Source organism: Paenalcaligenes niemegkensis (assembly GCF_022230885.1).
Taxonomy (GTDB): Bacteria; Pseudomonadota; Gammaproteobacteria; order Burkholderiales; family Burkholderiaceae_B; genus Paenalcaligenes; species Paenalcaligenes niemegkensis.
The window spans coordinates 288,358-344,907 of sequence record NZ_JAKGCT010000004.1 but is presented as its reverse complement, the minus strand read 5'-3'; the positions used below and the strand labels follow the sequence as shown (position 1 = coordinate 344,907).

The following is a 56,550-nucleotide window of genomic DNA, read 5'->3' as shown; positions in this document are numbered from 1 at the left end:
ACTGTAGGGGTGATCACTGATGCCGACCTGGCTGACATCCGGCGTGGCATGGATCAAGTCATAGTCGAAATTCAGAACGAGCAGTTCGAATGGTTATTAGACTTGGAAGATGTACATCTAAATATCGAAAAGCGCCTGGTGGAACTTATTGGTGATGCCGGCAAGCGCCTGCACACCGGACGCTCTCGCAATGATCAGGTTGCCACCGATATCCGCTTGTGGCTGCGGGCTGAAATCGATACGGCTATTGACCTGCTCAATCAGTTGCGTCGCGCCCTGGCTACCTTAGCCCTTGAGCACGCCGCCACCATCATGCCCGGCTTTACTCATCTGCAGGTCGCCCAGCCCGTCACTTTCGGGCATCACCTGCTTGCCTACGCTGAAATGTTCGGACGCGACGCCGAGCGCCTGGTCGACTGTCGCAAGCGTGTTAACCGCTTGCCTCTGGGCGCAGCCGCCCTGGCAGGAACCAGCTTCCCCATCGATCGCGAACAGGTGGCAACGCTGCTTGGTTTTGACGACGTGTGCCGTAATTCGCTGGATGCCGTCTCCGACCGCGACTTCGCCATCGAATTCTGCGCAGCCTCTGCTCTCATCATGACGCATATTTCGCGCCTGTCCGAAGAGCTGGTGCTATGGGTAAGCCCACGTATTGGCTTCATCGATATCGCCGACCGTTTTTGCACTGGCAGCTCGATCATGCCACAAAAGAAAAATCCCGATGTACCTGAACTAGCCCGCGGGAAAACCGGGCGCGTCAACGGCCACCTTATCGCGCTGCTTACCTTAATGAAGGGTCAGCCACTGGCCTATAACAAAGACAATCAGGAAGACAAGGAAGGCTTGTTTGATGCCGCTGATACCATCCGCGATACCCTGACTATTTTTGTCGATATGGTTTCAGGAATTACCGTCAAGGCCGATGCCATGCGTGAAGCCGCACTGCAAGGCTTTGCCACTGCTACTGATCTTGCCGACTACCTGGTCAAGAAAGGCTTGCCGTTTCGCGATGCACACGAAACCGTGGCCCTTGCCGTACGACGCTGCGAAGAAAAAGGATGTGATCTGGCTGATTTAAGCCTTTCTGAACTACAGGCCTTCCACGCGTCTATCGAGGACGATATTTTCGCTGTACTGACCCTTGAGGGGTCGGTAAGCGCGCGCAAGCACATAGGTGGCACCGCCCCCGAACGCGTACGTATAGAAGCACAACGCATTCTTGACACGCCTTAATAGTCCGCATAGACAGTAACAGCCAAAAAGCGGCTTCAGGTCACGCTGACTGAAGCCGCTTTTTCATTGGAACATAGCGCTAGCTAGGATTGCTTCTCAGGCCTCGCATGCATCAAATACGGCTATTGATTCTACATGGCCAGTATGCGGAAACATATTAATGACACCAGCACTTGAAAGCCTGTAGGCACCTGGGCTTACCAGTACGCCAGCATCGCGGGCCAGGCTGGCAGGGTTGCACGACACATACACAATGCGTTTGGGCCGCTCGGCAGGTGTGAGTTCAACCAACGCTTTGGCCACCGCAAATGCGCCATCACGGGGTGGATCAATCAGGATACGATCAAAGTAACCCAGCTCGCGCAGCCAGTTCACGTCAACTTCAAACAGGTTAAGCGTGCCAAAACTCGCCTTGTCTTGCAAGCCATGAGCCAACGCCGCTTCACCGGCACGTTCAGTCAGGCTCGCGCTACCTTCTATGCCCACTACTGTCGCTGCTGTTCTGGCAATCGGCAAACTGAAGTTTCCGAGTCCGCAGAACAAATCGGCCACACGCTCTCCGGCCTGAACCGCGAGCAATGTCAGGGCACGCTGAATAAGTGCCCGATTAATGTCGGGATTCACCTGGGTAAAATCGGCTGGCTTGAAGGGCATGCGCAAGCCATACTCTGGCAAGTCATAATAAAGACGGTCGGCATCCTCGCGATTAAGCGGGTGCATGGTTTCGGGCCCTTTAGGCTGCAGCCACCAGATCACTGAATGCGCTTCGGCAAATCGGTGCAGAGCTGCGATGTCATCGGATGTCAACGGATTCAAGTGCCGCAATACAAGCGCGGTACAGTCCTCGCCCACGGCGACTTCAATTTGAGGAATACGGTCGGGCGTGGACAGCCCTTCAATCAGGCCACGCAATGGAGTCAGTAGCGCCGACACGTGAGGCGGCAGTATCAGGCACTCGTGCATGTCGGCCACATAGCGGCTGCTGCGTTCCCTGAAACCCACCAGCATGCCGCCTTTTTTATTTACCAGGCGCGCAGAAAAACGTGCCCTGTACCTATAGCCCCAGTATGGGCCATGCATGGCTGGCAATATCGTTTGCGCTTTCACCCCGCCGATATGATGCAACGCATCTTCAAGCACGCGCTGTTTTACGGCCACCTGAGCGCCTGGCTGCAGGTGCTGCATCACGCACCCGCCACAGAGCTCGAAGCTAGGACAGGGAGGCTCTAGCCGCTGCGTAGAACGGGTTACCAGCCTCACTACACGAGCCTTGTCGTAAGAGGCTTTACTTCGCACGGTTTCCACAAGGGCAGTCTCACCTGGAAGCACTCGATCCACAAAAACAACTTTGCCTTCGTGATGGCCGACTCCACGCCCTTCGATATCGAGAGATTCAATTTCAAGTAAATATGTCATTGTTAAACCATTGCTTAGGAAATCCAGCCGTGCAGCACTACCAGGCACAGCTATTGGCACAGCGCCGCAAAACAAAAAGAAAGTCGCTAAGTTTAGCAAGGGACAGCCGCTGCCGTCTAAATGAAAGAGAATAAAAAATGCGCCGCAAGGAGCTAATCCTGGCGACGCATTCAGAACGTTGCTTAAGGCTCGCAGGCCTGCCCGAGTCTACGCTAGCGTTCTGGCAAATAAGAAAGCGGGTTCACTGGCGTACCACGGCGGCGCACTTCAAAATGCAGGCGCGGCGACGTCGTGTCGGTTTGCCCCAACGCTGCAATACGCTGGCCTTTCTTGACTTCATCGCCCGTTTTCACTGACAGCGAATCGTTATGCGCATAAGCAGTGATAAAACCGTTGCTGTGCCCGAGCAAAATCAGGTTACCAAGGCCTCTAACGCCATTTCCGGCATACATAACCTTGCCGTCGGCCGCTGCATTAATGGCATCGCCCACCGCGCCTGCAAGATCAATGCCTTTGGTGTTGGCATTAAAGCTCTGGATGACTTTGCCGCTTGCGGGCCAACCCCAGGAAATCAGGCTGGCATCACTTGCGCGTGGTGCACTGGTAGGCTGTTCGCTCTGCACAGGAGTCAGTGGTTCGGGAGTGGCAGGGGTCGTTGAGACTAGCGGGGGAATAACCGCTACAGTCGGACCGGCGGGGCTTTCGCTACCGTCCAGAGTCAGGCTCTGTCCAACCCGTAACTGTGACGGATCAGTGATATTGTTGATGCTGATTAACGTCGCCACGCTCATGTTGTGCATTTGCGCAATTTTATAGAGCGTATCGCCGGATTGCACCACATAGCTGCCCTGAGCTGCAGAAGCCGATGTGGGAGCACCGGACGTACCATCAACAATAGGTGCGTGGTCGGTGCGGCTGGCGCAGCCCACCAACAGCACAGCTACGGCAGCAACGCTGGCTAATAAAGGACGAAATCTAAAATCGCGAGCAGCTGGTGACAACGATTTGCCTAAATGCTGCATAGGGCTCTCCTGAGAATCTTAAATCTGAGTACCGGGTCGTAATGGAACAAAGCGCACCGCATCCAGCTCTTCGCGATGCCACGACGCTGTGCCTGTACGCTCTATTAATATTAATCGTTGCGTTGTCGAACCTTCGGGCGCGATTAAACGGCCACCCACCACCAGTTGTTCAAGCAACGCCTTGGGAATTGTAATACCTGCTGCTGCAACAATAATTGCCTCGAACGGAGCGATATGCGGTAAGCCTTCCATGCCATCGGCATGACTGAGCCTGACTCGGCTGGAAAGCCGAAGTTCGCGCATTTTTTTGCTGGCCAGATCATAAAGCCCCTGGATACGTTCTATTGCGTAGACCTCGCTTGCCAATTGAGCCAACACGGCAGCCTGGTATCCGCAACCTGCTCCAACTTCGAGAACCTTGGCCGGAACCTGACGCTGACACAGCATGGAAATCATACGCGCCACTACCCACGGTTGCGAAATCGTTTGCCCATGACCTATGGGTAAGGCATCGTCTTCGTAAGCCCTGCTGGCCAGCCCTTCGTCAATGAACACATGACGTGGAACGGCCATCATCGCTTGCAGCACACGCTCGTCGTCTATACCCTGACGACGTAAACGCTCGATCATCATGCCACGCGAACGCTCGGAATTCAAACCTAAATTAACGCTTCTTAACGTTGTCTCCGCCGCGGACGCCTGCTCTGGCTTAAGTTTGCCAGGCTGCACAACGCGGGCATTGCTGTTTGAAGTCGTCAAGCCGCTTCCCAGCCGGGAACGGCCAAATCGATTGGTAGTACCGTCAGTCCAGCTAAAACGATTATTTGTACGCTTCATCATGATTAATCCAGCTATGCAGTCGGCTAATATCGTCATAACTCGTCAAGTCAAAACGCAGTGGCGTTACCGATACAGCCCGTTCGCTTAAAGCCCCAAAATCGGTATCACTGGCTGCATCCTGAACCTTGCCTACAGGACCAATCCAATAAATGGGATCGCCGGAGGGGTTGCGCTTTTTATGACAGGTTCGGACGGATGTCTTTTACCGAGCCGGGTCACTCGTGTCCCGGTTATGCAATCGTACGGTATATTCGGAATATTAACATTCAGTAATGTACCAGCGGCTAAAGGTTGACTGGCATATCGCTCGACAATGTCTCGTGCGACTTGTGCAGCCGTCTCCAAATGCTGCCACCCTTTTTCTACCAGCGAAAATGCAATGGCAGGAATTCCGAACAAATGACCTTCCATAGCGGCGGCCACAGTACCAGAGTAAAGGGTGTCGTCCCCCATGTTGGCGCCGTTGTTGATACCTGAAACAATCAGGTCAGGCCTGAAATCAAGCAACCCTGTCAAGGCTATGTGGACGCAATCAGACGGAGTGCCATTGACGTAATAAAATCCGTTAGGTGCCTGCCGGACAAATAGCGGCCGATTCAGCGTTAACGAGTTGGATGATGCGCTACAGTTAGTTTCTGGAGCAATCACGGTTAGCTCACCCAGGCCCTCCAAGGCTGCGTGCAGGGCTTCGACTCCCTCTGCGTTATAACCATCATCGTTAGAAACTAGAATTTTCATTTATAAACCAAATAATTATCAAAATGCAGCCCAATTGTACCTGTATGCTTTGTTGTTTTGAACGCAAATAGGTAGAATCGCGACTCTTGCCTTCGGAGCCGTCATGGTCAGTTCACTTTTCGCTATAGCAATCATCGCCGTCATCGTAGCTGGCGCATCATATGTGTTGGGTTCCATCCCGTTTGCCGTCATTGTCAGCAAGCTCATGGGCCTTGACGACCCTCGCAGCTTCGGATCCAAAAACCCCGGTGCGACCAATGTCTTGCGCAGCGGAAACAAGAAGGCGGCGGCGCTCACACTGCTCGGTGATACCTTGAAAGGCGTGGTGGCTGTCAGCCTGACAAAAGTAGCCGTTACGCACTGGGGGCTGGATCCCGCTCTTTCAGGCCTCTCGGCACTGAGCGTGTTTTTAGGACATGTATATCCCTTTACGCTTCACTTCAAGGGCGGCAAGGGCGTCGCCACAGCACTGGGGGCGTTGTTGGCCTTACAGCCCATACTGGGCGTGGCCACCGCCCTGACATGGGCCATCGTCTTTTACCTTGGCCGTTATTCATCGCTTTCGGCTATTGTCGCGGCGGTGTTTACTCCTATCTATTATATATTCGGAGCCAATGCCATTTGGCCCTTGAACCCAGGAACAGCCCTGTGCCTGGTCTTGATAAGCATCATTTTACTACTTCGACACCGGGCCAATATCAGTCGTTTGCTACAGGGCAAAGAGTCCAAAGTCGGCGCCAAAAAAAATAAGGCCGCTGTCCGTCTTCAAGCTCTAAATCGCTAAAGCTACGAGATCTCGTGTAAATCCCATCGTGGCCGGACAGTAAAGCTGGGGTTTTTCAGCTGGACCGGCAACAAACCGGCCCGGGCTCTTAAGGCTGCAGCGAAGGCAATCATTGCACCGTTGTCAGTACACAGTTCTATAGGCGGGAAGAATACCTTCGCCCCCAAGGCAGACGCCTCACTGAGCAGATGTTCTCGTAAAGGGATGTTGGCTCCAACACCTCCGGCCACCACCAAACGTTTTAAGCCCGTTTGCTTAAGGGCCCGTATGGCCTTGGTGGCCAGCACATCGACAATGGCCGCTTCGGTGCCTGCCGCCAGATCAGCCAGGCTTTGTTGAGAAACGGTTCCCTGCTCGGCCTGCAGGGCACGTAATTTGGTTAATACGGCTGTTTTCAAGCCGCTAAAACTAAAGTCCAGGTCTTTGCTGTGCTTCATGGGCCTGGGCAACACGATGGCCCCTGGTGTACCAGACTGTGCCATCTTCGACAGAGCCGGACCGCCTGGGTAACCCAAACCCATTAGCTTCGCACTTTTATCAAAGGCTTCGCCAGCGGCGTCATCAAGCGTTTCGCCGAGCAGCTCGTACTGGCCTACTCCGTCAACACGCATGATTTGCGTATGTCCTCCAGATACCAGCAAGGCCACAAAAGGAAACTCGGGCGCCGGTGTATCAAGCAGAGGCGAGAGCAGATGGCCTTCAAGATGATGAATGGGAATGGCGGGCAAATCGAGCGCCCAGGCGATAGAGCGAGCCACGCTGGCCCCGACCAGCAAGGCACCTGCCAGCCCTGGCCCCGCCGTGAACGCCACGGCATCGACATCGGACAAAGCCATCCCTGCCTCGGCGAGCACCTGTTTTGTCAAGGGTAATACACGACGGATATGGTCGCGGGAGGCGAGTTCGGGGACCACGCCTCCATATTCCTGGTGCATGGCAATTTGACTGTGTAATGCGTGCGCAATTAGCCCGCGCTCAGTGCAAACCACAGCCACTCCGGTTTCGTCGCACGAGCTTTCATAACCAATAATAATCATGCCCACAGTTTAACGCGAAAGGCTGGTTCAGGCATGGCTTCCGTAACGACGATTAGAGCAGTGATGTAGCAGGGCTGTATCGTTGATCCCGAAGGCCACCCTCATTTCAAGACAGATGTCACAAGGAGAATTTCACTGATGGCTACTTCACTGTAAAGGTAATAGAATCCCATCTACATTTTAAGAGCTGCACCCTCTTAAGCCCTACAACAACACATCCAGGGGAGCCTTATGTTTGAGCGATTTTTCAAGCTAAGCGAGCACGGTACCGATGTAAAGACCGAGATTTTGGCGGGTTTCACCACCTTCCTGACCATGTCCTATATTATTTTCGTCAACCCGGACATTCTGTCCACCACAGGTATGGATCGTGACGCTATTTTTGTGGCCACCTGCCTGGCTGCAGTAGTAGGCACCTTTGTCATGGCCTTCGTAGCGAATTGGCCCATTGGCATGGCTCCGGGCATGGGGCTAAACGCCTTTTTTGCCTTTACCGTCGTCGCAGCCATGGGCTACACATGGCAACAGGCCCTGGGTGCGGTCTTTATCTCTGGTGTGATATTTTTGATCTTGACCGTCTCAGGCGTGCGCAGCTGGATCGTGCAAGGGATTCCCCGGTCGTTACAATCTGCTATTGCCGCGGGTATCGGCCTGTTTCTGGGCCTTATCGCCTTGACCAGCAGCCAGATCGTGGTCTCCAATCCCGCCACCAACGTGGGGCTGGGCGACTTGACTTCACATCAGGCCCTATACGCCATTCTCGGCTTTTTAATTATCGCCTCCCTGGATGCACTAAGAGTGCGTGGCGCCATTTTAATCGGCATCCTGGTCGTTACGCTGCTGTCTATCTTCATTGGGCACTCAGAGTTTCAAGGCATCGTATCCATGCCTCCCAGCTTGGCACCCACCTTCCTGCAGCTAGACATCATGGGTGCGTTGAGCATGGGTCTGGCTCATGTCATTTTGGTTCTGGTATTGGTCGAAGTGTTCGATGCGACCGGCACCATGATCGGTGTGGCCAAACGGGCGAAGCTTATTGAAGAAGGCAAACCCAATCGTTTAGGCCGCGCCTTGTTCGCTGACAGCACCGCCATCGTAACTGGTTCCCTGATCGGTACTAGCAGCACCACTGCTTACGTAGAAAGCGCTTCGGGGGTTCAGGCCGGAGGCCGTACCGGACTTACCGCCCTCACGATTGGAATATTTTTCCTACTGGCTTTGTTCTTCTCACCCCTGGCAGGCGTGGTGCCCAGCTATGCAACAGCGCCTGCCCTGCTCTATGTTGCCGGTTTGATGCTGCGTGAGGTCTCTGAGATCGAATGGGCAGACGTTACCGAAGCCGCCCCTGCTGCCCTCACAGCCTTGGCTATGCCGTTTACCTACTCTATCGCTAACGGCCTCGCTTTTGGCTTCATCAGTTATGTCGCCATTAAGCTCATAACTGGCCGCTTCCGTGATCTACATCCTGCTACTGTCATCGTCGCCCTACTATTCGTTGCCAAGTACGCATTCGAATAAGGCAAGACTCTCAAAACGCGTTACACTAGAAACGCGATACAGTTAAAAACCCAAGCGGCTTTATTAAGCCGCTTTTTTTCATCGGGGACTCACCAAATGAGCACAATCGACCTAACTGAAGGCACATTTCAAGCGGCTGTAGAAGGTGATAAACCTCTTATCATCGACTTCTGGGCTCCGTGGTGCGGACCGTGCCGTCAATTTGCACCTACCTTTGAAAGCGTAGCTGCCAAGCACGACGACATTAGTTTTGCCAAAGTAAATACCGAAGAAGAGGAAGAGCTATCCTCAGCCCTGCGCATCCGCTCTATTCCTACCATTATGGTATTTCGTGAAAAAGTTCTGCTGTTCTCACACTCTGGCGCCTTGTCCGAATCACAGCTGGAAGAGCTGGTGGAGCAGGTAAAAGGTGTGGATATGGAACAGGTGCACGCTGAAATTGCCGCCGAACAAAGCAAAAGCTCACCCGAAGCCTAGCCCAAGCGTCAGCGGCATGCTGGCAAAGCTACCACATAAAGTCGTCCGGGATCTGAAACGCCGCATACGGATCATTCTCATCGGTATTGGTATCGGTGTCGGTCTTATTTACCCGGACGACGACCGAAGGATCACGCTCGGCAATTTTGTCTGCGACTATTCTGGGCACTAGTTCGGTCGCGCTGCCAAGACGGATAATCACGAGTCGCCCCGCGATTAAATGTGCCTGGACTGCAGCCGACACATACAGCCGTTCGATCGTCTTACCGTGGGCAAAATTGTAAGCGATGTCGCCAGCGCCCTTACTCTGGCGACTCTGCTGTACCATCTGGGCAATTTGAGCAGCAATCGCCTTTTGGTTGGCGGCTGCAACACGCTGAGCATTGAGCTCACGAGTCCGCTCGAGATTCTTTTGTTGCGTTTCGAGCGCGGCCAACCTCGCCTCATTAGTACTTTGCGTGCCGGTTCGGCGCTCGACCTTCTTCTGCTTGCTCTTATCCTGCTTGGCCCGTTTGGCTTTATTTTTGTCGACCAGACCCGCTTTCAAAAGCTGCTCTTGCAACGATACCATATAGGTTACTCCGTAATTCGTTTATTCGGGGCGCCACTGCCACAGCAGATCAAGGGGCTGAGTGATGATCTGTACGACATCAAGTCGCAGCAGTGGTGCGGCCTGCTTATGGGCTATCCGGATCAAAAAACCGGACTTGTCCACGCGTCAAATTGGTGAAGCTGGTGCGTAAATCATCAGCCTGGCTCGAAGGTACTATGATGCGCCACACAACCCCTTCTATACCAAACTCCTCGTCGGCCACGCGCCCTTGAAACTGCACCAGACGCGAGCGTAACAGGTCAATATCGGTGTAGGGGCAGTGGCAACGAATTTCGGTTTCATCAACGAGTTCGCTTTTATCAGCTAGCCGAAGGCATTGTGCCGCCACGCCCCCATATGCGCGGATTAACCCACCCGTCCCTAGCTTGACACCGCCAAACCAACGGATCACCAGCACAACGACCTGATCACACTCTTGACCATCAATGGCCTGCATGATCGGACGTCCGGCTGTGCCACCAGGTTCGCCATCATCGTTAAAACGATAATTATCGAGCACGCGATACGCCCAACAATTGTGGGTCGCATCGGGCTCGCTATACTGCGCGACAAAGTCCAGAGCCGTGCTGGCATCCTGCGCCGGACCCGCCAGCGCAAGAAACCGGCTACGCTTGATATCCTCTTCGTACTGGGTGAATCCGTTTAAGGTGTAACGCATAGACTCCGGCTACTACGCTTCAACGCCACGGTAGGCGAGGTAATCGTCGTAGTTGCCAATGAAGTCTTCGACTTTCCCGTTAGGCAGAACCTCAAGAATGCGGCTGGCAACACCGGAAACGAACTCACGGTCATGGGAGACGAACACCAAAGTACCCTGGTATTTTTCAAGAGCAAATTGCAGCGATTCGATGGACTCCATGTCCAAGTGGTTGGTGGGTTCATCTAGCAGGAGCACGTTATGGCGGCCGAGCATCAGACTACCAAAAGTAAGACGATTTTTTCTCCACCCGACAACACATTCGTCATTTTTGTAATGTCATCAGCGGAAAACAGCAAGCGTCCTAATACTGAGCGCAATGCCTGATCGTCATCACCGGTCTGACGATGGTTGCCCAACCAGTCAAAGAGGTTCAGCTTTTCTGTAAACTGGTCAGAGACATCTTGAGCCATGTAGCCAACATCAGCATTTTCAGCCCAGACAACGGTACCACTGTCTGGAGCCAGATTACCTTGCAGCAGACGCAGCAACGTGGTTTTACCCACCCCGTTTGCTCCCACTATGGCAATACGCTCGCCCGCTTCGACTGAAAGATTCAAATTACTGATGATCGGTCTGTCGTAGGCTTTGGACAGGCCTTCGACCTTGACAGCCAGACGGTGCAGCGGCTTGGCCTGCTCGAAGCGAATAAATGGATTTTGTCGCGATGATGGCTTGACCTCGACCGTTTCTGCCTTGATACGCCCAATTTGCTTGATACGTGAGGTGGCCTGGCGCGCCTTTGATTTATTCGCCGAAAATCGGCGTACGAAATCCTGGAGTTCGCCAATGCGTTCTTTGGCCTTGGCATTGGCATTCATCAGGCGCTCGCGTGCCTGGCTGGATGCCAGCATGTAATCATCGTAGTTGCCCGGATAGACACGTAGCTCACGGTAGTCAAGATCGGCCATATGCGTACATACCTGGTTCAGAAAGTGACGGTCATGACTAATAATAATCATGGTGCTCTGATAGCCATTGAGTACGTCTTCCAGCCAGCGGATTGTGTTGATGTCCAGGTTGTTGGTCGGCTCATCAAGCAGCAATACGTCAGGATTCGAAAACAGGGCCTGTGCCAGCAATACCCGCAGCTTCCATCCTGGAGCAATTTCACTCATGAGCACGCCATGCTGCTCTACAGGAATTTCCAGACCCAGCAAGAGCTCTCCGGCGCGAGATTCAGCAGTGTAGCCGTCGAATTCGGCAAATCGCGTTTCGAGATCTGCAGCGCGCATATAGTCGTCTTCGCTGGCTTCAAGGTCGGCGTAAATCGCATCGCGCTCATTCATGGTCTCCCACATTTCAGTGTGCCCCATCATCACTACATCAAGCACACGAAACTCTTCAAAACCAAATTGATCCTGACGCAGCTTACCGAGTCGAACTCCAGGCTCGAGCGCAACGCTGCCGCCGGTGGCCTCCAGGTCGCCACCGATGATTTTCATGAATGTTGATTTACCCGAGCCGTTCGCCCCAATTAAGCCGTAACGGTTGCCTTCGCCGAATTTGACACTGACGTTTTCGAATAAAGGTTTGGCACCAAACTGTATGGTTAAATTTGCGGTTGAAATCACGAGAGAGTTACTTTCTGTGTGGTAGTGAATAACCCTCTAGTGTAGCAAGAGCTCAGGACAAATAAATTTAATCGTGATGGTGCTCATCGATAAGCAAATAAGCCATATCGTCTTCCCAGGCAATCCCTACCTGCTTGCCTATGGGAAGCGTCGCTTTAATTTCAGTATGCCCATACGGAAGCCCACGGATTACGGCTGCTTTAGTGTTGCTCTTTAGCCACTCAACTGCAGACTCAAGCGTATAACCGTTGTCGTGCGCACCCAGCTTATAGCCGCTGAAATTTCCAAGAAGCACCGCATGCTGCTGATCAAGCACCCCTGCATAATGCAGTTGACTAAGCATACGCTCGATACGGTAGGGATGTTCGCCTACATCTTCAAGAAACAAGACTCCGCCCTGAATATCGGGAAAGTAAGGCGTACCCAACAAGGAACACACCATGGCCAGGTTACCACCCCAGAGGATTCCTCGCGCGTCGACTGGGTCTGAATCCGGAGACTCAAAACTGAGCACCTCAAGTTCATGACGCATGGTCTCGGCAAACAAGTCAGCCGTTAATTCATCGACTTTTTCTGCACCAAAATCGAAAGCGGCACATGGGCCCGCGTAACTGATTGAACCAGTCTTAGCCAATAGAGCCAGGTTAAAGGCGGTAAAGTCGCTATGCCCGACAAAACGCTTGCCACTGTCTGCAATTGCCGACCAGTTGAGATACGGCAAAAGCCGGGACAAGCCATAGCCGCCCCGGCTGGCCAGGACGATGGACTGTTCGCCTGCCAGGGCCCGATCGAAGGCCTTAAGCCGTTGTTCATCACTGCCCGCAAAACGCTCGTACCTGGCCAAGGCGTCCTGATCGACGACTGTGCTAAAACCAAGCTGGCTCAAATACGATTGAGCCCTGTCCAACGATGCTTCATCGCTAACGGCGTTAGAGGGAGAAATGATATAGATGCCGTCGTTATGCTTATGCGAGTGGCAAACGGGACAATCGTCGGTGTGGTGATGACTCATGAAGGTCCGGATTCAAAAATGTAAGTGTTAATGATCGCGCTTTTGCATAGAGTCTGCAAGCGCCTGCGCCTGACTGCTTAATGAAGCACGAGCCCGTTCTTTCGCCTGCCTGGAAAGCTCACGGCGCTCTTTGAAAAATGCGCGCAACAAGGTGGAAGCCTCTTCGGCCAACAGACCGCCCTGCAGCCGCGTCTGATGATTCAGGGCACTGTCATGCAGTGCAAGAACACTGCCACAGGCTCCGGTCTTAGGATCTGAAGCCGCATACACCACCCGTTTCACCCGGGCATGAAGCAGTGCCCCTATACACATTGCGCAAGGCTCAAGCGTCACATACACCGTTGCTTCAGGCAGACGGTAATTTTCACACGCCAGTGCGGCCGCACGCAGCGCCACCATTTCTGCATGAGCACTGGGATCATGGGCAGAAATAGTCTGATTTCGCCCTGCTCCGATAATGGAACCGTTGGCGTCCGTCACCACCGCGCCTACCGGGACCTCGCCCTCACTCCATGCCTGGCGGGCTAAAGCCAGGGCCTGTTGCATAGCGTGTTGATCATGCTCAGAAAAAAGAAAAGGCTGGCTCATGGTGTACTTCAATCAATAAACTGGATTTACATTTTACCTGCTGTCCCTTCTCTCAAACCGGAATTGGTGGTTTTTTGACTAAGCTACGTATACTGGTAACCGGATCAAATTTATTCATTGCGCGCAGCCTCTCCCTATGGAACAACCAATCATTGAAATAAACAACTTATCTAAAGTTTACGCCAACGGCTTTACCGCCTTGAAAGACGTGAGTTTGAAGATAAAGAAAGGCGAAATTTTCGCTCTGCTCGGACCCAATGGAGCGGGGAAAACCACCCTGATCAGCCTGATCTGCGGACTGGTGAATGCCTCCGGTGGATCAGTAAAAGTGGGGGGTATGACTACAAGAAACAATATCGCCAAGCTCGATCGCTGATCGGGCTGGTCCCCCAGGAGATAGGGGCCGAAACTTTCGAGAACGTGCTCAACAGTGTCAGCTTCAGCCGTGGTCTGTTCGGAAAAGAAAAAACCCCGCCCTTATCGAACAGATACTTAAAGAGCTCAGCCTTTGGGACAAGCGACATAGTCCGCAGATTGCGTTGTCAGGCGGCATGAAGCGTCGCGTTCTTATTGCCAAGGCTCTGTCTCACGAACCTGAAATCCTGTTTCTGGATGAGCCCACTGCGGGCGTAGACGTGTCACTGCGCCAGGATATGTGGGCTCTGGTGAGGCGCTTGCGTGACAAAGGCGTCACCGTCATTCTCACCACCCATTACATTGAAGAAGCTGAAGAAATGGCGGATCGCGTTGGCATCATCCAGAACGGAGAGCTGTTATTGGTAGAGAAAAACAGAAACTCATGCAGCAATTCGGCGAAAAGCAATTGCAGCTGCACCTCGAGGCACCCGTTTCTGAACTGCCAGCCGCGCTGGTGGAAGTCGGCCTGCAGCGCAGCGAGAACGGGGAAACCTTACTTTACAATTACGCCAAAGAAGCCACTGAGGTTTCAGTCGTCGATCTGCTGAACCTGGTTCAGGCGCTCGGTATAACCGTTAAAGATGTAGACACCCATCGCAGTTCGCTGGAAGACATTTTTGTTAGCTTGATGGAGAAAAAACAATGAACTTACGTGCCATGCAAGCCATCTATGCTTTTGAAATGTCCCGTACCCGCCGTACCCTGCTGCAAAGCATTGTGGCACCGGTTATCTCTACAGCCCTGTACTTTGTGGTGTTCGGTGCGGCACTGGGACCACGCATCAGCGAGGTGCAAGGTGTCAGCTATGGCTCATTTATTGTGCCGGGTCTGGTTATGCTGTCGGTACTGACACACAGCATTTCAAATGCCTCATTTGGCATTTACTTTCCAAGATTTTCCCGAACCATTTACGAAATCATGTCGGCGCCTATTTCGTACATGGAAATTACCTTTAGCTTCGTGGCTGCAGCTGCAACCAAGTCCATAATACTGGCCATCATTATCCTGATTACAGCCAAGCTGTTTGTACCTTTTAGCGTTGACCATCCAATCTGGATGCTAAGCTTTTTATTCCTGACCGCTTTCACTTTCAGCCTGTTCGGCTTCATTATTGGGATCTGGGCTGACAATTTCGAAAAACTGCAGCTGGTACCCATGCTGATCATTACCCCGCTTACCTTTTTGGGCGGCAGTTTCTACTCTATCGATATGCTGCCCCCTTTCTGGCAGAACCTGAGCTTGTTCAACCCCGTGGTTTACCTGATCAGCGGCTTCAGGTGGAGCTTCTACAGCGTTGCCGATGTCAATATATGGCTAAGCCTGGCGATGACCCTGCTATTTTTAGCGCTATGCCTGGCCATCGTTACCTGGATATTTCGCACCGGCTACCGCCTGCGCCCCTGACAGGCCTTAGTCTCTGAAGTTTTCGTACTGCAGAGGCAGTTCGACGTCGGTTTGACGTAATAACGCGATGGCTTGCTGCAAGTCGTCGCGTTTTTTACCTGATACGCGTAGCTTATCGCCGTTTATCTGTGCTTCAACTTTGATCTTGGCCGCTTTCAAGGCTGCGATCAGTTTTTTGGAAGTGGCTTGATCTACTCCTTGGCGCACTGTAATTGCCTGCCGTGCTTCAGCCAGGTTTTCCTGAGCATCAGCCACGTCAAGGCAACGCACGTCAATCTCGCGAGCCGCCAGCCGGGCGCGCAAGATAGGCAGCATCTGCCCTAGCTGAAAGACACTGGGCGCAAACTGTGTAATGACGTACTCATTTAGCTCAAAGCGGGCGTTCGTACCTTTGAAATCGAAACGGTTGACCAGTTCTCGGCTGGCTTGATCAACGGCATTTTTAAGTTCGTGTTTATCCACTTCGGACACTACATCAAATGACGGCATTGTTGTTTCCTCATAGTCCATGGCGTGTGCAAAATATGCGCGCAAAGTGTAACCGCTAGCCTTGGCAATCACAATGTATCAATGCTGGCCGCATAAAGTGCTCAGGCGGCAGGACGAAGCTTTAGGCTCGGTGTAGACTACTTACTTCAGGCCAGCCTTGTTTTACCCTGGCGACTTTATTTAAGTAACGGCTTATTGCTATCTGATGATTGAATCCATTGCACTGATAGGCTTGGGTGGTGCCCTGGGCGCCATTTTACGCTGGTGTTTAAGTATAGGCTTAAACAGCATCTTTCCGCCTCTGCCTTTAGGCACATTAAGCGCCAACGTGATTGGGGCTTATTTGATTGGTATTGCCGTGAGCATCATTGGCGCACTGCCCGACCTTAATCCGCTGTGGCGTCTGTTTATCATTACCGGCTTCCTGGGCGGTTTAACCACCTTTTCCAGCTTCACCGCCGAAATCATGTTACTGATACAACAGGGCCGACTGTATGGCGCCTTAGCCGGCATTGGCATCCATGTTGTGGGCTCGCTTGTTTTCATGGCTTTTGGCATAGCCACCGTTCACGCTTTTAAGTCTTAATATACGATGCAAGCTTTTTTACTGATTCAAGCCGATACGCCTCCTACTACGATTACTCAACGCGTAGGAGACCAACGCGACTGGTTCAGACAGGCAATCGAAATTGCACACCAGGTACCCATCGTAGCGGTGAATCCCGCTGCCGATACGCCATTACCCAACCCCGCAGATTACAGCGGTGTCATCATTAGTGGCTCGTGGGCCATGGTCACGGATCGGGCCGCCTGGAGCGAACGCACTGCAGAATGGCTAAAACAGGCACATACCCAGGATACCCCTCTGCTCGGAATTTGCTATGGTCATCAGCTACTGGCACACGCGCTGGGCGCAAGCATCGGTAATTTAGGCGCAGGACGTGAATTTGGCACCTTTACGGTAGACCCTCTGCCTGAAGCGGTAGACGATCCGCTTACCTATCATCTGAAAGAGCCTTTTCTGGCGCATCTTAGCCACTTGCAGACGGTGCTGCAATTGCCGGCTAAGACACAGGTTCTTGCTCGCAGCAAAATGGATCCGCATCAAATTCTGCGCTACGGACCCCATGCCCTTTCGGTGCAGTTTCATCCGGAATTCACTCCCGGCATCATGCAGGCGTGTTTGCTCGCACGCCTGTCGCCAGACAAAGCCTCAGAGCTCGATCCCAGCAACCATCTTACGCAGTTCAGGAACACCCCTGTCGCACGCCAGATTCTGCATAATTTTATAGAACGATATCGTCAGCCTGCCCCTGATGCGGAAGCTGAAAGAAGTCAGTAGGTGTAGCACCCATTACCTTTCTGAAGGCAGCAATAAAGGCCGACAAACTCTCGTAGCCACAGGCCAGGGCAACATCGGTGACGCGCTCTTTATTTTCCAGCAGAGACAACGCATGCATAAGACGGCGTTGCTGCCGCCATGCCCTGAAACTTATTCCTGTTTCCGACAAGAAAAGACGGCTTAGCGTTTTTACCGACACGCCGGTTTCGGCGGCGTAATCCGATAAGGTCTGAGGATGTGCTGCATCAGCCTGAAGTCGCAAACAGAGTTCCACAATACGAGGGTCTGTTGGCCACACCAGCATCAGGCCCGATTCTGTGGCGCTTTGTATTTGATCTAACAGAACCTGAGCGAGCCTCAGGGGCGAACCGGTCTCCGGGTAATTTTGCGGTAATTGGCTGAAGCTACGTATCAATTCGCGCAGTAAGGGACTGACGTTTAGCACTTTGCATCGCATCGGCAAGGCGTTCATGGCTTCCGCTCGTACATACAGGCTGCGGATGATGGTGCTCGACGAAGCCTGCACGCTGTGCATTTCGCCTGCAGGTATCAACACCGCCCGTTGTGGCGGAGCCATATAATGCCCGGTGGCTGTTTTAACCTCGATCACGCCTTCCAAGGCATACGAAAACTGTAGCCAGGGGTGTGAATGCCATTCCGTGATAGCTGTATTGGCAACAGAGCTTTCATTACCAATTATCGGCCGAGGCAAGCCTTCTTCCCATTCAGCGGGTATATTCCACATAGAACGTCCTTTTGTCGACAGTTCGTTTACCTTAATCGACAAAAAGAATGTCGGCAATACGTTAAAGTTGAGCTTTCGACGATTAAGTTCTGATAAAGCTCACTATGATTTCCAAGCTAAGACTGTTATTTGACAACTTTACCCTGATACTTATTGCGGTCGTGGCTCTGGCCACTTTTTTCCCGCACATGGATCCGGTGCACTCATCTTCGACTGGATAACGCACCTGGCTATCGGCCTGCTGTTCTTTTTTCACGGTGCGAAACTATCACGTGAAGCCATTATTGCCGGCGCAATGCATTGGCGACTGCACCTCTTGGTATTTACCTGCACCTTCATCCTGTTTCCCCTCATAGGATGGGGGCTTAAGCCTGTGCTCCTGCCTCTGCTGGGAATGCCCTTATATATCGGTATCTTGTATTTGTGCGCCTTGCCGGGCACTGTGCAATCGGCCATCGCCTTTACCTCCATCGCCCGGGGCAATGTCCCTGCTGCCGTCTGCAGTGCCTCAGCATCGAGCCTCATCGGCATCGCGCTCACCCCGCTACTGCTCAAAATACTATTGGATGCCGACGCGGGCACTGCTGGAACCCTGGATGCCGTCATACAAATCAGTATTCAGCTGTTGCTGCCTTTTATAGCCGGACATCTGCTGCGCCCCTGGATTGGCAAGTGGATGGAGCGCAATCAGAGCTGGTTGAAAAATGTGGACCAAACCTCTATCTTGCTAGTGGTTTACACCGCCTTCAGTGCTTCGGTAATAGGGGGTTTATGGCTAGCAGTACCTGTTAAAGCATTATTGATTCTTACTGGTGTTTGCTTTGTACTGTTGTTCATCATGCTGTTTCTAACCACCTGGCTGGCTCGACGCTTTGGCTTTAGCCGTGAAGACGAGGTGACAATTGTGTTTTGTGGTTCGAAAAAGAGTATGGCAACCGGCGTTCCCATGGCACAAGTGCTATTTAGCAGTGCCGCGATCGGACCGGCCCTGCTTCCACTGATGATTTTCCATCAAATACAGCTCATGGCGTGTGCGGTATTGGCAAACCAGTACGCCTTAAAGATTAAAGCCACAAACAATATGAACAAGGCTGTTGAGGCTCAGGCTTAAAAAAGCTGCCAGCAAACCCGGCTCCGGCAGCTAAAGCCGGGTTTGCTGCTGGTGCGAAAAGGGCTCACATTCCCCTGAGCAAAGCGGTAGGCATGTCCGGCCTTCCTACCTGGTAGCGGATAATGTCGACGATAACTGATGCCTTAAGCTGGCTTCTGAGACTTCACCCATTCGTACGTGCTGCACCTGGCCCGAAGCGTCTATAAACAGCGTCGTGGGCAGACCTTTGCTTTTGGCAAACTGACTCAATTCCCCGCTCTCGTCCTGCAATAAGTTATGCAGCAGCAGCTTTTCTTCGTCCATGAACTCAAGCACCTTATCTGCAGATTCCATTTGATTGGCGAATACAAAGTGCACATCTTCATACTGTTGCTGAGCGGCCTGGAAAACTGGCATCTCACGCCTGCAAGGCGGGCACCATGTGGCCCACAGGTTTAACACCACTGGTTTACCACGATAACTATCCAGTTGAACGTGTTGCGAAGCGTCGTCAGCCAGAGACAAAAGGCTAAGAGACGGCAGACTTTGAAGCGCATCGTGCTGCAGATTCAAGTAGGCGTAGCCGGCGCCCCAACTGGACAGTCCGGCAAACAGACACAGCGTAATACCGCGGCGAGCCATACCCTTATGCCTGAAAAGTGCCACAAGCACCACTGCAGCAATAGCAAATAATGCCCAGTGCCAGACCATACCACCGTCACGTATATCAAATACTGACCAAACATTATTGCGATAACTGTCCCAGTACTGCATGACAAAGCTGAAACGTCCCGCCACCACACCAGCGATTGCCGTCCACCAGACAAGCGCCTCAAGACGGACCTTATAGAGACGCTCGAAAAGCACAGCGGCGCCCATGGTCACCAGCAGTGACAAAAAACTCAAAAATACGGAAGCACCCAAAACAAAGGGGCCCAGGCTCACAGTAGGCATGCAATCACCCGAGAGAAATGTGCAAACAAAGCATCAACGTCAAAACAGCTGCTTATGCTCATTGACTTGAGGCCGACTGCAGAAAAGCCTGCATTTTTTCGGCTTTCTTAAGCCCCGGAGCACTCTCGATACCGCTGCTGACATCCACCGCATAGGGATGTATGTCTTCGAGCGCCTGGGCGACATTCTGCTCGTTTAAGCCCCCCGCCAAAATCAGGGGCATGGCATGCTCGGAGCAATAAGCCTGCACGCCACTGAGCAAGGAAAGCTCAAGCCGTACTCCGGTACCCCCGTAATGTGGACTGAAACTATCAAACAGCCATCCTTTTGCCGAGCCGTAAGGTAGGCAATTATCGAGGACCTGATCTGCTGAAGACGAGTCTGGGCCCCCTACCCTGAACGCCTTAATGTAAGGGTGCCCAAAAGAATCGCAGAACTCGGCTGTTTCGTCTCCGTGAAACTGTAAAAGGTCGGGTTTGACCTGTTTTATGACATCGTGCACCAGAGCCGCCTCAGGGTTGACGAACAAAGCCACGCTTGAGACAAAGGCTGGTACCGCATGCCGCAGCTTTACTGCAGTTTCTATATCAACAAAACGCTTGCTGGGTTCGTAGAATACGAAGCCAACGGCATCGGCTCCAAGGCGAACGGCATCAATCACATCGGCTTCTTTGGTGAAGCCACACATTTTGACGCGGACACGGCTAAACAACATGCTTATTCCTTTAACACTAACGCAGAGCCAGGAGCTCAAATAGCACTACACCTCACAATCATAGGACAAAAGCCGTGTCGTGAGGTGTAGTGTAAAGCTCTTTTAACAAGCAGACAGCAAGCAGGACTTATTGAAAAGCAGCCCCGGGATCGCTGCTGAAATCATCTGATCCGTATGAGTCCGAGCCGTATATATTGTCAGATCCGAACTCGATCGTGGACTCGTCCAGCAGAACCTCACCATGCTTATAGTGCGTGACCAGCCCAGGAAAGGTCATGACCGCGGCCACCATCAAGACTTGAATGACAATGAACGGTACAGAGCCCCAATAAATATCGCCTGTCGTCACCTTGGCAATACGCTTGCCGGTAACGGCATCGGTGTAATCTTCGCGAGGCGCGACTGAGCGCAGGAAAAACAGGGCGAAACCAAAGGGAGGGTGCATGAACGAGGTCTGCATATTGACCGCCAGCAACACCCCGAACCAGATCAAATCTATGCCCATCTTGTCGGCCACAGGACCAAGCAATGGAACAATAATAAAGGCAAGTTCGAAAAAGTCTAAGAAAAACGCCAGCAGGAAGGTGAAGATACTGACAAAAATCAGAAAACCCCATTCACCGCCGGGCAGATCTATCAACAGGCTTTCAACCCAGAGATCGCCATTCACACCCCTGAAGCTCAGGGTAAAGATCGTGGAACCAACCAGAATGAAAACCACAAAGCACGAGAGGCGAGTCGTCGAGTTCATGGCTTGACCCAACTGCTTCCAGGAAAGCCGGCCACGCCCTACCGCCATGATAATAGAACCCACTGCGCCCATGGCGCCGCCCTCTGTAGGCGTAGCCATACCAATAAAGATAGTGCCCAACACCAGGAAAATAAGAAACAGCGGCGGGATCATCACAAAGGTGACCCGTTCGGCGATTTGCGACAGCAGACCCAATTTCAAATAGCGATTGAGCAGTGCAATCGTTAAGGTCGTGGCGCCCCACAAAAGAAGGACGATCACCACATGCTCATCAACAGGGATATTAGGATGCGTGCGGAAATAGTACTGTGAGCCAAAATGCGCCACCAAGCCGGCAATAACGGCAAGCGCCACCAGGGACTTCAGCCCGCGGCTTCCATCAGGCTCGATATAGATGCGGGCCTCTTCGGGCAGCGCCGGAGCACTTTTAGGCTTTATAATCGAAAGAATGACCACATAGCCGATATAGGATGACGCTAAAATCAGCCCTGGAAGCATGGCTCCGCGATACATATCGCCAATTGAGCGGCCCAACTGATCAGCCAGGATAATCAGGACGATAGAAGGTGGGATAATTTGGGACAAGGTCCCCGAAGCCGCAATCACTCCACTGGCAAGACGCCGGTCATAGCCATAACGAAGCATAATGGGAAGGGAAATCAGGCCCATTGATATCACCGATGCCGAAATCACGCCAGTTGTGGCAGCCAACATGGCGCCTACCAGCACCACTGCAATGGCCAAGCCGCCCCGAATCGGACCGAATAGCTGACCGATGGTATCGAGCAGATCTTCGGCCATGCCAGAACGCTCGAGAACCAGGCCCATCAAGGTGAAAAATGGAACTGCCAGTAGAGTGTCGTTCGCGACTATGCCAAAAATGCGCTGGGGCAGCGCCTGAAAAAGCGCCGGCTGCATAAGATTGAGCTCAATAGCAAACAATCCATACAGAATACCTGTGGCGGCCAAGGTAAAAGTAACCGGAAAACCCAAAAGTAAAAATACAATCAGGTTCACAAACATGATGGGAGCAATGTTTGCGACAATAAACTCCATCATGGCTGACCCTTAGTGTCTTCTTTATTACGCATCATCTCTAAACGCTGCTTTTCTTTTTCTTCGGCCAGTAGCCGTATGTCATCAACAACTGCCAGATCGGACTCCGGAGTCTTGCCGTCAAGATGAGGATCTTCGCACTTGCCCATCAGAAACCCTATTGTCTTGATAAGGTGGGAAATCCCCGCCAGTATCAGCAGACCAAAACCAAGCGGAATGAGTAATTTCACAGGCCAGCGTATAAGTCCGCCAGTATTTGAAGACAATTCATGCGTAACGTAGGACTGCCAAAAGTAGGGCAACGACAACCAGAACACCAGCAGGCAAGCCGGCAATAAAAACAGCAATATGCCCGCAACCTCAATGTAGAGCTGCGTTTTGCGCGAAAATCGCTGTGCCAGTACATCTACCCGTACATGCTCGTTATGCAAAAAGGTATAGCCTGCCGCCAATAAAAAAATTGCCCCGAACAAATACCACTGCAGCTCAAGCCAGGCGTTAGAACTGATGCTGAATACTTTGCGGATAACAGCGTTGCCGGCGCTGACCATTACTACCAAGAGCGTAAGCCAAGCCACCGCTTTGCCGACAGTGGTATTTAACCAGTCGATAAATCGCGATATACGTAATAGAAATGTCATAGGGTTTAGTTAAGGCGGAAAAAAAAGCCAGGCTGAAAAAATACGAGCAAGGCCTTCCACTTTTATGGATAAGGATGCAATTCTATACTATTCAACATCACTACGCATGCTGCGGAAAACCCACAGCCCGCCTATACATTCAACTTAGCGTCAGACTCAGAAGCCCTAGATGCCGCTGCAGCAATTGAAAAGGGTCAAACAGCGGAATAGCGTCATTGTGCTCGTACTGAACCTGTGCCAGGTACAGCCCGTCGGGAGCAAAGGTGGGAGGAGCGTACTTGCGATCTTTGCGCACCATCAGCGCTGGAAGCTCATCGGCGTTGAGGCGGCCTCGTCCCACATAGAGCAAGGCACCCATCAGGTTGCGCACCATGTGATGAAGAAAAGCGTTGGCTTCAAACTGAAACAGCAAAAAACCGGCGCCTTGATGAATGCGCAGCATATTGAGTTCTCGAACCGGGCTTTTAGCCTGACACTCAGCTGATCTGAAGCTGCTGAAATCATGCGTCCCGACGAGGTATCGTGCTGCTTGACGCATGGCGTCTATATCCAGCTCCCTGAACTCCCAGCCGACCTTTCCGTGCAATAAAGGCGAGCGCACCCGATCATGTCTAAGTACGTAGAAGTAGGTGCGCTTGCGCGCCGAAAACCGGGCATGAAAATTATCGTCGACGGCTTTTGCCCATTGCACTGAAATACTGTGTGGCAACAAGGCATTCAGGCCCCTGACCCAGGCTTCCGAGCTGCGCTCGGCCCCCGTATCCAGATGCACCACCTGGTTCAGGGCATGTACACCTGTGTCAGTACGCCCTGCACATATTACAGAGGTAGGCTGGGCCAGAAACTGAGAAAGTGCCTGTTCGAGCTGATCTTGAACCGTTTTACCGCTGGGCTGAGTTTGCCAGCCGTGCCAAGGACTGCCGTCATAACACAGTCCTAGTGCCATCCGTGACATGAGCTAAAACCTTTAGTGAGATTTAGGCGGTTCGTCCGACGGCGGAACGTCCAGATCAAGACTAATTTTTTCGAGTTTTTCTCGGACCATATCGGCGCTGACGGGAGCCGGGGAATCAATATCGCTACGAGTTGTATTGGCGCGGCGCAATATCCATACCGTAATCAAAACGAGAATGAGCAAAAGCGACGACATAACCACGAGCATGTGCTCTTGTATCCAGGACAATGTTTTACCTGCTTTGGTATTGGGGACCGGTTCTGACGGCTGGGCGACAGCATTTGGCCCATTTAACGAAGGGCTGGCATCGCTGGAGGCTGCCGAAGCAGAATCCGATGCTGGCGGGATGTCGAAGTCTACACCCAATTCTCGCACACCGTCCAATAAAGCCTCTTTGGCGGCTTCACCCTGCCCGCGCAGAGCCTGGTTCAGATTGCTAAGATTTTCTTCGAGCTGAGATACCTTTTGTCCGGTCAGGCTGAGCTCTTCGGACGTTGCAACCGCCTTGTCTGCACGAGCGGCCATGGCGTCTGTTGCAGAGAGTTCTAGCCTGTCGCCTTGCGCTACAGTTTCCGGCAGTGACTCAGACGCCACTTCAGCACTTCCTTGAGTCGCGTCCTGAGCCGCCAGTAGCGGAGTTTTTCCGGCAGCCAGCTGCGATTTATAACGTTCAAACCATTGCGCGTGCTGCACAAAAAGCTGTCGGGCCTCTTGATCAGAAAAGCGCTGAATTTGTTCAAGGCCAGGCTGCGTCAAATGCGTACCTGCCTGTATCAGGTTGATATTCCCGTGACCGAATGCCTGGGGGTTGGCTGCATGCATCGCGGCCATGTACTGGTAAGAGCTGAACTCGGACGAACGGTGTCTTTGGGCAATTCTGCTCAGCGAGTCGCCTGCTTGCACGATAACCGTTTCAGGTGCGATGGAGGCCTCAGAACCAGAATCCGCGGTTCGGACGACTGTCGGGCTGGAGGTGGCTTGCGCATCCTGATACTCGGCTTGATCACTTTGGCCTGGCAGCTGTGTCGCTGCGATGACTGACGCGTTCAAAACACTGACCTGATGGCGCTGCACGCCTTGCGGACTGGAAACATCGACCAGAACATCTACGACTTTCAACTGGCTAGGCTGCTCCGCCAAAATAAGCAGACGCGATGCCTGAGCGTCGATTTGCACCGTCATGCTGGCCAAGGCCAGGGGCGGTGTCAGGCCATGGGCCTGCCAATCAGCCAAAGCAGGCAAACTGACACTTAGCGTTGAGGGGTCGTCGCCTATGTCGCGTAGCTGCACGCCAATACGCAGCGGCTGGTCCGCTGCCGACAAGACGCGAGCATGCCCCACCTCGACGGCATACGCCGAGGCACATGAAAGCGCCGCCAATGTCGCTGCGATCGAATACTTGAATGTCAGCAGGAAAAGGCGGCGCTGTCTCATTTATAGCTCTCCGAGTGCGATACGTAACATTCTACGCAAGGGCTCTGCCGCGCCCCATAGCAACTGGTCGCCCACCGTAAAGGCACTAATGTATTCAGGGCCCATTGCCAACTTACGAATTCTGCCAACCGGGATATCCATGGTGCCGGTAACGGCAATAGGGGTTAACTGCTGGACAGTCGCCTCACGCTCGTTGGGTACGAACTTGGCCCACTGCGTTCCTTCGCTGACGATTTGATTGATTTCATCAAGTGGTACGTCGCTGCGCAATTTAATGGTTAGCGCCTGACTATGCGACCGCATGGCCCCTATACGTACACACAGCCCGTCGATAGGAACCTGGCTGGCAGTGTTGCGGCCAAGAATCTTATTGGTCTCGGCCCCGGCTTTCCACTCTTCGCGCGACATGCCGTCGCCCAGGTCGGAGTCGATCCAGGGAATCAGGCTTCCACCCAGAGGCACACCAAAGTGCTGATGAGCAAGAGCCGGGTCTTGTTGCATTTTCAACACACCCCTATCGATGTCCAGAATGGCAGAAGCCGGATCATCAAGCAAAGGCCGGACGGCGGAATTAAGCGCCCCAAACTGGGTTAATAATTCACGCATGTGCTGAGCACCACCTCCCGACGCAGCCTGATATGTCATGGAGGTCATCCAGTCGACCAGATCGTGCTTGAACAGCCCGCCCAGACCCATCAGCATGCAGCTAACGGTACAGTTGCCACCAATGAACTGCTTTACACCCCTGGCCAGGCCCGCATCAATCACATCACGATTGATGGGATCGAGCACAATAATGGAGTCGTCATCCATACGCAGCGTACTGGCAGCATCGATCCAAAGACCATCCCAGCCAGCGGCACGCAACTTGGGATAAACCTCGGAGGTGTAATCGCCGCCTTGCGCGCTAAGAATAATAGGGAGTTTCTTCAAACTTTCAATATCGAAGGCATTTTGCAACGGACCCGCACCCTGCGCCCAGTCAGGCGGGGTACCGCCAGCATTGCTGGTGGAAAAAAACACGGGTTCAAATAACGAAAAATCATTTTCGTCGCGCATACGTTGCATGAGGACTGAGCCTACCATGCCTCGCCATCCGACTAAGCCTACCGCTTTTGTCATGAAAATCACCTGGTTAAAACGAAAATAAAAACTGAGGTCTTTAGTTTAATGCCTTAAGCACCGCATCGCCCATCTCGGAAGTGCCCACAAGCTGTGTGCCTTCTTCGTAGATGTCCGCTGTGCGCAGACCTTGTTCAAGTACCGTACGTACCGCATTTTCAACGCGCGTAGCGTGCGCATCGTGGTTTAACGAATATCTGAGCAACATAGCAGCCGATAAGATCATTGCCAATGGATTAGCTTTGTTTTGTCCGGCGATATCCGGCGCAGAACCATGGCTGGGTTCGTACAATCCCTGATTCGAGGCATTGAGGGATGCAGAAGGCAACATACCAATGGAGCCCGTCAGCATTGCCGCTTCATCCGATAGTATGTCACCGAACAGGTTGCCCGTCACGATCACATCGAATTCTTTAGGGGCCCGCACCAGCTGCATGGCTGCGTTATCGACATACATATGACTAAGCGTCACATCAGGATATTCGCTTGCCACATCAATCATGATGTCACGCCAGAACTGGGAGGTTTCAAGCACATTTGCCTTGTCGACGCTGCACAGCTTCTTATTGCGCTTCTGGGCGGCCTGAAAGGCGACATGGGCAATACGCCGAACTTCGCTTTCGGCATAGTGCATGGTGTCAAACCCTTGCTTTTGCCCAGCGAAAGGTCCGTCTTCTAGGACTCGTACACCACGTGGCTGTCCAAAGTAGATATCACCCGTAAGCTCGCGCAGAATAAGGATATCCAGGCCAGAGACGATTTCTGGCTTTAAGGTTGACGCATTCGCCAACTGAGGATACAGGATGGCGGGACGTAAATTCGCGAACAAGCCCAGCGCTTTGCGTAAACCCAGAATGGCCTGCTCCGGACGTAACTCTCGGACCAGATTGTCGTATTTCCAGTCGCCCACAGCGCCAAACAATACCGCTGCCGACGATTTCGCCAACTCCAGCGTTTCTGGCGGCAGGGGGTGACCATGTGAGTCGTACGCTGCGCCGCCTACATTTGCATGGACCAAGCTAAGGTCCAGCCCAAGCGAGTTTAAAACCCGCTCAGCCTGCTCTGTAATTTCGGGACCAATTCCATCACCGGGCAACACTGCAATTTGAGTAGTCATAACATTCTTTTAAAAACTGAGGAGGGTGTACTGTATACACCCCTACATACATGAAAGAGGATACAAAAACGCGGGCAATTACTGCCCGCGATCTTGTTTACACGCCAGCTGACCCTACCAGCCACGGATGGCGTGCCAGACGCTCGGCCTCGAACTGACGGATGGTATCTGCCTTTTCCAAGGTCTGACCGATTTCATCCAGACCTTTGAGCAAGGACTGCTTACGGAAAGGCTCGACCTCGAAAGAGATCTCACGGCCTTCAGGCGTAGTAATACGTTGCTGCTCAAGGTCAATACGCAGTTCGTAAGCGGGAAAACCGCGAACTTCGTCAAACAGGCGTGAGACTTCGAGCTCACTAAGCGTAATCGGCAGCAAGCCATTCTTAAAGCTGTTATTAAAGAAAATGTCAGCGAATGATGGTGCAATAATTGCCCTGAAACCGTATTGCAACAACGCCCATGGCGCATGCTCGCGGCTAGAGCCACAACCAAAGTTTTTACGCGCCAGCAATATTGAAGCCCCCTGATAGCGAGAATGATTCAACACAAAATCAGGGTTGAGCGGGCGCTGGCTGTTATCCATCCCCGGTTCGCCATGATCCAGATAACGCAGCTCGTCAAACAGATTAGGACCAAAACCTGAGCGCTTGATAGACTTCAGGAACTGCTTGGGAATGATCAAGTCGGTATCGACGTTTTCTCTGTCTAAGGGGGCGACTAAACCCACATGTGTCGTAAAGGCTTGCATAATGGTTCCTAGCTAAAGTTTCGCACGTCAGTGAAATGGCCGGCTACAGCTGCTGCCGCTGCCATTGCCGGGCTGACCAGATGAGTGCGGCCACCCTGCCCCTGCCGTCCTTCAAAGTTCCGGTTCGAGGTCGATGCACAACGCTCGCCAGGTTCGAGGCGGTCGGCGTTCATGGCCAGGCACATTGAGCAGCCAGGCTCACGCCATTCAAATCCTGCCTCGATGAATATCTTATCCAGTCCCTCACGCTCTGCTTGCATTTTAACCAAGCCAGAGCCAGGCACAACCATCGCCTGGACGACATTGGAAGCGACTTTTCGGCCCCGCGCGACCTGTGCAGCGGCTCGTAAATCTTCGATGCGCGCATTCGTACAGGAGCCAATAAACACCCGGTCAATACGGATATCGCTGAGTGCCTGATTGGGTTTCAGCCCCATGTATTCAAGTGCACGGATCATGCCGTCGCGGCGCACACTGTCTTTTTCCTTGTCAGGATCAGGTACATGAGAATCAATGGGGAGCACCATCTCAGGTGAGGTACCCCATGTAAGCTGAGGCGTGATCTCGGCAGCGTTGATGCGCACTACAGCATCAAAGCTGGCGCCTTCGTCGGTGTGCAAGGTTTTCCAGTACTCAACGGCTTGATCCCACAATGCGCCTCTGGGGGCATAGGGACGGCCGACAAAATAATCAATGGTTTTCTGATCGACGGCAACCATGCCCGAACGAGCCCCCGCTTCAATGGCCATGTTGCACACTGTCATACGGCCTTCCATGCTAAGGGCACGAATGGCCGAGCCTCCGAACTCAATGGCATAGCCGGTACCACCAGCAGTACCGATTTTACCGATAACATAAAGAATAAGATCTTTGGCTGTGCAACCAAAAGGCAAGTTGCCATTGACCTCGATCAGCATGCTTTTGTTCTTTTTCATCAGCAGGGTCTGGGTCGCCAGGACGTGCTCGACCTCGGAGGTACCGATGCCAAATGCCAATGCGCCCACTGCGCCATGTGTGCTGGTATGCGAATCGCCGCAAACCACTGTCATGCCCGGCAAGGTAGCGCCCTGCTCCGGGCCGATGATATGCACAATGCCCTGACGCAAATCGTTCATGCGAAACTGAGTAATGTCGAATTTTTCGCAATTGGCGTCAAGCGTATCGACTTGCAGGCGGGATATGGGATCCTCAATACCCTGGGCACGGGATGTCGTAGGCACATTGTGGTCGGCGACAGCCAGATTCGCACTGACGCGCCACGGCTGGCGTTCAGCCAGAGCCAGGCCTTCAAAAGCCTGCGGGCTGGTAACTTCGTGCAAAAGATGTCTGTCGATGTAGAGCAAACAGGTGCCGTCAGACTCACGGTGCACCACATGCGCATCGAACAGTTTGTCGTATAAGGTTTGTGCCATGATGTACTCACTTAAAAACGAGCGTGTAGGGCTGGATGCCTTCGTTAGCTCCTATTATGCCAGCCGCCACAACCAGTACAAGACCAATACCTATACTAGTACTAACAGTGCTAGGCTACAAAACGATGTTCAATCAGTTTAAACAACAAAGCCCGCTTAAGCGGGCTTTGTGTGGAGCGCAGGAGCATTTATTTTTGAGCGCTTTGATATAGCGGCAACACTCGCTCGGCTGCGATTTGCAGATCGGCAATACGCGACTGCGGCGATGGGTGAGTAGACAGTATCTCGGGAGGCCCGCCACTTGTAGACAGTGAAGCCATTTTTTCCCACAGGCTAATCGCGGCACGCGGGTCATAACCTGCTCGCGCAGCCAGCTCTACACCGATACGGTCAGCCTCAAGTTCGTGGGTACGGCTATTAGGCAAGGTAAACATGACTTCGGACAAGGTTCCGCCAAGGTCTCCTACAGCAGAATTGCCCACTACTGCCGACAATACGGACAAGCCAATATTGGTTGTCATCTGCTGCGAGACCTGCTCGCGAGAGTGTTCGCGAAGAGCATGGGCAATTTCATGCCCCATCACAGCCGCAAGTTCGTCATCAGTGGCATTTATTTTCTGGATCAATCCACTGTAAATCGCCATTTTCCCGCCGGGCATGCACCAGGCGTTTACATCATCGGACTTCAACACATGAACTTCCCATGTCCAGTTGACTGCATCCGGTCTGAATACGCCTACCTGCTGAATAAGCCGTTGGGAAATTTTACGCACCCGTTCTGTCTGGGCAGCGTCTACATCCAGGGCTCCCTGGCTACGTGCATTGCCGATGGTCTGTGCATATTGCTGGGCGGCGGTCTGATTCAGTTCGGCCTCTGAGACTAAACCAGACATATACTGCTTGCGCTGCACACCAACGGAACCACTGGAGGTTGTATCGATCGCTGCGCAACCTGCCAGTAAAGACACACTGAGTGCTCCGACGACCAGCTGTCGTTTTAAGCTAAAGCTTGGTTTCATGGGGCTTTCCTTCTAAGGTTGCCAATGTCCACATTGGGCTTGTTGACGTAAGGCTTGATCCATCAGGACAATAGCCAGCAAGGCTTCTGCAATGGGAGTCGCGCGTATGCCCACACAGGGATCATGCCTGCCCAAGGTTTGTACCTCCATGCTTTCACCTGCCTCGTTGATAGAGGGGCGTTTGATACGGATACTGGATGTAGGCTTGATCGCCAGTGAAACCCGGATTTCTTGCCCTGACGAAATACCACCCAGGATGCCGCCCGCATTATTGGTTTCAAAACCGTCGGGCCGGATAGCGTCGCCATGTTCTGAGCCACGCTGCGAAACGCTTTCAAATCCAGCGCCGATTTCTACGCCTTTTACCGCATTCAGCCCCATCATGGCGTAGGCAATTTCAGCATCCAGACGGCCATAAATGGGTTCGCCCAAACCTGCCGGAACCTGTTGCGCCACCACCTCGATGCGCGCCCCGATGGAGTCACCCTCTTTACGCAAGGCGTCCATGTAGGATTCGAGCTCAGGCACCACAGAGGCATCGGCAGCATAGAAAGGATTGCCGGGCACGTCTTCCCACGCCTTGAAAGGGATGACGATGGGCCCGAGCTGGCTCATGTAGCCCCTGATTTCGGTTTGGAACTGCTGCTTCAGCCACTTCTTGGCAATCGCACCAGCGGCCACTGTAGGTGCTGTCAGACGCGCAGATGAGCGTCCGCCCCCACGCGGATCGCGATGCTGAAACTTACGCCAGTAAGTGTAGTCTGCATGCCCCGGGCGGAAAGTATCGAGCAAGTTACCGTAATCTTTGCTGCGCTGATCCGTATTGCGAATAAGCAGCGCAATGGGTGTACCTGTAGTTTTACCTTCATACACCCCCGAAAGAATTTCCACCTGATCCGCTTCCTGCCGCTGGGTGACATGACGAGAGGTGCCCGGACGGCGCCTGTCGAGTTCAAACTGTATATCTTCAGCACTCAGATCGAGACCGGGCGGGCAGCCGTCAACAACCGCTCCGATGGCCGGGCCATGTGACTCACCGAAATTAGTGACGCGAAACAAAGTACCTAATGTATTTGCAGACATAAACTATTTTTAAACAAGCCGACGAAGCGGTGATTATTGCACTATTGGTGCGGGTGTGCATCGCAAACCAGTGGGCTACGATGAACAACTGAGCGGGACAGACGGAGTATCAGCGGGTGGCGGCAAGGCATAGTGCTCTAAACCCGGGTGGTCGATATAAGGTTGGGCCAGTACGCGCAGCAAATCACGAATTACAGAACTATCGCCTGTGCCGGCGGCGTCAATGGCCTGTTGCGCTATATGGTTACGCAGCACATAAAGCGGATTGGCCTGATTCATGGAGGCTGCGCGCTGCTGCGGAGCAGCTTGCTGACGCGTCAGTCGCTGCTGATAGCTACTGAGCCACTCGCGCGCTTTTTCCGTGTCATTAAACAGCGAAACAAAGGTATCCGGATTCTCTGGCGCCCAGGCCAGCGCCCTGAAGCTCAAGGTGAAGTCAGCCTGATCAAAGTGCAGCAGACGCCACCAGTTATCAACCAAAACCGTATCGCCTTCCAGCCATTGCTCCAGACCAAGCTTGGCAGCCAGATTAGCCTGATAGCGTTTCAGGAAAGCGGGTTCGAAGGTTTCAAGAGCAAGAGTGAGATCATCAGGCTTGGCGCCCAGGGTCGTCAATGCGCTGGCAAGGCGATAAAGGTTCCAATGCGCCATAGACGGCTGATTGTTCCAGGCATAGCGGCCCTGGGTATCGGTGGCGTTGCAAATATGATTGACGCGGAAAGCATCCATGAAACCAAAAGGACCGTAATCAATGGTCAGCCCGAGTATAGACATATTGTCGCTGTTCATGACACCGTGACAGAAGCCCACTGTTTGCCAGTCGGCTACCATTTCAGCGGTTCGTATGCAGACCTCCAGTAGCAGGGCCTGCGCCAGGGTGGCGTCATCGGCCTTTGCATGCTGCTGCAAAATCTCAGGGTAAAACTGCTTCAGTACGTAGTGAAGCAAAACGCTCATCTCGTCGGGCTTACCCAGCCAATGTTCGAAGGAGCCAAAACGCACAAAACTGGGTGAAACCCGTGTAACAATAGAAGCGGTTTCTACTGTTTCCCTATAGACAGGCACAGGCGAACTGACAATAGCCAGCGCTCGGGTTGTTGCAATGCCCAGGCCATGCATCGCTTCACTGCATAAGTATTCGCGCACAGACGAACGGAGTACAGCCCGGCCGTCTCCCATGCGCGAATACGGTGTGAAGCCCGACCCCTTGAGCTGCAGCTCCCGGGCTCCAGCGGGAGTGTCGATCGCCCCAAGCAAATGCGCTCTGCCGTCGCCTAGCTGACCTGCCCAGACCCCGAACTGATGTCCGCTGTACACGGCTGCGAGCGTCTTACCACCCGGCAAAGGTGCGTTCGCGGAAAAAACCGCCAACATTTCCGGGCTGTGCAGAAGCTCTGGGGACAAGCCAAGCTCGGCACCCAATGCTTCGTTTACATGCAGCAAAGAGGCGTCGCGCAAGCCTTCAGGATCGAGCCGGGTGTAAAACCCCGATGGGAGCTCTGCAAAGCTGTTTGTTACGTGCAGCGTATTTAAAGCCGTTGTCATCGTATACCTACCTTAGCCGTCAGACTTAGAGTTTGCGGTTTCCTTGGATTGCCGAGCACGGTATTTGGCGGCCTTCTTGGCAGGCCACAAGTAAAAAATGGCACAAAAATAGAAGGTGCTGGAGAGCACGATCTCTGCGATGCCGAAATAAACCGACATAATGCCAGGGTCGGACCAGGCCCGCACACAGCCTTCCATAAAATAGAGCAAGACCAGCATTGAAGCCCACTGCAGCGTATATAAATTACCTTTAAGTACGCCCCTCAAGGGAAACAGCAAGGGAATTACCTTCAGCACCAGATAGGATCCGCCGGGGCGCAACGGCGCCCACCAAAGCTCCCAGCCCAGGCAAAGAATGATCAAAGCAAGCAGCGCAAAGGCCGCCACTCGGTGTAATACGGGATTCAATCGTTGTTCCATACTGTTATTATCACCTGAACCGAACTATAAAGGCACCAAAGCCTTTAACTTTGCCCTACAAATTGGTGTTGCCTTCGTCATGACTAAGCCTGAGCCCGCGGATATCCATATATCGCCTGTACAAACCGAGCAAGACGCTGCGCCCGATGAGCCGTCAGAGTCTTCCTGGTGGAGCGATACAAAAAGCACGTTGTCCTTCATGACTGGCCGCATTGCTGAGCGTAGGCTGACGCAGGTAGCGTCCAGCCTTACTTTCACCACCATTCTGGCGATTGTTCCATTGCTGGCCGTGGTCTTGTCATTATTTACTGCCTTTCCGCTGTTCAATGAGTTTCAAGGCTCCCTGGAAAGCTTCCTGACGACCAATCTGATGCCGGCGGCCGTCTCCGAAACGGTTATGTCCTACCTCAACCAGTTTGCCGCCAAAGCCTCGAGCCTGACGGCAGTCGGTAGCTTGTTCCTGATCGTGACCTCGATCATGCTTATTTCCACTATCGATGAAACCTTTAACGATATCTGGCTGGTCACCGAAAAAAGGCCTCTGGGACAACGCATTCTGGTTTATTGGGCCATTATTTCCCTGGGTCCGATACTGGCTGGCGCAAGCATTTGGGCCAGTTCGGTGGTCGCACGCGAGTCGCTAGGATACATAGGCGACCTGGCTGCTATCACCTGGTTCAGCCTCTCGTACCTGCCCTTTTTGTTAACGGTAATTGGCCTGACTGCCTTGTTTGCCTATGTACCCAACCGCCAGGTGCTGTGGCGCGATGCATTGGTCGGAGGCCTATTTACTGCCGTGTGCCTGGAAATCTTAAAGAATGGCTTTGCATTCTATCTAACCAAGTTTCCGACTTACACACTCATTTATGGCACCTTCGCTACCGTTCCCATTTTTTTGATGTGGATGTATTTATCGTGGATGGTGATTTTACTGGGGGCCTCGGTAGCGGCTATCTTGCCCGATGTACGCAAACGTCACTGGCATACCATTCCGCACTCCGGGGCCCCCTTTGTCAATGCCGTCGCCCTGCTTTGCGAACTATGGCACCATCAAGGCAAGACCCCCATAGGCTTGAGCCTGGATGAACTCAGCGAACGCCTGCGCCGGGACCCTACCGACTTGAGTCCCGTGCTCAAACGTCTCAAAGAGCTGGGGTACCTGGCTAATACCGTCGAAGACGATATAGAGCGCTGGGCCTTGACCTGCGACACCAACAACGAGGTGCTGGCACCCCTGATTGATACCTTTCTGATCAACCGCACCCAGGCTGACAATCCTGTCACACGCTCAATGATGGGTGTCTTGACAGCAACTTTAGGTAACCGCTCACTTAGTCTAAAGCAATTATTTCAATCGCCCGAGACACTTAATCAATTATCAGAATCTTTGGAAAATACGCTAAGCTCACCTCTTAGCACTGCTCAGGAGTCACCCCATGCTAAAAGTCAGTGAAATATTAAGGGTAAAGGGAAACATACTCTATACCGCCTCGCCCGACATGCCCATCGATAAAGCCATTGAGATCATGAGCGAACAAGATGTGGGCTCGCTGGTCATTATGGAGCATGGTCAACTGGTGGGAATGTTGACCTTTCGCGAATTGATCCGGCATCTGCACAGCTCGAAAAGAGGAGCTGAACAAAGCACAGTAAGAGCCATTATGGACGACGCGCCGGTTAGCGTTACCCCCAACACCAGCGCCGACGAAGTACAGCGCCTGATGCTGGACAAGCACGCACGCTATATGCCCGTCATGGACGGCCCGACCCTGATGGGTGTTATCTCGTTCTACGACATGGCCAGAGCCATTGTCGAAGCACAGGAATTCGAGAATCGTATGCTAAAGGCCTACATTCGAGACTGGCCCAGCGACCAGGAAGGAGCCGCTTAGCATTCGCTTACGCAACCGCCTGAGCGTTTTCAAGTTCTTTCCAGGCATCAAGCAGGACGTCAGGGTTATTAGTATTCATGGTAGGCGCATCAGACAAGGTGCGCCGCCATTGCCTGGCTCCCTGCTTGCCGTGCGGCCAGCCTAGCAGAGCACGTGTGGCCAGTCGCAAGCCCAACCCTTCTGAGACCACCTGCTTTGCATACTCGTATATACGCTGAACCAGTACCTCGTCCGGCTCGTGCCGCAGCTCTGGCCACAGCGACAAACTGATTTCGCGCAGCACGCCTGGCGTATGCCAGGCTGCCCTGCCCAGCATGATCCCATCAAAGCGATTGAGTTCGGCTAACGACTGCTCAGCCGTTGCAAGCCCTCCGTTAAGCACGAACAATGCATCGGGAAAATCAAGTTTCAGCTGATGAGCCCAGTCATAGCGCAGGGGTGGTATATCGCGATTCTGCTTTGGCGAAAGACCTTTAAGTACGGCATTTCGGGCATGCACAATAAACACCCGCACACCTGCCTCGTACTGCACGCCTACAAAATCGCGGACAAAACCATAGCTGTCTTCGTCGTCAAGGCCAAGTCTGTGCTTTACCGTAACAGGCACGGACACCGCATCCTGCATCGCACGCAGACAGTCGGCGACCAGCTTCGGCTCAGCCATTAAGCAAGCTCCAAATGCGCCTTTTTGTACACGCTCGGAAGGACAGCCACAGTTGAGATTGATTTCATCGTAACCCCAGCGCTCACCCAGCTTGGCGCTAAAGGCAAGCGCAGCCGGATCGCTTCCGCCCAACTGCAGTGCGATGGGGTTTTCAGACTCGTCAAAGCGAAGCAGACGGTCGACGTCACCATACTGCAGCGCCCCCGTAGTAATCATTTCGGTATACAGCCGGGCCTTGGGTGCGAGCAGACGATGGAAGTAGCGACAATGCCGGTCGGTAACATCGATCATGGGAGCCACACACAAAGCCCAATCCGTCAGGGCCTTGGACTGAACCACTTCAGAGGTCGGGGAATCTAGCGTAGATGAAAAAGACAAAGGCACGAATCAATACCAAAAAATTTAATCATATAAGGCTCTATTTTACGTCAGCAATCTCCCGTGACACGATATCGCACGATAAAAGGCGAAACCTGGCCTTTTGTTCATGTGAAAGCGGGCAGACTGTCGCAGCATTGCCATAAAAAGGTTAAAGTTAGCGATTCGATCGCCGTCCATGGCGCAACCCAACTCTACCTCGATCTATTTCATAAAGTATGGCTGTTTTTACCCCCGTTTCAGATGACGACGCCCGCGCGCTGTTACGCACCTACGACATAGGCGAACTCATTAACTTGCGAGGCATTAGTGCTGGCATTGAGAACACCAACTACTTTTTGACCACCACGCAGGGCGAGTTTGTGCTTACGCTGTTTGAAGTACTCACCGCGCAGCAATTACCTTTTTACATCGAACTGATGCATCATCTGGCGCAGCAAGGTATACCCGTGCCCCAGCCCCAGACCTTGAAAAACGGCTCGCGCCTGACCACTCTTCACGACAGGCCTACGGCAATCGTCAGTCGTTTGCCCGGCGGCTACGAGCCCGACCCCTCTGCTCGCCATTGCGCATTGGCCGGGGCTACGCTGGCTCGAACCCATCTTGCTGCCAAAGATTTTGCTATACAACAGCCTAATTTGCGCGGTCTGGAGTGGTGGCAACAGACCGCCCCCAGCTACTTGACTTCCTCACGCCTGATCAACGTGAACTATTGCTCACCGTACTGGACGAACAAACGGCCTTCGCTGCCACGGCCATATACGCCTCTTTGCCCGTAGGCCCGGCACACTGCGATTTATTTCGCGACAATGTATTGTTTGCAGGAACCAGTGAAGCTCCTGTTATGGGCGGCTTTATTGATTTTTATTTTGCCGGTTGCGACACTTGGTTGTTTGACGTGGCCGTCAGCGTAAACGACTGGTGCATCAACAGAAACACAGGTAAATTCAATCAGGAAAAAGTGCAGGCCTGGTTAAAAGCCTATAACGCCGTAAGGCCTTTCAACGAAGCCGAACGCGAGGCCTGGCCCTGCCTGCTGCAGGCAGCCGCCCTGCGCTTCTGGATCTCGCGCTTGTATGATTTTTACCTGCCCAGGCCTGCGCAGACGCTCAAACCGCACGACCCTCGTCACTTCGAGCGCGTGTTGCGCGAGCGACGTGCACACGAAGCTCCTCATTTACGCTAACTCAGTTACTAGAGATACACGCATGCAAGCAGCTACACTGCCATTATCGTACGGGTGGGTATGGGTTAGAGAAGGAATGCTCCTTTTTAAACGCCAGCCCATGGCTATGTTTTTCTGGAGCCTTGTCACCAACATGCTCATTAACCTGAGCTACCTGGTGCCATTATTGGGGCAGATGGCATTAATTTCCGCCACTCCCTTGCTCACTTTCATTGCACTGAACGCTTGCCATCGCATCGCCAAAGGCGAAACCATACCCTTGAATGCCTGGCTCAAGCCCATTAAGCCCGTTGAAGTCAGGAGGCCGCTTATCAGGCTAGGGCTGCTTTATATGTTGGTGTGCCTGGCCGGTGGCATCGTTGCGACCTTACCTTTTATGGAAGGCATCATCAACGCCATCCCCCAAGAGGGACAGGTGGAAGAATCTGAAATACTGGCTTTAATGCGTGCCCCCATGCTGACCTTCACCGGCCTCTACATTTTAATATCTGCCCTGTTCTGGCATGCTCCCGCCTTGGTTGGATGGCATCATATTCCTATAAAAAAAGCACTGTTCTATTCGATGGTAGCCTGCTGGCGTAATAAGTTACCCTTCATCGTATACGGCATATGCTGGGCGGCCTTGTATTACCTGATGCACCAGTTAGGGCATCTGCTGCTGAGCCTGGGCTTTAGCGTAGCCAGCATACAATTGCTGACCACGCCCATTACCCTGGCATTGATGGCGATACTGTACTGCAGTTTTTATCCCATCTATTTATCAGTATTCGGCGCCAGCGCCATGGCCAGGCGCGAGCAAGCAAACGTTCTCGACGCCGACGAATAACTGATACCGCAAAAAATCAAGCCCTGTGCCCGCGCCGTTTCCGTGTGGGACTCAGGGCTTCTTGCTGTTGATTGCCCTGTCCATTAGATCACCGTCGCCCTCGTAATTAGACTGTTTACCTTGGCCTGAAGCGAGTCCGGACGCCATAGCTCAAAAAAACCGGCAACTCAAGCACATGACGGGCTTTAGCGTGCCAATAGCAGCGATTGACCGCCATACGCTTCTGGGGCTCAAGCAAGTTGAATTCGGCATCCAGAAACGCCAGTGCATGGGCGCTGTCCAGAAAAAAGCTGTGCACTGAGCGACAATCAGGAAACCACAATACGGTACGCTGCCTTTGCTCACGCTTCAGCTTATGCAGCCCCAAAAGGCGGGCTCTGAAACTCTGTACCTTAAGCACAGTCAACGGCTCTGCGCAGGTCGTCAATGTTGTGCTCTCACTCATAGGTCACCGCTAAAACAAGCACTTCTGCTTTAATTTCCATAGGGTTTCATCGCTTAAAGCCTGAAAGCATTGCTCGCGGCATAACTGAATAAGGGCACCTATTAATTTCTTAGAGCGACGACAGTAAACCGTAGACAATGGGATAGGCAATCACCAGAAACGTGCAGGGAAAGATACAGCTCACAATGGGAAGCAGCATCTTGACAGGGGCCTCAAGCGCTGCTTTCTCAGCTCTTAAGAAACGTTCCTGGCGGTACTGGTCAGACTGAGATCGAAGTACCGGAACCAGGCTTAAGCCCATCTGCACAGCATTTTCTATGCTGCTAGCCAACGTCGCCAACTCCGGAATTCCACTATCAAGCGCCAATTTCTTAAAACTGTGCTCTCGACTCAAACCCGAGCGTATATCGAATAACGCCTGCTCAATCAGACTTCTTAAGGGCCCGAAGGGTAAGGCTTCTACGGTGGATTGCAAAGCCAGAACCGTACCAGCCCCTGCTTCTACCGAAAGCGCAAAGATATCCAGAAAAAAGGCAACTGGCTGCGTAATTGAAAATGACGGCTGCGCTGGCGCCTTAAGTATTGAAAGTACGGGGCGCTTGCTCCGATAACGATCAGTGCGATTGTTAGCCATGGGTTGACAGCCTTAGCTCGCAAAAAGCCAAAAAGACAGATACACAACAGTATGCTGATTGCCATTACAACCTGTATGCCAAGCATAGTGCAGGCGGCCTTCAGAAAGCCCTCTTCGTCTCCTGAGATAACCCGACGCAAATGCTGACGTACTGTCCAGGGCATATAGACCCATAAACGCCTTCCAAGGCGGGGCAGCATCGTACTTTCTGATGCGCGTACTTGCGCAAGCTTCTGTTGAAGTACAGATTTCCAGTGCGAAACATGAGGCATGAGCACTGTAAAACATATACTAATGGCGATTGCTGTGAAAAAGCCAGACAGGTAAAACCATGGACTCTGCATCGCTAAACTCGGATATTGGCAATTTTCATGAGCGTCCTCAAGCCCACGAACTCAAGCAACAACACAGTAACCATCACGCCCCAACCGCTGGGCTCAGTCCATAAGGGGCTCATGAGTTCTGGCTCCAGCAGCGTCAGCGCAAGCACAATGAGGAGTGGCATCGCGGCCATCACCCAGGCCTGCAAGGTAGCTTGTGCAGTCAGGGCACGAACCTTGGCCTCAAGGTGCAGCTGGGCCCGCAGGCTTAACGATAGCCGATTCAGCACCTCACCGATACGTCCGCCGCTACGGTGCACCATGCCTAAACTTGCCGCCAGCAGCTGTGTGCCTTCATGAGGCACACGCTTGTGAAGGTTCAATAACGCCTGTTGAAGGCTAATCCCCAACTGCTGCTCTTTTACACAAAGCTCAAGCTCTTGGCGCAAAGGCATCGGACTACGCGGTACCAACTGTATAAAAGCGGTTTGCATTCCCAGGCCCGCGCGCGAGCCCAAGGCCAGGGCCTGAATAAAATCCGGTAGCTGCTTGCATACAGAACGTTTACGCCTGGCCTGAACCGCCACCAGCAACTTGGGCCACAGCAACATCAAACTTAAGGGTGCACTGAGAGCCAGCATGAGGTTTCCCGTGGTCACAACCAGGAAAAAATAGCTTAGTCCCAACCCTGCACTTAGCGCACTACGCAGCGAGCCCAAGTCAAAAAACAAGAAAACAGTTTCAAATGCTTTTTGTGATTGCTCATCCAGCTGCTTTTTCCTGTTGAACCACGAACTCAGTGACACAGGCATGATCACATAAGCAGCGCATGCGACCGCGGCTACGAGTGCAACAAAAAACACGATAATCAACATCTGAAGTTCCTCTGCAAAAGCGGTGCATGCCGATTAAATATCAAACTGAACATTGCCGGCCTTTTTCACTAGGGTCGAGCTGCGGAATGAACGTAGGAGCTGAACCATTCGGAGCGGAGCAGCTCCCGCTTAGCGTCAAAACCTTGTGGGAACAGCCCGTTCCCCTTGAACTCTACGCTGCCATCATCCAGCTCCCTGGCATGGAATAACTCTTGCAACTGGATTCGGTCTCCCTCAAGGCCACAGATTTCGGTGATTGAGCTTATGACTCGACGGCCGCTAGATAGCCTTGTTTGCTGGACGATGAGATTCAGGCTTGCGGCAATATGGTCCCTGACCACATTGATGGGGAGATCCATGCCCGCAAGCATGACCAGCGTCTCCAGCCTATTCATCGCCTCACGTGGTGAGTTGGCATGCAAGGTTGTCAATGAGCCCTCGTGACCCGTGTTCATCGCAGCCAGCATGTCAAAAGCCTCGCCCCCGCGACACTCGCCCACGACGATGCGGTCCGGACGCATACGCAGCGCATTACGGACCAAATCGCGGATGCTGATCACGCCCTGACCCTCGATATTGGGTGGTCTGGCTTCCAAAGTGACGACATTGGCGTGATTAAGCTTTAACTCGGCCGCATCCTCGATAGTAATAATGCGCTCGGCCGGGCCTATGAAATGTGTCAGTACATTTAACAATGTGGTTTTTCCTGAACCTGTACCGCCTGACACCACGATATTTTTTTACTTTCTACGCAGCTTTGTAAAAATAGCGCCATGCAGTCACTGAGCGCTCCTTTGGCCAGCAGATCCGCACTGCTGAGACGACTCTGAGGGAACTTCCGTACAGTCAGCGTGGGCCCCTTGAGAGCAATAGGAGGCACCACAGCATTGACGCGCGACCCGTCAGCCAGTCTTGCATCGACCATTGGTGAACTGTCATCAATACGTCTTCCCAACGGAGAAACGATACGATCTATGACGGCCAGCAGCGCCACCTCACTGCTGAACTGCAAGCTACTTTTCACGCATAGACCATGCCTTTCCACAAATACTTCCGAGGGTGAATTCACCATTATTTCGCTGACGCTATCGTCCCGCAGCAGTTCTTCCAGCGGCCCCAATCCCAAAGCTTCATCAAGAACGCGTTTGGACAAGGCGGTCTTGCATAAGCCTGGCGCTAACTCAGCCTCGTTCGCTATCAGCTCATGTAAACAGGACTCTGCTTGCGCCCGCAAACTGTCAATAGCGTCCAGCCTGTAGCTTTTCCTGCGCAGATCCAAAGCACTTACCAGCTTCTGATGCAGTGGCGCGATATGCTCCGCGAACGGATCAAGCTCTGGAGTCGGCTGAATAGCTGGCTTATCTGAACTGTTAAACGATGGCCTGTTCCTTTGGTTGCTTTGCTTACTGCCAGGTACTTCCTTTGGCTTGCTGACGTCTGCCACGTCATCTGTATCGGCAGCCATGCCAATGCGCAGCACCGTAATTTTGCAGGGGCCGATCAAAATGCAATCGCCCATTTGCAAGGGTCCATACTCGGTAACCCGCACAGTATTGACAGCTGTCCCCGTCAGGCTTCCCATATCTTTAATAAAATAGTCATCCCCGCTACGCATGATTTCGGCATGAGCCTTGGCGACCCGCCACCCTTTAAGCACAAGTTTGGCCGGAGATTGTCGGCCTATAACAAAGGGAGTCTCTAGGGTCGCAAACAGTACATCGCCATTTTGGTATTCGACATTAAGGCTTAACATGGCTTTCCCTCAAAAAGTCTGTGTCCGCCTCTTGAGCCGTCAAAGCCTGTTTCGGTAAAGCGGCGTGTGTTTGAGTTTGCTCACGGCTATGCTTGTCGCTGTTGCGACGAAAAGTTGCTCTTTGGGTGAAGTCCTCCAGGCCGCGTACGGTCATCGCCCATTCCGGGCGCCCTCCATTTTTAGTCGCGTCGGCCCCCTTAGCCCCCTGATCACGAATGCGTGTATTCATCACTTCTGTTTCGCCAAACTGTTGCTGCAGCAGAGCCTCCGCCCGATGTACGCGTTCCTGCATATCAGGGTGAGTCGCATCCACAACAACGGGGGTGACAAAAATGGCAAGTTCAGTTTCATTACGCCTGAAGCGTTCAGAACTAAATAGACGCCCAAGGATGGGAAGCTGCCCGAAACCGGGCACACGGTCGATATTTCTGGAAAGCTCGCGGGAAATAAACCCTGCCAACACCAGTGTTTGTCCGGACTGCACATTAAACTCGGTTGCGGCCCGGCGGGTTTTCAATGAGGGGCCACTTGGAAGGGATAGGCTGGGGCCTATGGAGCTGACCTCAACTTCTATTTGAGACCGTACTGCGCCCGAACGCTGAATGAGCGGTGTAATTCGTAGCGATACCCCATACGACTTAAACTCGGTACTGCTGGTGCCATTGCTATCGGTAGTGGTGTAGGGCACTTCGCCGCCCGCCAGAAACTCGGCTGTTGTACCACTGCGTGCCAACAGTTGCGGTTGGGCTAATACCGTAGCTGCCCCAATTTCGCTTAAGGCGTGCACACGTGATGACAGCAGCGCATTCAGACCAAAATAGCCGCTCATTGCCTGTGTTCCCGCTGCAACTGCAAAGGGCCGTTCACCGGGAAGCTCACCCAGGCGAGAGGCTGCACCTTCCCATGCAAGCCCGGCATTCATGCCCCCTAGACTTCCCTGCCCCCAGCGTACGCCCAGGTCGCGCATCGCATTACGGGGCACCTCCACCACCTGCACATCGAGCAGCACCATGTCGTCCCAGCCCTGTGCATCGCTTAAATCAAGAAGCTGCGGGTAACGCAGGCTCAAGGCCTGCAGCTGTCCTCGCTGGCTGTCGGTTAAGTGGGCACCTTCAACCACAATTTTGTCGCCCACATCACTAAGCTCAATGCCGGGGATCCTGGACAGTAACTGCCGTAGCTCGGACTTGGCCTGTCGCACTCCACCAGGCGTCACATGCACAAGATACTCAGTACGTGAACCATCCACACGCCAAACCTGTACGGCACTGGTGCCATCATTACGGGCGAAGACAATGACTTCCTTTTCATCCGTGGTCACGGCATTCACCACGTGGCCATCTCCGACCGCCACCCTGGCAATGTCGGGTACGCTCAGTACCCGCATGTCACCGACCTGCATCTGCCAGCTCTCTATGGACTGCGCAACAAGTGGATTACCAAGCAGCACGAGGACAGTAGCGCATACTCGAAATGCAGTCGCAAGATTAGGGCTCGGCATGAGGGTAGACTCCTGTATCAAGATTGTCCGGGCCAACTCCAGCTTCGTCATAAAGCGGCGTATGCGAATCATTTAACGCACCGGAATCCATATAGGCGCCATCCAGGCCATACGCATTCTGGGGCAAGGAAAACAAGGCACGGGGATATCGCGCAACGGCTTCGGTGGGGTTCAATCCCGGGACCCGCCGAGTCTGTTGATTGCCGTAAATGATGGGTGCAGAAGCCGGGCGCCGAGTTACCGGGGCCTGAGCGATGCCAAGTAAGGCTGCAAGGTCACCGCGCATCGCCGCATCCGATAACTGCTCGTCTCCTGGGTGGCGCAGCATCGCAGTGATCGTGCCTGCCTGACGCGCCGCTAATAGTGCCACGCCATCTTCAGGGCTCACTTCCAGCGTCAGGGTACTGACGCTGCTTGCCCCTTCGCTGTCGTACAGGTCTACAGCCTGATCGACCGCGAGCACCTTGACTCGTTGCAGTATGGGCGCCGTGATGCGTCGACGCTGATAATCAAAAGACACATACACGTCGATGGTGTCCCCGGCTCTGACAAGACCCGCCACCGAGCTTAAGGCATCAGCCGGAATAGTGATGGCACGGCGTCCTTCACGCAGGAGACCGGAAAAGGCCTCATAGGGAACGGCGCTCAGGTGAGCCGGCAGAATCAAATCCCCTGCACTGAGAGCATGATTAAGCATTTGCCCTTCGAGCTTCAAATAATTATTGCCCTCTACGCTATCGCTGCTAACACTGCCAGCCGGAAAGTGACGAAGTGCCAGATCCTCAGCTTCGATGACCGTGCCCGACGATAAATCATGAGCAGCCACCACCCGCTGAACCTGTGTCACTGAAGCCTGATCTTCCAGCTCTTGAGCCTTGGCCTTTAGATAGCGGCTGCCTGACCACGCCGCCATCAGTGCGCAGAATAAGGAGATCGACACCAATAGCCCTTGTTTAGATGTCATGGCATTGAGGAGCTTTTTCATCTTTACTCTCATATACGGAATTAACGCGATAAAGCGGAAACAGGTTTTTCTGTAGAACGTATTTCAATGACATAAGCCGCGTTATTCCATCGCTTATCGTCAAGATAACTGAGCACCAAATGTCGGCCCTCTTGTGTAGCCGTTAAACTTTGTCCGTCAGACGCAACTTCCCATCCGGCTTCGCGTAATGCCGCTTCGATTAGGGCTGGCGTGTTCTCTCTTTTTCTCGAATCTCAATGATCTGCTGATAAACCGATTGGGCCGGAAGATGTTCGTGCCAAGACCACCGTACTGAAAGTGCAGGATGCGGAAAAATAGCTTCAGCATGGCGCTGGCTTAACGTAGCGCAGCTAATCATCACCGTTTGCTTAAGTAGCTCGACGCCTTTAAGGCTGACCATGCAGTGGGTGTTTTCATCCTGGCCACTCAGCACGAATTCGTCAGGAGCGACTTGAAGCCGGCTTAATAACGGATGTTCGCTTTGCAGGCGCTTCAGAACCGTCATTGCCGTGGCCCCCTCAAGCCAGAAGTTGCGGGCAAATAATTGACTGCCTTGCAGATCAATCGCGTTGTGCGGAGTCGTCAGCCTTCCTTGCTGGCGCAGACTGCGAGTAAAACTTTGAACCATCTGCTCGCTACTTTTCCACTTTGCGTTGGACATAGAGTAATCCGGCTGAGCTGTCGCCAGTGCCGGGAACCCTGCCTGCAGCAGCACTACTGCAAAAACGCTACCTAAGTTCGAGATTGAAGCACCCCGATGCGTCATGGCTTTGCCCCTTTCTTGGTATAGCGTTGCGGAACCTCGGCTTCCCACGCCGTCAACCAGTCAAAAGTGGGGCCTTTACGTCCCCATGCAGCGTCGACTGGCGCACTGTAGTGTGTAATATGGCGGCCTGCATTTCGACTGTTTCTGTGCGCCCTGGCCCATAAGGCTTCGCTATTCTCAATTCGTCTCCGCACTAAGTCTGGTGCTACCGCATGCCCTGCCCCTGCCATAATCACGTGAGACTGGCTTAAGGATATCGACTGGAGTTTTGGATGCTTTGGATGTGCATGGACGGTGCTGCTGCTCAAACGATAAGCCTGCCCCCGTCGTCTGTACGTAATTCTTGTGACAAGCCGTCAACAATCAGTACGGTAGCGTCATTGTTCGGCAGCTGAAAAAAGAGCCACTTGAGCCCGACCCTTGTGTTTTAAAAGCGTTCAGCGGCTGAGCAGCAGGATCTTCATCGGTATCAGGCGAAGCCATACGACTGAGTAGCCAGGAAGCATTGGCAGCCTGGTTCTGCAGGCTCGACTTTTGATGCTGCAGGTTAAGCAGCCAGTGTGCTGCGAAGAAAAAGAGCAACAGTACGGGAAGGACGACAACAAACTCAACGATAGCTTGACCGCGCTGCATCAGGCCCCCTTTTCTTTTGACGGATCTGGTTTCGGCCTTAAGCGGGCCTGCCAATGAGGATTGAAAATATTTGGACGTTCATTTTTAAAGGCTGGATGCGCAAAATAGGCTTCGGCCCAGGCTTCTGTGTCTATAGCTGGAATACTGTGCTTTTGCCTGACGCGAAGATAAAGAGGCAAGGAACTTAAGGACGGTTCCAGCACAGCCACAGGTACCAGCCTGGATCCGGGCAGGCGCATGCCCTGTGCCCTGGCCCTGGAGGAGGCCATCGGATTGGAAACCCCGGTATGGATATCCCACTTACCGACCGCTTCTACCCACCGCCAGAAAGCCTGATCTGAAAAATCATCTGGCGGACTATCTACGGTGGGAGCATCAATGATCTGTGTGTTCGCAGTAGGGATCCAGGCCCATCCCATTTCATATTCACGGTAATAGCAGAGAATCCAGCGATTCGAGCGCAGGGCATGATAGGACTGCGTATCAGCACTGGACCAGCGTCCGTCACGATCGAGTGTGGTGCGTCCCCGCCGGCGTAGCTGATGACGCAGATGCGGGCAACGTTTACTGACTGACCATAAGTTATAAGCCGTGTGATTGCGCGGCTGCAGAAACTCGTACTGCTGACTTAGCCCGTGAACCCAGTCCGCAACAAAGCTGTTGGCAGCCAGGGTACGAAAAGGTTTCTCACTATCTGGTTCAAGCAGCAAGTCTATATTTGCATCAAAATCATCCAAGTCTAAGTTAGCTGCAAGCACAGCTCGTGCTGCCGCTTCTGCCTGAGGCTGGAAGTGTCGTTGCAATGACTGCTGCAGCGCCAAAAATGTTACGTTGCTATAACGCTGATGAGCGGTTAGCGCCTGAACAAGATCTGTGCCTAAGTAGGGGCTACCGTTCAGCGCGCTAGCGGCGGTTGATTGCCTGTAGGCATTACCGTGCAATGGACCAAACATCATGGTTATTAACGAGGGCGGAGGGTTTCTGCGCGTCAGCTGGCGAGACTCCTGGGCAGCAAAGTTCCCCCATGAAGCCAAGCTCAGCATGTGCGCTGTCGCCAGATGGTGGGCCACATAAGCACGGTTAAGATAAGCCATATAATTTAAGGCGCGAGCCTGAACCAAAGCTGCGCTGTAGGCGGCAGCGTCCGCACTGCTGGTTTGACGCATGCGCGCAGTTGCCGTATCAGCTAGCTTGTAGAACTGCGTCACGGCCAGCAGCACAACACCTGTCAGCGCAATAGCCAGCACCAGGGCTTGTCCGGATTGCAAGGTAGGCTCGCGCTTCATCAGTTGCCCGCGCCGGCATTACCCGTAAAAGACTGCAGGTTCTTGGCTGCGGACTGTTCACCAGCAGCCCTGGCTGCCCCGCCCGCCACCTGACTGAAACTGGTTCCGTCTTCTCCTGCCAGTTCATGTGCCATCGCCGCTGTTTGAGAACGTATTACCTGCCCGAACAGCTGAAAAACAGCGATGGATGCAATGGCAACAAGCGCCACGATAATGACATACTCGACCATACCCTGCCCCTGCTGACGTCTGTGCAAACGCATGTCTTTCTCCTTAAAAAGACCTCAGTTTGGACGGCAACCGGAGGCCACACAATTCGGAGATTCCGAGCTTGATGAGACTGTCACATAGCTGGGCGCTCCTCGCCGTACCGGCGTACGATCACGCGCTCCAGAACCTGCGTCGGCGTATCGAGCGTATTAGCTCAGGTGTCAGCCGACCGTTGTTCGAGGATTGTCGGCAATTAGGTGTGCGCTGCAGGCTGCCGAAGAGAAGTCAGGGATAAGGCGGACGCTGCCGGGGCGCGGCGAGTTCATCCGCCCCCAGCTGGTCGCGGCAGATGCGGAAACAAGCACGCCGTGCCGGCTTCTTTGACATAACGGCCTGCTGATGATGGCGATGGTTGTGAGGGCAGGCAAGCTTGAAACCATAAAAAAGCCTCATTTCCTGAAACGATAGTCGCTATCAGAAATGAGGCTTTATCCCCGCTGAAAACCGATCTGGATATCTACACTACACGGCACCGCACAGGCGCAAAGCCTTGTATTTCAACGCGTAATACATCACCCTTATTAACGGCTCCGACACCTGCAGGTGTACCCGTCATAATAAGATCGCCCGCCTTTAGTTCAAACAAGGTGGACAGATAGGCGATAGTTTCGGTTACCGGCCAGATCATGTGAGACAAATCGCCCTGCTGGCGCAAGTTGTCATTGACGAACAGACTGATCGAACCTTCGACGAACGAAGGCACACTGTTTTTTGGATACAGTGGTCCCATGGGCGCGGCGTGATCAAACGCTTTAGCCACTTCCCAGGGACGGCCCTGCTTCTTAGCTTCAGCCTGCAGGTCGCGGCGAGTCATATCCAGACCGGCGGCGAAACCCCAAATAGCCTGTTCAGCCTGCTCAAGACTAAGATTGACACCGCCCGCACCCAGCGCCACAACCAGTTCGACTTCATGGTGAACATCACTGGTGCGACCAGGGTAAGGCCAGTCGATAATCCCAGTTTCGCTTAAGCCAAAGGTAGCATGTGCAGGTTTTGCAAAAAGAAAGGATCTTCACGTCCGCTGTGGCCCATTTCCTGGGCGTGCTCGGCGTAGTTACGCCCTACACAAAAGATACGATTGACAGGGAAACGATCGCTGCTGTTGATGACCTCGAGCCCCGCCTGGGCTTGAGGCTTGATAACCCAGCTCATTACGCTTTCTTAGCTTGCTCGTAACGAGCAATGCTGTTGCTAATCTCTTGTTTAGCGGCCTCTGGACCTTCCCAATCTTTAACTTTTACCCATTTGCCTTTTTCAAGGTCTTTATAACGCTCGAAGAAGTGCTTGATACGCGCGAGATCTTCTTCAGGCAAGTCGTCCGGAGTGTTGATGTGACGGTAAGGAGGGTAAAGCTTTGTCACCGGTACAGCCAGCACTTTGGCATCGCCACCCGCTTCGTCTTCCATTGGCAGCACGCCAATCGCGCGGCACTTGACCACAGCACCCACATTGATGGGAAACGGTGACAAGACAAGCACATCAGCCGGGTCACCATCTTCAGAGATGGTCTGGGGCACATAACCATAATTAACCGGATAGTGCATTGCTGCCAACATAAAACGATCGACAAAAACCGCACCGCTTTCATCGTCGATTTCGTACTTCACGGGATCGGAGTTCATCGGTATTTCGATGATAACGTTGAACTCTTCAGGAGCGTTCGCTCCGGGGTGATGCGATTTAAGCTCATGCCAGAACCTTAAAAATAACAGTAATTAATCGATCCGACGATTCGGCCGGTCGGAAATAATAGAAGTGTCCACGCCGGGAATAGGCGCGGAGTCGAAATAATCATCGTCGCTTTCACTATCGTCGATGGCAACGTCGGCCGGAACCTGCGCAGGCGCAACGACGAGCGGCACATGGCTCTCATCCATATGATAGTCGGCGGCACTCGCAGCAATAGGCTGCCGGGAACTACGCTCGATCTCGGCGCCTGAGCCTACAAAGGCACCGTCAATGAGGGTAGGATCATCACTGGTATCTGCTGCAGGCAGAGCCCGGTTGGCCACAAACACAGGTAAAGAGCCTGCTACCGATGCCGATAAACGCCAGTGCTTTATAGCATCGGCGGTACGGCCTAGCCCGTCATACAAATTACCCAGCAATGCATGAATACGCATGTCGTTGCGCACCTTCATGCTGCGTTTTAGATAATGCTCGCCCTGCCCCCACAGCTGACCGGTGAGACACAGCTGACCTAAAGCGGCCAACAAATTAGAGTCATGCGGATGTTTGCGCAACCACTCTTCTGCCTTGCTTAAGCGGCGCGCATAGAACTCGGGCGGGCACTGTGCATAGGCATGAATAAGTCTGGGGTCGAAACGCACATTAATAGCGGCCTCGAGAATGCGAGCCGCATCATCGTACTCGCCGGTCTGCTCTTTAATGGCAGCTGCAGCCAGGGCAATGGCGGGTAGCGTCTTTTCATCGGAACGCAAATCGCTCCAGAGCGATTTGAAGTGATCCGGACCACCGGCCATAATACGTGCCGCCGCAGCCGTTTCGATGGCCACCAAGGCTTCGTCACGATCAATGGCACTGCGCCTAAGCAATAAACGCGTCAACTCGTAAACTCGCTCGTGCTCGCCTTGCTGGCGATAAGCCTGAAGCAGCAATCGCGTCGTATGAAAGTAACGCGAGCTGGCATCCTGCAACGGCTGCAACAGATCAATGGCCTGTTGAGGCTGGCCCTGATCCATGTACATTTCAGCTGATGCCGTCGCCGCAGCCACCTTTAGCCGCGGATCGCCGCCTGCTACATCCATCGCCAGCGACAACGCTTCATCTCTGCGGTTGTATTCGCCAAGATTATGCGAAGCACGGGCAGCGGCCAAACCGGCAAGTACCTTGCTGCTTTTTGAACGTGTCTTGGACAGCAATTTGGAAAGGTCTTTTTCAGCCTGGCCATAACGCCCTTCGAGTATGTTCAGCCAGCCACTTTCGAGCAGATCGCGATCGCGCTTTTGCTCACGGTGACCACGCCATAGCCGAAAGCGCTCTGGGCTTCCGCTGACCCATGCTAAAAACCGGATGAAAACATAAATACCGAAAAATACCGCCAGCGCGCTTAACACCCCAAAAGTGAGCGAAAAGCTGATGTGATAAGGAGGAGCAGCGATGACAACGTTACCGCTATGGTCACGTAGCACCAGCGCAAGAGCGACCGCTGCAACCAGTAGAATGACAGTCCAGAACCAGGTTCTCATTACTTACTCCTGTCGGTAAACCACGGGCTCAGCACGCAGTGAGTTTGAAAGCGTTACCTCGAGACTGGCGTGAACGTTATCATCGGCGGGGCTGCTTTCGTCTCCAGGTTCGACGTTGCTGTCAGAGGCTGGAGCGTCGGGCTGAGCGTCAGGAGCATCTCTTTCACTGCCAGCCTGGGGCGATGCCTCAGGCTCTTCCGCAGGCGATGGTGGGTCTGTTGCTTCAACTTCAGGCTGTACGCTTACATTCGGACGATCAACCGTTTTATTTGCCTGACCTTGCAGTAAAGCTTCGATAGCACTAAGACTATTATCAACGTTCGGCAATTGACTGACTATCTGAACCTGACTTAAGGCTGATGCATTACGCAACGCGACTGCGGTTGCGGCCGACTGCCCATCGAAACGCTGCTCAATGGCATTCACGATTGCTGCTGTTTCAGCCTCCCAGACGGTAGGCTGGTTGGTCATAAGAGCCAGCTTGGCAGAGCTGACCCGCAGACGTAAATTATCGCGGAAGCGACTGGCCTGCTCAGGTGACAGCAACAGGGCTGAGGCGTCATCAACCCGACGAATTGTAATGAACTCGCCGAGATCCTGACGTACCGCTGCCCAGCCCCGATCAACCCAATGCAGTGCGGTATCACCCGTGCGCTTCCACCAGGGATCGGCAGGGTCGGGCTCGTCCCTGGTTATCAAGGGAGCGGATGGCGCAGCAGTGGGGTTTGCGTCAGTGCGGAGTTTCGTATCATCAGGCATCAATAAAGGCGCTTTATTTAGCTGCTCTGACAACAGGTCGAGTTGACGCGACAGACTTGGTACATCCGTGGTGGACGTCGCGCGCAATCGCTCTACATCGCCATTGATGGTTTGCTGCAGTGAAGCCAGCGTAGGCCGATTGGCGCGAGCCAGGCGAGCCTGAGCAGTTTCCAGGGAAACAATGGCATTGGCAATATTGCCACCCAGCAACAGCTGCTGCTGCGCAATAGTGACGAGATGGTCTATGTCATTGAGCAAGATGACTTCTGTGCCGGCATCGGTGAGCGTCTGAAACGCCTGATGCAGATCAGTAGCCTGTTCTCGGGTATCGGCCAGCTGTTTTTCCAGACCTAGCAGCTTGCTTTGCTGCTCGCGCACCAGAGTCAGTGCCTGCTGGGCCTGCTCACCGGCCTGGTGACTGGCTCGAATGTTGGCTTGTAACTGCTGCTCAAGATCGGCACTGTGACGAGAGTTCTGCTGCTGCAAATACCAGATCGTTCCGCCGGCAATTGCAGCAATGACAACGGCAGTCAGCAGTACAGGGCCTGCAGACGATTTGTCCTTCTTTGCCCCATAGGAGGCTGGCGGAGCTGGTGGCACAGTAGAGCCGCCTCCACCTGATCCGCTGGAGGCGGTTTTTTCATGAGGCGGCTTTAAAGCTGCTGCCGCTTTTGCCCTTTCGTTGTCTGAAGCGGCAGGGCTGGCTGCTTTGGGCGGCACACTTGTGGCTGCCTGAACCCCAGCAGTAGCCGACTTTTCTGCAGACGGCTTAGCCGCTGGCCCGGCTTTGGAATCTTCAGAAGTTCGACCGGACGGATCGCGGCTTACCGTACTCTGGGAAGCGGCAACTGGCTCGGGAGCTTTCTGGCTCGGTGCGACTGTAGCTGCCGGCTTGGAATCGGCAACAGGAATAACCTCAGGTTTGGATTTGGTCTCAACCTGTATGATTTTTTCAGTCTCGGTTTTTTTATCTGTTTTGTCTGTCATGGCAAGATTGTAATCCGATAAAGACTAATTGGCTCTTGCAGCATCGACAATGGCATTGCACATCGAATCGATACCGGGCGAAGACCGAAAAAGCATAGTCGCTTGGGGTAGCCCCAATGCAAGGAGTTCTGATTGTAGTCGTTCTGCTATGCGTTCGTGAATGGCAACAAACCTTAGCTTCGCCCACGACTTTTCCATACCTAGGCGAACGATGTTTTGCATCATAGCGCAAACGCTTTCAGAACTCGTTAACAAGAATACACAAGAATCGCCCGAAAGTGCATGCTGGAGGGCGATACTTTGTTGATCAGTCCAGAAGGCAGGTACCCGTTGATACACTGTCACCCGCTCAACCGAAGCATTCTCGTCTGCAAAACGCGAAGAAAGCCATTCGCGCCCTTGCTGTCCCCGGACGATAAGCACCCGTCTGAATTTCATCTTTCGCAGCTCAAGCTGTTTCCACAGGGCTTCGGAATCCTGGTCGGGATCGGACTCATCAGGGTGGATGATCAGACCCGGCGACAGACCAGGATAGCGATATAAAGCGCTAGCACTGGCTGCGCCCACACTAGCTGCACAAAGACCTTCAGGCCATGTTATCGAGCGGAGGCGAAGGGCTTCCAGATAGCACGACACCGCCGTACTGCTGACGAACACAATCAGGTCATAGTTAGCGGGATGGTGATGGAATTCATCAAAGAAGTCTATAGCTTCCAGCTGCAAGGCAGGAAGAATGAGGCTCGGGATGCCACGCTGCAATAGCGCTTGCTCCAGAGCCTCGTTACGCCCTTGAGGGCGTGTCAGCACTGCAGTTACAGTAGGCGCCATCTACACCCTATTCCTGTGCGTTCTCTGCTGATAGGCGGAGCAGAATTTCTCGGGCTCCTTTGGCCAGAAGGTCATTCGCCACCGATTCGCCCAAAGCCTCTGCCTGATCGGCTGGACCTGAAGTTTCGGCACGGATGACATGGCTGCCATCTGGCTCGGCAACCAGAGCACGAATATGCAACTGCCCAGCATCGAGTTCGGCATAGGCAGCCAACGGTACCTGGCATGAACCGCCCAGCACGCGCGACACGGCGCGCTCAGCCAGCGCCCGGCTGGTAGAGAGTGGACACGCCAAAGGTGCCAGCCACTGAGCAACGTCGGTGCGCTCTTCAAGAATTTCAATGCCCAGGGCTCCTTGCCCTGCTGATGGCAAGCTCTCTTCGCATGACAGGAAGGAGCGAATTCGATCGCCCATATTCAGACGCGCCAGACCCGCAGCGGCCAGGATAATAGCGTCGTAGTCCCCGTTATCGAGTTTGCCCAAGCGGGTATCCAGATTTCCGCGCAGTGGCTTAACCACCAGTTGAGGGTAGCGTTCTCGAATTTGCGATTCACGTCGTAAGCTTGAGGTTCCTACGACAGAGCCTGCCGGCAAGGCAGCGAGCTCATCGTATTTAGGCGATACAAAAGCATCACGGGGATCACCACGCTCGAGGATCACGGGTAAGGCAAACGGATGTTGCAAATCAAATGGCACGTCTTTTAAGGAATGCACTGCCAGATGAGCCCTGCCATCAAGAAGCGCGGTTTCCAGCTCTTTGACGAACAGCCCCTTCCCGCCTACCTTGGATAAGGTACGGTCAAGAATTTGATCTCCACGAGTCGTCATGCTGAGCAATTGTACATCGCAGTCGGGGTACAAGACTTTAAGCCGATCACGCACGTGTTCAGCTTGCCACACGGCCAGGCGACTGGCTCGCGTGGCTATAACCAGGGTTTCAGGTGTTACTGACGACATTGCCTAGCCTGCAAAGTAGCGCGCTACTGCTGCGCCGATTATACCGATGAGGGCAAGTATGCCCAGGCCCTGAAGCAGTGACAAACCGGATTCGTGCTTCTTGCGATCCGAATTACGTATAAAGCTCATGATGTAGTCCTTTGTTTTACTGCTGTTTTACGCCTGGCCAGCCATTTACCAGTAACAACCAGGAGAATGGCAACGGCTAGCTCGACAGCTATTTTATACCCTTGGGGTATAACACCGAATTGACGTTCGACAATAATATCTGTAACCAGCATACCGCCTGCTATCCAGCCCAGCAAGCCCGCACCAAAAGTTACGACCACAGGGAAGCGATCGATAAGCTTCAAAACCAAGGTACTGCCCCAGATAATGATGGGGACACTCAACAGCAATCCGAAGATCACATAACCCATTTGATGGTCCAAATGTACATTTTGGGCTGCGCCAGCAATAGCAATTACGTTATCCAGGCTCATTACAAAATCGGCAATTAAAATCGTTTTGACTGCAGTCCACACTGATGTGCTGGCCTGAATACCATCGTGGTGCCCCTCGTCAGGCATCAGAAGCTTCAGTCCTATCCAGACCAGAAGAATAGCGCCCACGATTTTAAGAAAAGGTATGCCAAGCAGGGTCAAGGCGAAAAATATCAATACGACGCGCATTATGATGGCGCCCGCGGTGCCCCAAAAATACCCTTGAGTCGATTTTTATGATCGAGCTTTCGACAAGCCAAAGCAATGACCACTGCATTGTCGCCGCCCAGCAAGATATCGATCATTATGATTTGTAAGAGCGCGCCCCAATGGAGCGTTTCAAAAACTCGATCATTTCTTTCCTTATATGGAAACTGGGGTAGCTGGTTTATACCGCAATTTAGTGTAGTTGCGTGAAACTCACGACAAAAGCAAAACAGAATGAACTGTATACTATATGCAATGTAGCGGCAATTAATAATAATCACCCCAATACGCTCAAATCCTATTATAAAAAGAAACACCCCGCGCCTTTAAAAGCAACGGGGTGTTTCTTTTTACACTAGCAGAGAAGCACGTACCGCTTCGGCTATTAAACGTTTTCGGTACGGGGCTGATACGAAAAGCTTAAAGAACCGTTTTAAGCAATTTGCCCATTTCAGAAGGATCGCGGGTTGTAAGAATACCGCAAGCTTCCATTACTTCAAGTTTGGCGTCAGCAGTATCAGCACCGCCAGAAATCAAGGCGCCAGCATGGCCCATGCGTTTTCCGGCAGGAGCAGTCACACCAGCAATAAACCCGACAATAGGTTTGGTCATATTGTCTTTAGCCCATAGCGCGGCATTCACTTCATCCGGACCACCGATTTCGCCGATCATGATAACAGCATCAGTATCGGGGTCAT

Annotated in this window: 53 protein-coding genes and 8 pseudogenes (2 of these 61 cut by a window edge); 13 read left to right on the top strand and 48 right to left on the bottom strand. The window is 53.1% G+C overall.

The features are described from left to right. Positions 1-1,233, top strand: partial view of an argininosuccinate lyase gene (argH, locus tag L1889_RS05580; RefSeq protein WP_238664299.1) — the 3' portion only. The gene continues 183 nt to the left of window position 1, outside the view; 1,233 of the gene's 1,416 nt are visible here — the last part of the coding sequence; its start codon lies off the left edge, out of view; it ends in the stop codon at positions 1,231-1,233. A 96-nt stretch (positions 1,234-1,329) separates the two neighbouring features. Here argH and rlmD read toward each other — a convergent pair whose 3' ends face one another. The 4 genes and pseudogenes from rlmD to surE all read right to left on the bottom strand — a co-directional run bounded on the left by rlmD (position 1,330) and on the right by surE (position 5,249). Continuing rightward, entirely contained in the window at positions 1,330-2,649 is a 1,320-nt protein-coding gene (gene rlmD, locus L1889_RS05575) for a 23S rRNA (uracil(1939)-C(5))-methyltransferase RlmD (protein WP_238664298.1), read from the bottom strand. Between the two features lie 212 nt (positions 2,650-2,861). Beyond that, positions 2,862-3,671 (bottom strand): peptidoglycan DD-metalloendopeptidase family protein, encoded by an 810-nt coding sequence (locus tag L1889_RS05570; protein ID WP_238664297.1) that lies wholly within the window; start codon positions 3,669-3,671, stop codon positions 2,862-2,864. A gap of 18 nt (positions 3,672-3,689) precedes the next feature. Further along, complete coding sequence (locus L1889_RS05565; protein WP_238665863.1) at positions 3,690-4,508, bottom strand: protein-L-isoaspartate(D-aspartate) O-methyltransferase; 819 nt, start codon at positions 4,506-4,508, stop codon at positions 3,690-3,692. Next, positions 4,492-5,249 (bottom strand): annotated as a pseudogene (surE, locus tag L1889_RS05560) (5'/3'-nucleotidase SurE). The gene L1889_RS05565 and the pseudogene surE overlap by 17 nt, the downstream one beginning before the upstream one ends. Positions 5,250-5,352: 103 nt before the next feature. Here surE and plsY point away from each other — a divergent pair. Then, positions 5,353-6,033 (top strand): glycerol-3-phosphate 1-O-acyltransferase PlsY, encoded by a 681-nt coding sequence (gene plsY, locus L1889_RS05555; RefSeq protein ID WP_238664296.1) that lies wholly within the window; start codon positions 5,353-5,355, stop codon positions 6,031-6,033. 2 nt (positions 6,034-6,035) lie between these two features. Here the strand turns inward: plsY and tsaD are convergent, their stop codons facing one another. Continuing rightward, the gene (gene tsaD / locus L1889_RS05550) at positions 6,036-7,070 is read right to left on the bottom strand and encodes a tRNA (adenosine(37)-N6)-threonylcarbamoyltransferase complex transferase subunit TsaD (RefSeq protein WP_238664295.1); all 1,035 of its coding nucleotides are present in this window, start codon (positions 7,068-7,070) and stop codon (positions 6,036-6,038) included. 231 nt (positions 7,071-7,301) lie between these two features. Between tsaD and L1889_RS05545 the strand changes: the two genes are divergently transcribed. Then, positions 7,302-8,588, top strand: a complete 1,287-nt coding sequence (locus tag L1889_RS05545) for an NCS2 family permease (RefSeq protein WP_238664294.1) — start codon at positions 7,302-7,304, stop codon at positions 8,586-8,588. A gap of 96 nt (positions 8,589-8,684) precedes the next feature. Then, positions 8,685-9,065 (top strand): thioredoxin, encoded by a 381-nt coding sequence (trxA, locus tag L1889_RS05540; protein WP_238664293.1) that lies wholly within the window; start codon positions 8,685-8,687, stop codon positions 9,063-9,065. Positions 9,066-9,093: 28 nt separating this feature from the next. Here trxA and L1889_RS05535 read toward each other — a convergent pair whose 3' ends face one another. From L1889_RS05535 to tadA, 5 genes and pseudogenes are all read right to left on the bottom strand, one after another. Next, a complete protein-coding gene (locus L1889_RS05535; protein WP_238664292.1) occupies positions 9,094-9,636 on the bottom strand; it encodes a DUF2058 domain-containing protein in 543 nt (180 codons plus the stop codon). A gap of 106 nt (positions 9,637-9,742) precedes the next feature. Then, a complete protein-coding gene (locus L1889_RS05530) occupies positions 9,743-10,336 on the bottom strand; it encodes an IMPACT family protein (RefSeq protein WP_238664291.1) in 594 nt (197 codons plus the stop codon). A gap of 12 nt (positions 10,337-10,348) precedes the next feature. Continuing rightward, positions 10,349-11,949, bottom strand: a pseudogene (locus tag L1889_RS05525) (ABC-F family ATPase). 67 nt (positions 11,950-12,016) lie between these two features. Next, on the bottom strand, positions 12,017-12,961 hold the full coding sequence (locus L1889_RS05520; protein WP_238664290.1) for an LD-carboxypeptidase: 945 nt from the start codon (positions 12,959-12,961) through the stop codon (positions 12,017-12,019). 27 nt (positions 12,962-12,988) lie between these two features. Continuing rightward, a complete protein-coding gene (tadA, locus tag L1889_RS05515) occupies positions 12,989-13,549 on the bottom strand; it encodes a tRNA adenosine(34) deaminase TadA (RefSeq protein ID WP_238664289.1) in 561 nt (186 codons plus the stop codon). 136 nt (positions 13,550-13,685) lie between these two features. Here tadA and L1889_RS18375 point away from each other — a divergent pair. Both L1889_RS18375 and L1889_RS05500 read left to right on the top strand, forming a co-directional pair. Continuing rightward, positions 13,686-14,612, top strand: a pseudogene (locus tag L1889_RS18375) (ABC transporter ATP-binding protein). Next, positions 14,609-15,370 carry an ABC transporter permease gene (locus tag L1889_RS05500; protein WP_238664288.1) on the top strand — a complete coding sequence of 254 codons (762 nt, stop codon included), beginning with the start codon at positions 14,609-14,611 and terminating at the stop codon, positions 15,368-15,370. The pseudogene L1889_RS18375 and the gene L1889_RS05500 overlap by 4 nt, the downstream one beginning before the upstream one ends. Before the next feature lie 6 nt (positions 15,371-15,376). Here the strand turns inward: L1889_RS05500 and L1889_RS05495 are convergent, their stop codons facing one another. Next, positions 15,377-15,859, bottom strand: a complete 483-nt coding sequence (locus tag L1889_RS05495; protein ID WP_238664287.1) for a YajQ family cyclic di-GMP-binding protein — start codon at positions 15,857-15,859, stop codon at positions 15,377-15,379. Between the two features lie 205 nt (positions 15,860-16,064). Between L1889_RS05495 and crcB the strand changes: the two genes are divergently transcribed. Both crcB and L1889_RS05485 read left to right on the top strand, forming a co-directional pair. Further along, a complete protein-coding gene (crcB, locus tag L1889_RS05490) occupies positions 16,065-16,445 on the top strand; it encodes a fluoride efflux transporter CrcB (RefSeq protein ID WP_238664286.1) in 381 nt (126 codons plus the stop codon). A gap of 6 nt (positions 16,446-16,451) precedes the next feature. Beyond that, a complete protein-coding gene (locus L1889_RS05485) occupies positions 16,452-17,201 on the top strand; it encodes a glutamine amidotransferase (protein ID WP_238664285.1) in 750 nt (249 codons plus the stop codon). On the opposite strand, the gene L1889_RS05480 is transcribed toward L1889_RS05485, so the two are convergent. Continuing rightward, positions 17,146-17,946 carry an AraC family transcriptional regulator gene (locus L1889_RS05480; RefSeq protein ID WP_238664284.1) on the bottom strand — a complete coding sequence of 267 codons (801 nt, stop codon included), beginning with the start codon at positions 17,944-17,946 and terminating at the stop codon, positions 17,146-17,148. The genes L1889_RS05485 and L1889_RS05480 overlap by 56 nt on opposite strands. 104 nt (positions 17,947-18,050) lie before the next feature. Here L1889_RS05480 and L1889_RS05475 point away from each other — a divergent pair. Next, positions 18,051-19,057 (top strand): annotated as a pseudogene (locus L1889_RS05475) (bile acid:sodium symporter family protein). Between the two features lie 105 nt (positions 19,058-19,162). Here L1889_RS05475 and L1889_RS05470 read toward each other — a convergent pair. From L1889_RS05470 to L1889_RS05405, 14 genes are all read right to left on the bottom strand, one after another. After that, on the bottom strand, positions 19,163-19,990 hold the full coding sequence (locus tag L1889_RS05470) for a TlpA disulfide reductase family protein (protein ID WP_238664283.1): 828 nt from the start codon (positions 19,988-19,990) through the stop codon (positions 19,163-19,165). Between the two features lie 58 nt (positions 19,991-20,048). Further along, positions 20,049-20,705 (bottom strand): phosphoribosylanthranilate isomerase, encoded by a 657-nt coding sequence (locus L1889_RS05465; protein ID WP_238664282.1) that lies wholly within the window; start codon positions 20,703-20,705, stop codon positions 20,049-20,051. Positions 20,706-20,832: 127 nt separating this feature from the next. Then, a complete protein-coding gene (locus L1889_RS05460) occupies positions 20,833-22,512 on the bottom strand; it encodes a TRAP transporter large permease (RefSeq protein ID WP_238665862.1) in 1,680 nt (559 codons plus the stop codon). Beyond that, positions 22,512-23,153 (bottom strand): TRAP transporter small permease subunit, encoded by a 642-nt coding sequence (locus L1889_RS05455; protein WP_238664281.1) that lies wholly within the window; start codon positions 23,151-23,153, stop codon positions 22,512-22,514. The genes L1889_RS05460 and L1889_RS05455 overlap by 1 nt, the downstream gene beginning before the upstream one ends. Positions 23,154-23,292: 139 nt before the next feature. Next, positions 23,293-24,108: a tRNA pseudouridine(38-40) synthase TruA gene (gene truA, locus L1889_RS05450; protein WP_238664280.1), complete on the bottom strand. Its 816-nt coding sequence runs from the start codon at positions 24,106-24,108 to the stop codon at positions 23,293-23,295. 12 nt (positions 24,109-24,120) lie between these two features. After that, positions 24,121-25,542: a type IV pilus assembly protein FimV gene (locus tag L1889_RS05445; RefSeq protein WP_238664279.1), complete on the bottom strand. Its 1,422-nt coding sequence runs from the start codon at positions 25,540-25,542 to the stop codon at positions 24,121-24,123. Beyond that, entirely contained in the window at positions 25,543-26,664 is a 1,122-nt protein-coding gene (gene asd / locus L1889_RS05440) for an aspartate-semialdehyde dehydrogenase (protein ID WP_238664278.1), read from the bottom strand. It lies immediately after the preceding gene. 40 nt (positions 26,665-26,704) lie between these two features. After that, positions 26,705-27,781, bottom strand: coding sequence for a 3-isopropylmalate dehydrogenase (leuB, locus tag L1889_RS05435; RefSeq protein ID WP_238664277.1), 1,077 nt, complete (start codon positions 27,779-27,781; stop codon positions 26,705-26,707). A gap of 97 nt (positions 27,782-27,878) precedes the next feature. Beyond that, entirely contained in the window at positions 27,879-28,529 is a 651-nt protein-coding gene (gene leuD, locus L1889_RS05430; RefSeq protein WP_238664276.1) for a 3-isopropylmalate dehydratase small subunit, read from the bottom strand. A gap of 8 nt (positions 28,530-28,537) precedes the next feature. Then, positions 28,538-29,941 (bottom strand): 3-isopropylmalate dehydratase large subunit, encoded by a 1,404-nt coding sequence (leuC, locus tag L1889_RS05425; protein ID WP_238664275.1) that lies wholly within the window; start codon positions 29,939-29,941, stop codon positions 28,538-28,540. A 188-nt stretch (positions 29,942-30,129) separates the two neighbouring features. Next, entirely contained in the window at positions 30,130-30,960 is an 831-nt protein-coding gene (locus tag L1889_RS05420) for a M48 family metallopeptidase (protein WP_238664274.1), read from the bottom strand. A 12-nt stretch (positions 30,961-30,972) separates the two neighbouring features. Beyond that, positions 30,973-32,043, bottom strand: coding sequence for a chorismate synthase (aroC, locus tag L1889_RS05415; RefSeq protein ID WP_238664273.1), 1,071 nt, complete (start codon positions 32,041-32,043; stop codon positions 30,973-30,975). A 75-nt stretch (positions 32,044-32,118) separates the two neighbouring features. Further along, entirely contained in the window at positions 32,119-33,588 is a 1,470-nt protein-coding gene (locus L1889_RS05410; RefSeq protein ID WP_238664272.1) for a protein adenylyltransferase SelO, read from the bottom strand. Between the two features lie 12 nt (positions 33,589-33,600). Next, positions 33,601-34,008 (bottom strand): DUF2069 domain-containing protein, encoded by a 408-nt coding sequence (locus tag L1889_RS05405; protein WP_238664271.1) that lies wholly within the window; start codon positions 34,006-34,008, stop codon positions 33,601-33,603. 79 nt (positions 34,009-34,087) lie between these two features. On the opposite strand from L1889_RS05405, the gene L1889_RS05400 reads away from it, so the two are divergent. Both L1889_RS05400 and L1889_RS05395 read left to right on the top strand, forming a co-directional pair. Further along, on the top strand, positions 34,088-35,461 hold the full coding sequence (locus L1889_RS05400; protein WP_238664270.1) for a YihY family inner membrane protein: 1,374 nt from the start codon (positions 34,088-34,090) through the stop codon (positions 35,459-35,461). Next, positions 35,445-35,900: a CBS domain-containing protein gene (locus L1889_RS05395; protein WP_238664269.1), complete on the top strand. Its 456-nt coding sequence runs from the start codon at positions 35,445-35,447 to the stop codon at positions 35,898-35,900. The genes L1889_RS05400 and L1889_RS05395 overlap by 17 nt, the downstream gene beginning before the upstream one ends. Before the next feature lie 7 nt (positions 35,901-35,907). On the opposite strand, the gene dusA is transcribed toward L1889_RS05395, so the two are convergent. Continuing rightward, a complete protein-coding gene (gene dusA / locus L1889_RS05390; protein ID WP_238665861.1) occupies positions 35,908-36,855 on the bottom strand; it encodes a tRNA dihydrouridine(20/20a) synthase DusA in 948 nt (315 codons plus the stop codon). Between the two features lie 305 nt (positions 36,856-37,160). On the opposite strand from dusA, the pseudogene L1889_RS05385 reads away from it, so the two are divergent. Then, positions 37,161-38,128 (top strand): annotated as a pseudogene (locus L1889_RS05385) (homoserine kinase). A gap of 22 nt (positions 38,129-38,150) precedes the next feature. Further along, entirely contained in the window at positions 38,151-38,954 is an 804-nt protein-coding gene (locus L1889_RS05380) for a BPSS1780 family membrane protein (RefSeq protein ID WP_257793854.1), read from the top strand. 115 nt (positions 38,955-39,069) lie between these two features. On the opposite strand, the gene L1889_RS05375 is transcribed toward L1889_RS05380, so the two are convergent. The 21 genes and pseudogenes from L1889_RS05375 to sucD all read right to left on the bottom strand — a co-directional run. After that, positions 39,070-39,399 (bottom strand): hypothetical protein, encoded by a 330-nt coding sequence (locus tag L1889_RS05375; protein WP_238664267.1) that lies wholly within the window; start codon positions 39,397-39,399, stop codon positions 39,070-39,072. 109 nt (positions 39,400-39,508) lie between these two features. Then, positions 39,509-40,033: a type II secretion system F family protein gene (locus L1889_RS05370; RefSeq protein ID WP_238664266.1), complete on the bottom strand. Its 525-nt coding sequence runs from the start codon at positions 40,031-40,033 to the stop codon at positions 39,509-39,511. Positions 40,034-40,379: 346 nt separating this feature from the next. After that, positions 40,380-41,228 (bottom strand): type II secretion system F family protein, encoded by an 849-nt coding sequence (locus L1889_RS05365; protein ID WP_238664264.1) that lies wholly within the window; start codon positions 41,226-41,228, stop codon positions 40,380-40,382. A gap of 68 nt (positions 41,229-41,296) precedes the next feature. Continuing rightward, positions 41,297-41,923: a TadA family conjugal transfer-associated ATPase gene (locus L1889_RS18370; RefSeq protein WP_257793853.1), complete on the bottom strand. Its 627-nt coding sequence runs from the start codon at positions 41,921-41,923 to the stop codon at positions 41,297-41,299. After that, positions 41,917-42,981 carry an ATPase, T2SS/T4P/T4SS family gene (locus L1889_RS18365; RefSeq protein WP_257793852.1) on the bottom strand — a complete coding sequence of 355 codons (1,065 nt, stop codon included), beginning with the start codon at positions 42,979-42,981 and terminating at the stop codon, positions 41,917-41,919. The genes L1889_RS18370 and L1889_RS18365 overlap by 7 nt, the downstream gene beginning before the upstream one ends. Further along, on the bottom strand, positions 42,968-44,482 hold the full coding sequence (locus L1889_RS05355; RefSeq protein ID WP_238664263.1) for a type II and III secretion system protein family protein: 1,515 nt from the start codon (positions 44,480-44,482) through the stop codon (positions 42,968-42,970). Before L1889_RS05355 ends, L1889_RS18365 begins: the two co-directional genes overlap by 14 nt. Beyond that, positions 44,469-45,467, bottom strand: coding sequence for a Flp pilus assembly protein CpaB (cpaB, locus tag L1889_RS05350; RefSeq protein ID WP_238664261.1), 999 nt, complete (start codon positions 45,465-45,467; stop codon positions 44,469-44,471). Before cpaB ends, L1889_RS05355 begins: the two co-directional genes overlap by 14 nt. Before the next feature lie 199 nt (positions 45,468-45,666). Beyond that, entirely contained in the window at positions 45,667-46,233 is a 567-nt protein-coding gene (locus L1889_RS05345) for a hypothetical protein (RefSeq protein WP_238664260.1), read from the bottom strand. After that, positions 46,230-46,541, bottom strand: coding sequence for a hypothetical protein (locus tag L1889_RS05340; RefSeq protein ID WP_238664259.1), 312 nt, complete (start codon positions 46,539-46,541; stop codon positions 46,230-46,232). Before L1889_RS05340 ends, L1889_RS05345 begins: the two co-directional genes overlap by 4 nt. 55 nt (positions 46,542-46,596) lie before the next feature. Continuing rightward, entirely contained in the window at positions 46,597-46,866 is a 270-nt protein-coding gene (locus tag L1889_RS05335; RefSeq protein ID WP_238664258.1) for a TadE/TadG family type IV pilus assembly protein, read from the bottom strand. After that, entirely contained in the window at positions 46,866-48,152 is a 1,287-nt protein-coding gene (locus L1889_RS05330) for a hypothetical protein (protein WP_238664257.1), read from the bottom strand. Before L1889_RS05330 ends, L1889_RS05335 begins: the two co-directional genes overlap by 1 nt. Then, a complete protein-coding gene (locus L1889_RS05325; RefSeq protein WP_238664256.1) occupies positions 48,152-48,415 on the bottom strand; it encodes a Flp family type IVb pilin in 264 nt (87 codons plus the stop codon). The genes L1889_RS05330 and L1889_RS05325 overlap by 1 nt, the downstream gene beginning before the upstream one ends. A 464-nt stretch (positions 48,416-48,879) precedes the next feature. Next, a pseudogene (locus L1889_RS05320) lies at positions 48,880-49,574 on the bottom strand (fumarylacetoacetate hydrolase family protein). Continuing rightward, a pseudogene (gene ppa, locus L1889_RS05315) lies at positions 49,574-50,112 on the bottom strand (inorganic diphosphatase). Before ppa ends, L1889_RS05320 begins: the two co-directional pseudogenes overlap by 1 nt. A gap of 25 nt (positions 50,113-50,137) precedes the next feature. After that, positions 50,138-51,631, bottom strand: coding sequence for a heme biosynthesis HemY N-terminal domain-containing protein (locus tag L1889_RS05310; protein ID WP_238664255.1), 1,494 nt, complete (start codon positions 51,629-51,631; stop codon positions 50,138-50,140). 3 nt (positions 51,632-51,634) lie between these two features. Continuing rightward, positions 51,635-53,377, bottom strand: a complete 1,743-nt coding sequence (locus L1889_RS05305; RefSeq protein ID WP_238664254.1) for a uroporphyrinogen-III C-methyltransferase — start codon at positions 53,375-53,377, stop codon at positions 51,635-51,637. A gap of 24 nt (positions 53,378-53,401) precedes the next feature. Then, positions 53,402-54,205 (bottom strand): uroporphyrinogen-III synthase, encoded by an 804-nt coding sequence (locus L1889_RS05300; protein ID WP_238664253.1) that lies wholly within the window; start codon positions 54,203-54,205, stop codon positions 53,402-53,404. 7 nt (positions 54,206-54,212) lie between these two features. Continuing rightward, a complete protein-coding gene (gene hemC / locus L1889_RS05295; RefSeq protein ID WP_238664252.1) occupies positions 54,213-55,163 on the bottom strand; it encodes a hydroxymethylbilane synthase in 951 nt (316 codons plus the stop codon). A gap of 3 nt (positions 55,164-55,166) precedes the next feature. Then, positions 55,167-55,292 (bottom strand): hypothetical protein, encoded by a 126-nt coding sequence (locus L1889_RS18360; RefSeq protein WP_257793851.1) that lies wholly within the window; start codon positions 55,290-55,292, stop codon positions 55,167-55,169. Next, a pseudogene (locus L1889_RS05290) lies at positions 55,289-55,950 on the bottom strand (TerC family protein). The gene L1889_RS18360 and the pseudogene L1889_RS05290 overlap by 4 nt, the downstream one beginning before the upstream one ends. A gap of 322 nt (positions 55,951-56,272) precedes the next feature. After that, positions 56,273-56,550, bottom strand: the 3' end of a protein-coding gene (gene sucD, locus L1889_RS05285) for a succinate--CoA ligase subunit alpha (protein WP_238664251.1). It continues 604 nt past the right edge of the window; the window shows 278 of its 882 coding nt (coding positions 605-882); its start codon lies beyond the right edge, outside the window — the gene reads right to left on this strand; the stop codon is at positions 56,273-56,275.

Bases quoted from the DNA above. Each gene is read 5' to 3' on its own strand.
- rlmD (WP_238664298.1), bottom strand. From the start codon at position 2,649: ATGACATATTTACTTGAAATTGAATCTCTCGATATCGAAGGGCGTGGA.
- L1889_RS05570 (WP_238664297.1), bottom strand. From the start codon at position 3,671: ATGCAGCATTTAGGCAAATCGTTGTCACCAGCTGCTCGCGATTTTAGA.
- L1889_RS05565 (WP_238665863.1), bottom strand. From the start codon at position 4,508: ATGAAGCGTACAAATAATCGTTTTAGCTGGACTGACGGTACTACCAAT.
- plsY (WP_238664296.1), top strand. From the start codon at position 5,353: ATGGTCAGTTCACTTTTCGCTATAGCAATCATCGCCGTCATCGTAGCT.
- tsaD (WP_238664295.1), bottom strand. From the start codon at position 7,070: ATGATTATTATTGGTTATGAAAGCTCGTGCGACGAAACCGGAGTGGCT.
- L1889_RS05545 (WP_238664294.1), top strand. From the start codon at position 7,302: ATGTTTGAGCGATTTTTCAAGCTAAGCGAGCACGGTACCGATGTAAAG.
- trxA (WP_238664293.1), top strand. From the start codon at position 8,685: ATGAGCACAATCGACCTAACTGAAGGCACATTTCAAGCGGCTGTAGAA.
- L1889_RS05535 (WP_238664292.1), bottom strand. From the start codon at position 9,636: ATGGTATCGTTGCAAGAGCAGCTTTTGAAAGCGGGTCTGGTCGACAAA.
- L1889_RS05530 (WP_238664291.1), bottom strand. From the start codon at position 10,336: ATGCGTTACACCTTAAACGGATTCACCCAGTACGAAGAGGATATCAAG.
- L1889_RS05520 (WP_238664290.1), bottom strand. From the start codon at position 12,961: ATGAGTCATCACCACACCGACGATTGTCCCGTTTGCCACTCGCATAAG.
- tadA (WP_238664289.1), bottom strand. From the start codon at position 13,549: ATGAGCCAGCCTTTTCTTTTTTCTGAGCATGATCAACACGCTATGCAA.
- L1889_RS05500 (WP_238664288.1), top strand. From the start codon at position 14,609: ATGAACTTACGTGCCATGCAAGCCATCTATGCTTTTGAAATGTCCCGT.
- L1889_RS05495 (WP_238664287.1), bottom strand. From the start codon at position 15,859: ATGCCGTCATTTGATGTAGTGTCCGAAGTGGATAAACACGAACTTAAA.
- crcB (WP_238664286.1), top strand. From the start codon at position 16,065: ATGATTGAATCCATTGCACTGATAGGCTTGGGTGGTGCCCTGGGCGCC.
- L1889_RS05485 (WP_238664285.1), top strand. From the start codon at position 16,452: ATGCAAGCTTTTTTACTGATTCAAGCCGATACGCCTCCTACTACGATT.
- L1889_RS05480 (WP_238664284.1), bottom strand. From the start codon at position 17,946: ATGTGGAATATACCCGCTGAATGGGAAGAAGGCTTGCCTCGGCCGATA.
- L1889_RS05470 (WP_238664283.1), bottom strand. From the start codon at position 19,990: ATGCCTACTGTGAGCCTGGGCCCCTTTGTTTTGGGTGCTTCCGTATTT.
- L1889_RS05465 (WP_238664282.1), bottom strand. From the start codon at position 20,705: ATGTTGTTTAGCCGTGTCCGCGTCAAAATGTGTGGCTTCACCAAAGAA.
- L1889_RS05460 (WP_238665862.1), bottom strand. From the start codon at position 22,512: ATGGAGTTTATTGTCGCAAACATTGCTCCCATCATGTTTGTGAACCTG.
- L1889_RS05455 (WP_238664281.1), bottom strand. From the start codon at position 23,153: ATGACATTTCTATTACGTATATCGCGATTTATCGACTGGTTAAATACC.
- truA (WP_238664280.1), bottom strand. From the start codon at position 24,108: ATGTCACGGATGGCACTAGGACTGTGTTATGACGGCAGTCCTTGGCAC.
- L1889_RS05445 (WP_238664279.1), bottom strand. From the start codon at position 25,542: ATGAGACAGCGCCGCCTTTTCCTGCTGACATTCAAGTATTCGATCGCA.
- asd (WP_238664278.1), bottom strand. From the start codon at position 26,664: ATGACAAAAGCGGTAGGCTTAGTCGGATGGCGAGGCATGGTAGGCTCA.
- leuB (WP_238664277.1), bottom strand. From the start codon at position 27,781: ATGACTACTCAAATTGCAGTGTTGCCCGGTGATGGAATTGGTCCCGAA.
- leuD (WP_238664276.1), bottom strand. From the start codon at position 28,529: ATGCAAGCCTTTACGACACATGTGGGTTTAGTCGCCCCCTTAGACAGA.
- leuC (WP_238664275.1), bottom strand. From the start codon at position 29,941: ATGGCACAAACCTTATACGACAAACTGTTCGATGCGCATGTGGTGCAC.
- L1889_RS05420 (WP_238664274.1), bottom strand. From the start codon at position 30,960: ATGAAACCAAGCTTTAGCTTAAAACGACAGCTGGTCGTCGGAGCACTC.
- aroC (WP_238664273.1), bottom strand. From the start codon at position 32,043: ATGTCTGCAAATACATTAGGTACTTTGTTTCGCGTCACTAATTTCGGT.
- L1889_RS05410 (WP_238664272.1), bottom strand. From the start codon at position 33,588: ATGACAACGGCTTTAAATACGCTGCACGTAACAAACAGCTTTGCAGAG.
- L1889_RS05405 (WP_238664271.1), bottom strand. From the start codon at position 34,008: ATGGAACAACGATTGAATCCCGTATTACACCGAGTGGCGGCCTTTGCG.
- L1889_RS05400 (WP_238664270.1), top strand. From the start codon at position 34,088: ATGACTAAGCCTGAGCCCGCGGATATCCATATATCGCCTGTACAAACC.
- L1889_RS05395 (WP_238664269.1), top strand. From the start codon at position 35,445: ATGCTAAAAGTCAGTGAAATATTAAGGGTAAAGGGAAACATACTCTAT.
- dusA (WP_238665861.1), bottom strand. From the start codon at position 36,855: ATGATCGATGTTACCGACCGGCATTGTCGCTACTTCCATCGTCTGCTC.
- L1889_RS05380 (WP_257793854.1), top strand. From the start codon at position 38,151: ATGCAAGCAGCTACACTGCCATTATCGTACGGGTGGGTATGGGTTAGA.
- L1889_RS05375 (WP_238664267.1), bottom strand. From the start codon at position 39,399: ATGAGTGAGAGCACAACATTGACGACCTGCGCAGAGCCGTTGACTGTG.
- L1889_RS05370 (WP_238664266.1), bottom strand. From the start codon at position 40,033: ATGGCTAACAATCGCACTGATCGTTATCGGAGCAAGCGCCCCGTACTT.
- L1889_RS05365 (WP_238664264.1), bottom strand. From the start codon at position 41,228: ATGTTGATTATCGTGTTTTTTGTTGCACTCGTAGCCGCGGTCGCATGC.
- L1889_RS18365 (WP_257793852.1), bottom strand. From the start codon at position 42,981: ATGTTAAGCCTTAATGTCGAATACCAAAATGGCGATGTACTGTTTGCG.
- L1889_RS05355 (WP_238664263.1), bottom strand. From the start codon at position 44,482: ATGCCGAGCCCTAATCTTGCGACTGCATTTCGAGTATGCGCTACTGTC.
- cpaB (WP_238664261.1), bottom strand. From the start codon at position 45,467: ATGAAAAAGCTCCTCAATGCCATGACATCTAAACAAGGGCTATTGGTG.
- L1889_RS05345 (WP_238664260.1), bottom strand. From the start codon at position 46,233: ATGACGCATCGGGGTGCTTCAATCTCGAACTTAGGTAGCGTTTTTGCA.
- L1889_RS05335 (WP_238664258.1), bottom strand. From the start codon at position 46,866: ATGCAGCGCGGTCAAGCTATCGTTGAGTTTGTTGTCGTCCTTCCCGTA.
- L1889_RS05330 (WP_238664257.1), bottom strand. From the start codon at position 48,152: ATGAAGCGCGAGCCTACCTTGCAATCCGGACAAGCCCTGGTGCTGGCT.
- L1889_RS05325 (WP_238664256.1), bottom strand. From the start codon at position 48,415: ATGCGTTTGCACAGACGTCAGCAGGGGCAGGGTATGGTCGAGTATGTC.
- L1889_RS05310 (WP_238664255.1), bottom strand. From the start codon at position 51,631: ATGAGAACCTGGTTCTGGACTGTCATTCTACTGGTTGCAGCGGTCGCT.
- L1889_RS05305 (WP_238664254.1), bottom strand. From the start codon at position 53,377: ATGACAGACAAAACAGATAAAAAAACCGAGACTGAAAAAATCATACAG.
- L1889_RS05300 (WP_238664253.1), bottom strand. From the start codon at position 54,205: ATGGCGCCTACTGTAACTGCAGTGCTGACACGCCCTCAAGGGCGTAAC.
- hemC (WP_238664252.1), bottom strand. From the start codon at position 55,163: ATGTCGTCAGTAACACCTGAAACCCTGGTTATAGCCACGCGAGCCAGT.
- L1889_RS18360 (WP_257793851.1), bottom strand. From the start codon at position 55,292: ATGAGCTTTATACGTAATTCGGATCGCAAGAAGCACGAATCCGGTTTG.